The 56,340-nt window shown below is 46.4% G+C and carries 66 protein-coding genes and 1 tRNA gene (2 of these 67 running past the window's edge); 8 read left to right on the top strand and 59 right to left on the bottom strand.

All coding sequences use genetic code 11. From position 1 onward, the window contains the following. The 13 genes from E5331_RS00220 to prmC form a co-directional block, all read right to left on the bottom strand. Positions 1–144: the 5' portion of a fimbrillin family protein gene (locus E5331_RS00220; RefSeq protein ID WP_135984295.1), read on the bottom strand. 954 nt of this gene lie to the left of the window's left edge; 144 of the gene's 1,098 nt are visible here — the first part of the coding sequence; it begins with the start codon at positions 142–144; its stop codon lies off the left edge, out of view. Between the two features lie 36 nt (positions 145–180). Continuing rightward, a complete protein-coding gene (locus tag E5331_RS00225; protein WP_135984296.1) occupies positions 181–1,221 on the bottom strand; it encodes a DUF5119 domain-containing protein in 1,041 nt (346 codons plus the stop codon). Positions 1,222–1,384: 163 nt separating this feature from the next. Next, positions 1,385–2,722 carry a fimbrillin family protein gene (locus tag E5331_RS00230; protein ID WP_135984299.1) on the bottom strand — a complete coding sequence of 446 codons (1,338 nt, stop codon included), beginning with the start codon at positions 2,720–2,722 and terminating at the stop codon, positions 1,385–1,387. Positions 2,723–2,782: 60 nt separating this feature from the next. Then, complete coding sequence (locus tag E5331_RS00235) at positions 2,783–3,745, bottom strand: DUF5119 domain-containing protein (protein WP_135984301.1); 963 nt, start codon at positions 3,743–3,745, stop codon at positions 2,783–2,785. Continuing rightward, entirely contained in the window at positions 3,742–5,046 is a 1,305-nt protein-coding gene (locus tag E5331_RS00240; RefSeq protein ID WP_168355091.1) for a DUF3575 domain-containing protein, read from the bottom strand. Before E5331_RS00240 ends, E5331_RS00235 begins: the two co-directional genes overlap by 4 nt. 276 nt (positions 5,047–5,322) lie before the next feature. After that, positions 5,323–6,423 carry a hypothetical protein gene (locus tag E5331_RS00245; protein WP_123482668.1) on the bottom strand — a complete coding sequence of 367 codons (1,101 nt, stop codon included), beginning with the start codon at positions 6,421–6,423 and terminating at the stop codon, positions 5,323–5,325. Next, complete coding sequence (locus E5331_RS00250; protein WP_123482669.1) at positions 6,420–7,073, bottom strand: LysE family translocator; 654 nt, start codon at positions 7,071–7,073, stop codon at positions 6,420–6,422. Before E5331_RS00250 ends, E5331_RS00245 begins: the two co-directional genes overlap by 4 nt. A 51-nt stretch (positions 7,074–7,124) precedes the next feature. Further along, positions 7,125–7,658, bottom strand: coding sequence for a hypothetical protein (locus E5331_RS00255; protein ID WP_123482670.1), 534 nt, complete (start codon positions 7,656–7,658; stop codon positions 7,125–7,127). Then, complete coding sequence (locus E5331_RS00260; protein ID WP_123482671.1) at positions 7,655–8,098, bottom strand: hypothetical protein; 444 nt, start codon at positions 8,096–8,098, stop codon at positions 7,655–7,657. The genes E5331_RS00255 and E5331_RS00260 overlap by 4 nt, the downstream gene beginning before the upstream one ends. 21 nt (positions 8,099–8,119) lie before the next feature. After that, positions 8,120–8,764: an orotate phosphoribosyltransferase gene (gene pyrE, locus E5331_RS00265; RefSeq protein WP_123482672.1), complete on the bottom strand. Its 645-nt coding sequence runs from the start codon at positions 8,762–8,764 to the stop codon at positions 8,120–8,122. Between the two features lie 179 nt (positions 8,765–8,943). After that, the gene (locus E5331_RS00270; protein ID WP_123482673.1) at positions 8,944–9,633 is read right to left on the bottom strand and encodes a ComF family protein; all 690 of its coding nucleotides are present in this window, start codon (positions 9,631–9,633) and stop codon (positions 8,944–8,946) included. Between the two features lie 10 nt (positions 9,634–9,643). Next, a complete protein-coding gene (locus E5331_RS00275) occupies positions 9,644–10,150 on the bottom strand; it encodes a regulatory protein RecX (RefSeq protein WP_123482674.1) in 507 nt (168 codons plus the stop codon). After that, positions 10,147–10,995, bottom strand: a complete 849-nt coding sequence (gene prmC, locus E5331_RS00280; protein ID WP_123482675.1) for a peptide chain release factor N(5)-glutamine methyltransferase — start codon at positions 10,993–10,995, stop codon at positions 10,147–10,149. Before prmC ends, E5331_RS00275 begins: the two co-directional genes overlap by 4 nt. A 160-nt stretch (positions 10,996–11,155) precedes the next feature. Between prmC and E5331_RS00285 the strand changes: the two genes are divergently transcribed. Next, positions 11,156–11,229 (top strand) — tRNA-Ile (locus tag E5331_RS00285). A 470-nt stretch (positions 11,230–11,699) separates the two neighbouring features. Further along, the gene (locus E5331_RS00290) at positions 11,700–13,016 is read left to right on the top strand and encodes a site-specific integrase (RefSeq protein ID WP_123482676.1); all 1,317 of its coding nucleotides are present in this window, start codon (positions 11,700–11,702) and stop codon (positions 13,014–13,016) included. A gap of 86 nt (positions 13,017–13,102) precedes the next feature. Here the strand turns inward: E5331_RS00290 and E5331_RS00295 are convergent, their stop codons facing one another. The 5 genes from E5331_RS00295 to E5331_RS00315 all read right to left on the bottom strand — a co-directional run bounded on the left by E5331_RS00295 (position 13,103) and on the right by E5331_RS00315 (position 17,710). Next, positions 13,103–13,396, bottom strand: a complete 294-nt coding sequence (locus E5331_RS00295) for a helix-turn-helix domain-containing protein (protein ID WP_168355092.1) — start codon at positions 13,394–13,396, stop codon at positions 13,103–13,105. Further along, the gene (locus E5331_RS00300; protein WP_123482678.1) at positions 13,393–13,692 is read right to left on the bottom strand and encodes a hypothetical protein; all 300 of its coding nucleotides are present in this window, start codon (positions 13,690–13,692) and stop codon (positions 13,393–13,395) included. The genes E5331_RS00295 and E5331_RS00300 overlap by 4 nt, the downstream gene beginning before the upstream one ends. Before the next feature lie 12 nt (positions 13,693–13,704). Beyond that, positions 13,705–15,672, bottom strand: coding sequence for a DNA topoisomerase (locus E5331_RS00305; protein WP_123482679.1), 1,968 nt, complete (start codon positions 15,670–15,672; stop codon positions 13,705–13,707). 137 nt (positions 15,673–15,809) lie between these two features. Continuing rightward, the gene (locus E5331_RS00310) at positions 15,810–17,303 is read right to left on the bottom strand and encodes a DUF4099 domain-containing protein (RefSeq protein ID WP_123482680.1); all 1,494 of its coding nucleotides are present in this window, start codon (positions 17,301–17,303) and stop codon (positions 15,810–15,812) included. 29 nt (positions 17,304–17,332) lie between these two features. Beyond that, the gene (locus tag E5331_RS00315; RefSeq protein WP_123482681.1) at positions 17,333–17,710 is read right to left on the bottom strand and encodes a hypothetical protein; all 378 of its coding nucleotides are present in this window, start codon (positions 17,708–17,710) and stop codon (positions 17,333–17,335) included. 360 nt (positions 17,711–18,070) lie between these two features. Between E5331_RS00315 and E5331_RS00320 the strand changes: the two genes are divergently transcribed. Beyond that, positions 18,071–18,523: a DUF1896 family protein gene (locus E5331_RS00320; RefSeq protein ID WP_135984305.1), complete on the top strand. Its 453-nt coding sequence runs from the start codon at positions 18,071–18,073 to the stop codon at positions 18,521–18,523. Then, positions 18,513–24,581 carry a MutS N-terminal domain-containing protein gene (locus E5331_RS00325; protein ID WP_168355093.1) on the top strand — a complete coding sequence of 2,023 codons (6,069 nt, stop codon included), beginning with the start codon at positions 18,513–18,515 and terminating at the stop codon, positions 24,579–24,581. The genes E5331_RS00320 and E5331_RS00325 overlap by 11 nt, the downstream gene beginning before the upstream one ends. Before the next feature lie 60 nt (positions 24,582–24,641). On the opposite strand, the gene E5331_RS00330 is transcribed toward E5331_RS00325, so the two are convergent. From E5331_RS00330 to E5331_RS00460, 28 genes are all read right to left on the bottom strand, one after another. Beyond that, entirely contained in the window at positions 24,642–26,855 is a 2,214-nt protein-coding gene (locus E5331_RS00330; protein WP_135984307.1) for a glycoside hydrolase family 3 C-terminal domain-containing protein, read from the bottom strand. A gap of 22 nt (positions 26,856–26,877) precedes the next feature. Continuing rightward, a complete protein-coding gene (locus E5331_RS00335) occupies positions 26,878–29,271 on the bottom strand; it encodes a glycoside hydrolase family 2 protein (RefSeq protein ID WP_135984308.1) in 2,394 nt (797 codons plus the stop codon). A gap of 88 nt (positions 29,272–29,359) precedes the next feature. Further along, positions 29,360–29,545 (bottom strand): DUF5110 domain-containing protein, encoded by a 186-nt coding sequence (locus E5331_RS20910; protein ID WP_136013190.1) that lies wholly within the window; start codon positions 29,543–29,545, stop codon positions 29,360–29,362. Between the two features lie 162 nt (positions 29,546–29,707). Continuing rightward, a complete protein-coding gene (locus E5331_RS00345; protein ID WP_123483784.1) occupies positions 29,708–30,262 on the bottom strand; it encodes a hypothetical protein in 555 nt (184 codons plus the stop codon). A gap of 16 nt (positions 30,263–30,278) precedes the next feature. After that, on the bottom strand, positions 30,279–31,292 hold the full coding sequence (locus E5331_RS00350; protein WP_135985805.1) for a hypothetical protein: 1,014 nt from the start codon (positions 31,290–31,292) through the stop codon (positions 30,279–30,281). Then, positions 31,292–31,564, bottom strand: a complete 273-nt coding sequence (locus tag E5331_RS00355) for a hypothetical protein (RefSeq protein WP_123482458.1) — start codon at positions 31,562–31,564, stop codon at positions 31,292–31,294. The genes E5331_RS00350 and E5331_RS00355 overlap by 1 nt, the downstream gene beginning before the upstream one ends. Positions 31,565–31,575: 11 nt before the next feature. Then, positions 31,576–32,079, bottom strand: coding sequence for a hypothetical protein (locus E5331_RS00360; protein ID WP_135985803.1), 504 nt, complete (start codon positions 32,077–32,079; stop codon positions 31,576–31,578). A 165-nt stretch (positions 32,080–32,244) separates the two neighbouring features. Further along, positions 32,245–32,526, bottom strand: coding sequence for a hypothetical protein (locus E5331_RS00365; RefSeq protein WP_107681980.1), 282 nt, complete (start codon positions 32,524–32,526; stop codon positions 32,245–32,247). Positions 32,527–32,536: 10 nt separating this feature from the next. Further along, entirely contained in the window at positions 32,537–34,528 is a 1,992-nt protein-coding gene (locus E5331_RS00370) for a hypothetical protein (protein WP_135985801.1), read from the bottom strand. 9 nt (positions 34,529–34,537) lie between these two features. Then, a complete protein-coding gene (locus tag E5331_RS00375; protein WP_123482462.1) occupies positions 34,538–34,942 on the bottom strand; it encodes a hypothetical protein in 405 nt (134 codons plus the stop codon). Between the two features lie 20 nt (positions 34,943–34,962). Then, entirely contained in the window at positions 34,963–35,289 is a 327-nt protein-coding gene (locus tag E5331_RS20545; protein WP_135985799.1) for a hypothetical protein, read from the bottom strand. Between the two features lie 185 nt (positions 35,290–35,474). After that, a complete protein-coding gene (locus E5331_RS00385) occupies positions 35,475–35,750 on the bottom strand; it encodes an RNA-dependent RNA polymerase family protein (RefSeq protein WP_135985797.1) in 276 nt (91 codons plus the stop codon). Beyond that, positions 35,719–36,537 carry an RNA-dependent RNA polymerase family protein gene (locus E5331_RS00390; RefSeq protein ID WP_123482464.1) on the bottom strand — a complete coding sequence of 273 codons (819 nt, stop codon included), beginning with the start codon at positions 36,535–36,537 and terminating at the stop codon, positions 35,719–35,721. The genes E5331_RS00385 and E5331_RS00390 overlap by 32 nt, the downstream gene beginning before the upstream one ends. Before the next feature lie 563 nt (positions 36,538–37,100). After that, positions 37,101–38,447, bottom strand: coding sequence for a hypothetical protein (locus E5331_RS00395; RefSeq protein ID WP_136013192.1), 1,347 nt, complete (start codon positions 38,445–38,447; stop codon positions 37,101–37,103). A gap of 21 nt (positions 38,448–38,468) precedes the next feature. Then, entirely contained in the window at positions 38,469–39,506 is a 1,038-nt protein-coding gene (locus tag E5331_RS00400; RefSeq protein ID WP_135985793.1) for an antibiotic biosynthesis monooxygenase family protein, read from the bottom strand. Next, positions 39,499–39,741 (bottom strand): hypothetical protein, encoded by a 243-nt coding sequence (locus E5331_RS00405; RefSeq protein WP_135985791.1) that lies wholly within the window; start codon positions 39,739–39,741, stop codon positions 39,499–39,501. The genes E5331_RS00400 and E5331_RS00405 overlap by 8 nt, the downstream gene beginning before the upstream one ends. Positions 39,742–39,744: 3 nt before the next feature. Further along, positions 39,745–40,947: a hypothetical protein gene (locus E5331_RS00410; protein ID WP_135985789.1), complete on the bottom strand. Its 1,203-nt coding sequence runs from the start codon at positions 40,945–40,947 to the stop codon at positions 39,745–39,747. Between the two features lie 3 nt (positions 40,948–40,950). Next, a complete protein-coding gene (locus tag E5331_RS00415; RefSeq protein WP_135985787.1) occupies positions 40,951–43,767 on the bottom strand; it encodes a hypothetical protein in 2,817 nt (938 codons plus the stop codon). Between the two features lie 133 nt (positions 43,768–43,900). Further along, on the bottom strand, positions 43,901–44,461 hold the full coding sequence (locus E5331_RS00420; protein ID WP_123482470.1) for a class II glutamine amidotransferase: 561 nt from the start codon (positions 44,459–44,461) through the stop codon (positions 43,901–43,903). A gap of 92 nt (positions 44,462–44,553) precedes the next feature. Then, positions 44,554–45,426 (bottom strand): amidoligase family protein, encoded by an 873-nt coding sequence (locus E5331_RS00425; protein ID WP_123482471.1) that lies wholly within the window; start codon positions 45,424–45,426, stop codon positions 44,554–44,556. 458 nt (positions 45,427–45,884) lie between these two features. Then, positions 45,885–46,166 carry a hypothetical protein gene (locus tag E5331_RS00430; protein WP_123482472.1) on the bottom strand — a complete coding sequence of 94 codons (282 nt, stop codon included), beginning with the start codon at positions 46,164–46,166 and terminating at the stop codon, positions 45,885–45,887. Between the two features lie 102 nt (positions 46,167–46,268). Beyond that, complete coding sequence (locus E5331_RS00435) at positions 46,269–46,523, bottom strand: hypothetical protein (RefSeq protein ID WP_135985785.1); 255 nt, start codon at positions 46,521–46,523, stop codon at positions 46,269–46,271. A gap of 26 nt (positions 46,524–46,549) precedes the next feature. After that, the gene (locus E5331_RS00440) at positions 46,550–46,897 is read right to left on the bottom strand and encodes a hypothetical protein (protein ID WP_123482474.1); all 348 of its coding nucleotides are present in this window, start codon (positions 46,895–46,897) and stop codon (positions 46,550–46,552) included. Beyond that, positions 46,894–47,352 carry a hypothetical protein gene (locus tag E5331_RS00445; RefSeq protein WP_123482475.1) on the bottom strand — a complete coding sequence of 153 codons (459 nt, stop codon included), beginning with the start codon at positions 47,350–47,352 and terminating at the stop codon, positions 46,894–46,896. Before E5331_RS00445 ends, E5331_RS00440 begins: the two co-directional genes overlap by 4 nt. Then, entirely contained in the window at positions 47,349–47,762 is a 414-nt protein-coding gene (locus tag E5331_RS00450) for a hypothetical protein (RefSeq protein WP_123482476.1), read from the bottom strand. Before E5331_RS00450 ends, E5331_RS00445 begins: the two co-directional genes overlap by 4 nt. Before the next feature lie 12 nt (positions 47,763–47,774). After that, positions 47,775–47,951 (bottom strand): hypothetical protein, encoded by a 177-nt coding sequence (locus E5331_RS20165; protein ID WP_168355095.1) that lies wholly within the window; start codon positions 47,949–47,951, stop codon positions 47,775–47,777. A gap of 2 nt (positions 47,952–47,953) precedes the next feature. Further along, positions 47,954–48,382: a hypothetical protein gene (locus E5331_RS00455; protein WP_123482477.1), complete on the bottom strand. Its 429-nt coding sequence runs from the start codon at positions 48,380–48,382 to the stop codon at positions 47,954–47,956. 78 nt (positions 48,383–48,460) lie between these two features. Continuing rightward, a complete protein-coding gene (locus E5331_RS00460; protein WP_123482478.1) occupies positions 48,461–48,793 on the bottom strand; it encodes an SH3 beta-barrel fold-containing protein in 333 nt (110 codons plus the stop codon). Positions 48,794–49,038: 245 nt separating this feature from the next. On the opposite strand from E5331_RS00460, the gene E5331_RS00465 reads away from it, so the two are divergent. The 4 genes from E5331_RS00465 (at position 49,039) to E5331_RS00480 (ending at position 50,777) form a co-directional block, all read left to right on the top strand. Next, on the top strand, positions 49,039–49,335 hold the full coding sequence (locus tag E5331_RS00465; RefSeq protein ID WP_123482479.1) for a helix-turn-helix domain-containing protein: 297 nt from the start codon (positions 49,039–49,041) through the stop codon (positions 49,333–49,335). A gap of 65 nt (positions 49,336–49,400) precedes the next feature. Further along, positions 49,401–49,769 carry a GIY-YIG nuclease family protein gene (locus E5331_RS00470; RefSeq protein ID WP_168355096.1) on the top strand — a complete coding sequence of 123 codons (369 nt, stop codon included), beginning with the start codon at positions 49,401–49,403 and terminating at the stop codon, positions 49,767–49,769. After that, positions 49,766–50,515 carry an ASCH domain-containing protein gene (locus E5331_RS00475; protein WP_123482481.1) on the top strand — a complete coding sequence of 250 codons (750 nt, stop codon included), beginning with the start codon at positions 49,766–49,768 and terminating at the stop codon, positions 50,513–50,515. The genes E5331_RS00470 and E5331_RS00475 overlap by 4 nt, the downstream gene beginning before the upstream one ends. Before the next feature lies 1 nt (position 50,516). Then, positions 50,517–50,777 carry a hypothetical protein gene (locus E5331_RS00480; protein WP_123482482.1) on the top strand — a complete coding sequence of 87 codons (261 nt, stop codon included), beginning with the start codon at positions 50,517–50,519 and terminating at the stop codon, positions 50,775–50,777. 124 nt (positions 50,778–50,901) lie between these two features. Here the strand turns inward: E5331_RS00480 and E5331_RS00485 are convergent, their stop codons facing one another. Next, the gene (locus E5331_RS00485) at positions 50,902–51,162 is read right to left on the bottom strand and encodes a VRR-NUC domain-containing protein (RefSeq protein ID WP_135985783.1); all 261 of its coding nucleotides are present in this window, start codon (positions 51,160–51,162) and stop codon (positions 50,902–50,904) included. Positions 51,163–51,178: 16 nt separating this feature from the next. Beyond that, a complete protein-coding gene (locus tag E5331_RS00490) occupies positions 51,179–52,426 on the bottom strand; it encodes an SNF2-related protein (RefSeq protein WP_135985781.1) in 1,248 nt (415 codons plus the stop codon). 6 nt (positions 52,427–52,432) lie between these two features. Continuing rightward, positions 52,433–52,894: a hypothetical protein gene (locus tag E5331_RS00495; protein ID WP_136013193.1), complete on the bottom strand. Its 462-nt coding sequence runs from the start codon at positions 52,892–52,894 to the stop codon at positions 52,433–52,435. A 1-nt stretch (position 52,895) separates the two neighbouring features. Then, complete coding sequence (locus E5331_RS00500) at positions 52,896–53,129, bottom strand: hypothetical protein (protein ID WP_135985777.1); 234 nt, start codon at positions 53,127–53,129, stop codon at positions 52,896–52,898. Between the two features lie 3 nt (positions 53,130–53,132). Further along, a complete protein-coding gene (locus tag E5331_RS20550) occupies positions 53,133–53,927 on the bottom strand; it encodes a hypothetical protein (protein WP_275441016.1) in 795 nt (264 codons plus the stop codon). Positions 53,928–53,939: 12 nt separating this feature from the next. Beyond that, positions 53,940–54,350 carry a hypothetical protein gene (locus tag E5331_RS00510; RefSeq protein ID WP_135985775.1) on the bottom strand — a complete coding sequence of 137 codons (411 nt, stop codon included), beginning with the start codon at positions 54,348–54,350 and terminating at the stop codon, positions 53,940–53,942. Then, positions 54,347–54,667, bottom strand: a complete 321-nt coding sequence (locus tag E5331_RS00515; RefSeq protein WP_135985773.1) for a hypothetical protein — start codon at positions 54,665–54,667, stop codon at positions 54,347–54,349. Before E5331_RS00515 ends, E5331_RS00510 begins: the two co-directional genes overlap by 4 nt. After that, entirely contained in the window at positions 54,648–54,890 is a 243-nt protein-coding gene (locus E5331_RS00520) for a hypothetical protein (RefSeq protein WP_135985771.1), read from the bottom strand. The genes E5331_RS00515 and E5331_RS00520 overlap by 20 nt, the downstream gene beginning before the upstream one ends. Next, the gene (locus E5331_RS00525; RefSeq protein WP_135985769.1) at positions 54,847–55,107 is read right to left on the bottom strand and encodes a hypothetical protein; all 261 of its coding nucleotides are present in this window, start codon (positions 55,105–55,107) and stop codon (positions 54,847–54,849) included. Before E5331_RS00525 ends, E5331_RS00520 begins: the two co-directional genes overlap by 44 nt. Positions 55,108–55,314: 207 nt before the next feature. Next, complete coding sequence (locus E5331_RS00530) at positions 55,315–55,926, bottom strand: polyamine aminopropyltransferase (RefSeq protein WP_135985767.1); 612 nt, start codon at positions 55,924–55,926, stop codon at positions 55,315–55,317. A 1-nt stretch (position 55,927) separates the two neighbouring features. Further along, positions 55,928–56,110 (bottom strand): hypothetical protein, encoded by a 183-nt coding sequence (locus E5331_RS00535; protein WP_135985765.1) that lies wholly within the window; start codon positions 56,108–56,110, stop codon positions 55,928–55,930. Between the two features lie 11 nt (positions 56,111–56,121). Further along, positions 56,122–56,340 carry a hypothetical protein gene (locus E5331_RS00540; RefSeq protein ID WP_136013194.1) on the bottom strand — a complete coding sequence of 73 codons (219 nt, stop codon included), beginning with the start codon at positions 56,338–56,340 and terminating at the stop codon, positions 56,122–56,124. Further along, positions 56,337–56,340 carry the final stretch of a DUF551 domain-containing protein gene (locus E5331_RS00545; protein ID WP_135985763.1) on the bottom strand. The gene runs 404 nt beyond the window's last position, so the window shows 4 of its 408 coding nt (coding positions 405–408); its start codon lies off the right edge, out of view; it ends in the stop codon at positions 56,337–56,339. The genes E5331_RS00540 and E5331_RS00545 overlap by 4 nt, the downstream gene beginning before the upstream one ends.

Raw genomic sequence — 56,340 nt, forward strand, 5'->3', positions numbered from 1 at the left:
GGCGTCAAACGTTATTACTCCGCTTGGCCCTTCTCCCTGATACTCTTGCGAGCAGCTGCCGAGAGAGAGCTCCGCTGCGATGGCGAGAGCTGATGGAAGCCACTTTATGATGCGGTCAGTCAGATATATTATGGATTTCTGCATCTGCTTATTGTCTGTTTAGTTGTTGTGAGAGAGATCCTAAATCGGGATGTTGAAGTCAATGTAGTCATCCCAATCATCAATCCAGGCATCGATACCGCTGTTGCCTGTCGAAGCGGGAGGCAAGGGAGGGTCGAGTCGCAATTCAAGAAAAAGGTCGAGGTTGTCGCCACGTCGGTTGGGGGAGTCAGTATTTCCGGAGATCAGGTTGCCTATGGGAAATAGGAATTGCTTTACGGTTTTTCCGTCGGCAAGCATGATCTGGAGCTCAAGTCGGTTCTCTTCCGGAGTGGCGTTATGGTTGGCAGGCAGTCCGAAACACCGTAGGTTTGCCGTAAGCTTACCTGAGTCGGAGGCGGAGGGGAGAGACTGTCGTGACCATTGTTCAGAGTCAATGATATGCGTGACGGTCAGGCGGTTGTTGGGTTGTGGGGTGCCGTCAAGGTTACGCGTGGCAGCGAGTCCGCTTATTGCGGCGCGTACAGCCCGTATGTTGCTGATGTTCTCAGTGAGGATTGTGAGGTGGAGAGAGTGGATTATATTCTTAGGATGGAGAGTGCCGATGGTGTCCGGCTCGGTCATTGAACCTGTGGGGATGTTCTCGACAGGTTCTGTCAGAGTCATGTCGGCAGCCAGCCATTCGGGTTCTCTTGCAATATATTTGTCGCCGTCGGCAGGATGAGGATGCCATTGAGGAGCATCCTTTTCAGCCGCGACAGCGGCGCAATCTGTGGTGCCCAATCCTTGGAAATTGATGTTGTCAAATTCCTTTTCCGAAAGGTTAAACACGGTGATGTGGTATTGTCCTATGGGTAGAGTCGGAGTGACGGCAAGTATGTTGTTGGATATAGTCTGAACGATTTCATCGGTTTTCGTATTCCTGCACATCACGGTCATCCCAGTGGGGACTTCTTTGCTGAATCCGCTCCAATCTATGTTTATCCGAGTCTGCCTGTTGGTCAGCGCAGGGACTTCCGGATTGGAGCAAGAACAGATCATTGCACACGACACGACGCATGTGCCGCAGGATAGTGCTATCCGCAGTCGTCTTAGCAAGTTATGTGTCGGTCGGGGGAGCATAGGGGGTATTGTTTATGGTTTATGGTCTATGGTTGAGGGAGGAGATGCTATGGATATTGACCGGGCACACCCATATTTATACAAGTGGTTTGTGTGCCCGGTCGAAGAACCTTTATTCCCTATAAACGATTGCTCTTATAGTAGTTGTTTGGTGAAATGGTTATTACATTGGGATTTCATTGCCATTTTTCCATTCGTCATCCCAGTCGGAGACTGATACTTGGAATTTGATGGGTTCGTCCAGAATCGGGTCGCCTGGCACTTTCCCATCGGGAGGTGTGATTCCCGGTGGTATGGAATCAGGAAGATTCGGAGGATACACACCGCCACCTGTAGATGGTCCGCAAATATCGAGCACATATTTATATATTTTTCCACGTTGCCAGTCGATTTCTATAGGCACGCAGGTATAGCCGTATGCATTTTCATCCCATTTGTCGGTATGGGGGAATAGCTGATGAGTGTGGGAAGCATTCATATCTGTTTTGTCTGTCGGGGTATTTGGATAATCATCAGTCTCTTTTGATCCATGAAATGCCTCTATGCGACAATAAAGAAGGATGTATGCCTTTTGGGTGTTTACGTTCTCAAAGGTGATTCCCGGCTGTTTCCCTTCCCAGGGTTTGACTTTCTGAGGGATCAGCATAAGGCTACCTATATTGTTTGCAGATAAAATACTTTTGGGGTCTGTTGTGAGTGTTATGGGTGTCTCATGAAATGATCCGTATGCAACGTGGGAATCAGTCTTTGGTTCCCACGTATGTCCGCAAGAGAAATCATCAGTAGATTCGTTATCTTTAAACTTATAGTTGGCTGAAAGGTCGCCGATTGAACTGGCGTTTACAATCCATGCCCCTTTTATCTTGACAATACGGTGGTTGTTGTTGCCTGTGCCACCTTTCGCCCATATTTTAATCTGAGACAGGGCGTGTTCAAAATTGAGGTTAACATTACTTGTCGCACCATGCACGTGGGTAAAGGCCACTACCAAATCCCTCTGAATATTACCATCCAGATAATTAAGATAATTGTCGCCATTTTTACGTGTGGAGCGTTTGGGTGAGAATCCTTTAAGTTCCGGACCGTTGTCTTTATTGAATCCAAGTTTTCCATTCCCTCCAAAAATATCGGGATATTCCTCATCCGTATTTATGCGAGAGGTGAATCCCCAGAACAGGACATCGCTTACGTCTGATGGCCAGTAGATCTTGGTGTTCAGATCCCAGCGGTCAGAGGCCTCTTCTCTGGCATTATAACGTTTAGCAATTTCCGGATTAGTCTCTCCTATGACGAAATTGTCAAGGAAAGTTCCTTGGGAAGGATTTACACCACGGGCGAAAACGCCGAAATCACCGAGATTGCCAATTTTGATTTCTGTTGCACGCGTGGAGCGTCCCACGGATGCAGAGAAGGTTATGGCTCCACCTTTAGGGTCAGTGTTCTCCGTAACCACGTCATCGCTTACACACGAACTGACCATCAATCCGGCAAAAGCTGTCAAGGTTAAAAGTTTTGTGTTAATAATAAGTGATTTATAATTGATTTGATTGAGTTGTTATAATTATTTCATTGGAATCTCCACCACTTCCGTGTCGTCCCAATCGTTCACTCCCGGGGTCATTCCGGTGCCGTCGGCTGATGGGAGTCTCAAGCCGCTCACTACAATATAGACGTTCTTGGGATCGGGTGCGTCATGCACCTGGTCGGTGATGTCGTAGGTGTAGTAGTATTTGGAAGTTGTGTAGATTCTCAGATAGTGTTTCACGTCATGAGGGGAGACATCGCCGAATATGGCGAATGTAGCGGTAAGGGAGGTATCATCGTTAGTGGTGAGTCCGAACGGCACTGTCGTGTCGTTTCCTCCCGGTAGCGCGGTGGATATTCTCCAATGCTCAGCCACACCTGTGACCACGGCACTCGCCTGAAGGTCGGACGAGAAGTTCTGTATATCCACGCGCACATGCCATATTGCCGACACGCGTTGCGGGGTAAATCTCACGGTATAATGGACAATCTCATGTCCTTTACCGGTTTTCTCGTCGACGTTCAGTTGTGTGTCGTGGATGTGGGCGTAGAGATGATCTGCCGGATTGTGGATCGGCTGGTCCTCGCTCTGTGGGGGGCGGGGTGCACCATCGTCGCTACGGTTGAGGGGGCTGAGTAAAGAGTTATAATCGGTAGTAATGACGGTAGTTGTCAAGGTGTTGCCCCTCTCGCGGTTGAAGTCGGTGTCACCGTTGTAGCACACCATTGTGTAGTTGCCTGCGGGTACCTTCATCTGGTACGTGACAGCATCTCTTCTCACACCGGAGAACTCCGCCCGCGTGCCTGTGCCTCCCCCTGTGGGGAATGCCCACACCACCATGGTGGAGGGATGAGCATCCGGCTCAAGACTCCAGTCGAATTCTATGTCTACGATGGCTCCGTGGGTGTGGTCGTAGCATAGCTCGCGCTGTGAGCATCCTTGTATGAAGATGGCTGTGAGACAAATGAATGTCGATATGAGGTTAGACTGTCGTATCATCTCTCACCTCCTTTCGTGTATTTATTGCAGGCGGGCTTGCCGATAAGCCATATCAGGGATATTCCGGCACGTGTAGGCACGAGCCAGTGCAGACGGTGGGTGGAGAGCCATACATCGCATTCATCGATGGGACGGTGCTTCTTATATGTGCCCCATAGATAGCCAACTCCCAGAGAACATTCTATGTAGAGACGGCGTGCCACGGGGAGAGAATATTTGTAGACGATGCCGACAGCATAGTTCCATTTGTCGGAGAGTACGCCCTTGCGCTCTCCAAACTGGAAATCGTAGACAGCCATCTGTCCGTAGAGTCCGATGAAGTGTCCGGCGAAACGGTCGCTGTAGGAATGTAGTCTACCCAGACGAGTGTAGAGTGACAGGTCGCCTCCGTAGATGCGCCAATATTTATGGACTGAGGCCTTGTTCCAGCGTGCATACATCCAGTTCGCCTCAGCCGACAGATGCTTGCCGATGGGGATCTCCACCCCAATGTTGGGGGTGAGGGCGGCATCATACAGCAGATTGGTCTTTAGTAGAATCGTGAAGTCAGGTCTGCTCTTGGCAGAGGGTGTGATATCGGTTGCATACGTCGTGCCGGAAGCATGGGATAGTGGAGAATCGACTGTGTCGGTAAATGATTGTGTAGCCATTGACAGTGAGTCGGCGTTTGCCTCCGGCATATTTTCGCAAGGGATGGGTTCCACAGTCTCCCATTCATATATTATGCGGTAGTGTGCGTTGCGCATTGTAGGAAATAGATGCTCCGACATATATTCCCAGGCGCGTCCTCCATTCAGGTCCTGCAGCTGTTTCTTCCTTCCGCCCACGATTCTTTTCCCTTGGAATATCCAGATGGGTGTGTGTGATATAATGTCGAGCACCTCATCGCGCCATGGCATGTCGGTGTCTGTCACGAGTGTGTGAAGCATCTCCCAGTCTACGTCGGATGGGAGTATGGTCACGATTGAGTCGGGGAGGTTTGTGTGGGAGAGGATGTATTCGCGGGCGGAGAGTGCGCGTCGTTCGGAGAGCCGGCGGTTGAGGTCGGATGGACCTTCGGGGGATGCGGAACCTTTTATAGACACAGATTTTAGCCTTACGGTGGGGGCGGAGGCAATACTGTCGAGCAATGATGTGAGATGTCGTAGCCGGATGTTGTTGTCGGAGAAGTTTGTGTCCAGACGTGAATATCCTTGCCGAAAATGGATCTGAGTGTAGATGGTGTCACGATTGATTTCTGTGTTATCCGTATGTCCGCAAGAGGAGTCTGTTCCGATAGTTCTTGCAGATATAAGAGTCATATCGGAACTTTGTGTTGCGTTAATCAAAAGATAACAAAATAACAGATATATCGTAAAAAAGAATTTCATGATATAACTAAAAGTTAATCAGAAAAAGAATTTTGCAAATTTATATTAAAACAAATAATCTCCAATGATTTTTTATGTTATTAAATGCTAAAAGATGTTAAGTTGAGGGTTTGGGGGGCATAAGTGGATGATTATAAGGTGTGGTGTATGGTAATTATGGGCAAAATTATCAAGAAATCCGATATTTTTATTTTAGTATACTCAGTATTACCGGCTGCTTATCGGTTTGCGCAGGCGTAGGGTTGAGGATTGGTATGGGAACTGCAACAGGAGAGTGTCGCCCTCTCCACGTTGAGCCTTGATGTCTTTATTGAGCGGCATCCCTTCGGAGTCATACCACATGACGCTGTACGTGTCGGGATATGGGTCGGGATTCAGTATGGCCTTTACCATTCCGGTCTTCCAGAACGTGGGATTGATCTTTGCTCCTGAGAGGTAGATGAGAAGATACCTTCCGTTGTCTTTCACTATTGCCAGTCGATAGTCGCCGCCGAGCCTGAGCAACGATTCGTCAAGGGTACGGTCGAATACCATCCAGTATCCTTCCAGCGGATCGTCGGAGGCGTTTATCCGTTCCTCAATCATTGCAGTGTCGCTCCAATTGGGATGAGGCTCGTATGATTGCGGGGTGAGGTCGAAGAATGATATGTCGGTCAGGGTTATGTCTGCTCCAGGATAGGCTGCGAATCCGAATGAGGAGCAGTCTTTGCTTTTGTAGGGGCATTCGAATACCATGTTCTCATCGCGATTGCCGCCGGAGAGGGTGATTGTCTTGTTTTTTATTGAAAGATGCCAGAAATTGGTGCCTGTATAGCAGTCGAATTTCTTGGAGGGAGGGCAGGTGGTGATCTTCACCGCCTTATCGAAGAACACCGCCTCCACGCATAGTCCGGATGATGATGATATCTGGTCGGATTGCTCGATGGCGCGCACCGTTATTGAAAGCGTGTCGTTGTCGGTGGATATGAGCATGAAGCTCCAGGCGGGATTCTTTGCGGTATGCTTGCGTCTGTCGGTGGAGGTGTAGGTGGCTTTTTTCGAGGGATGGAAGGCGCGGTTGGAGGCGCGGAAGGTTATGGAGAGCTCGGAGGTGGGTCGGTTTAGGGGTATGCAGTCATACACAATGGAATCCGACCGGTTGCATATCGTGATGCCGTCGGGCGTGGCATAACGGAAGGGATTGTATCCGCGCCCACGGTTCCAATTCAGGCTCTTGCCGACAGTGGATGGTGACGGACTCATAGGGAGTGCCTGCAGTCCGGATAATATGAGGATGATTATGGTCAGTAGACGTAGGGATAAGATCATGATATGAGATTTGTGATGCCGGTCACGATGCCTACTATTGCGAATAGGAGTATGATGGTGCCTATTATCCGGTTGATGAGCCACATCGACCGCAAGTTGAAGTGAGCCCTCACTTTGTCGATGGCGAAAGTGACCATCCACCACCAGGCGACGGCACCCGTGAATATTGCCAGGAATCCTATTATGTAGTGGTAGAACTTCACTTCGGGTACCGGGAAATTGAATCGTGCGAAGAGACCGATTATAAGGAAGAGTATCAGTGGATTGGAGAATGTGAATAGGAATCCTCCGAGTATATTCTTCTTCGGTGACACCGGTTCGGGTCTTACGGCGGGTTTGAGAGATGATGCCGGGTTCTTCTTAAAGAGGTATATTCCGAATCCGATAAGCACCGCACTCCCGACAAGCTGTATGACGTTCTGGTTGTGTTCGAGAAATTCCTGGATGAACGACAGACCGAATCCTGTCAGCAGGCAATAGAAAAGATCGGATATGGCAGCACCCACTCCGGTGTAGAATCCGGGGCGTCGTCCTTTGTCGAGCGTGCGCTGTATGCATAATATCCCTACCGGACCCATTGGGGCTGAGATAAGGATTCCTATGGCGATGCCACGCCAGATCATATAAAAAAGACTTTCAATCAAGTCCATCTTCAATCAACTTAATGGAGTGTGCCGCCATTGATGCGGCACGTTCTCCTGTCAGTTAGTTATAATGTATCCACCGTTGGCTGTAGGGAGGCAACGGTAGCGTCTTAATCCGTATTTTGTGTCGCCGGCGGCTGCCGGTCCTGACAATGGAGTGCCGCCACCCATTGTCACGTCGTAATGAGATCCACATTCAGGACACACTGCCTCATACATATCCCCTTCGACGTACACCCTCACCGTGCGTTTCATCTCCACGGGGCATGCCAGGTCGTATGCGAGAGGCATGTCTGCCGTCATTGTGTAGGGATCCATTCCGCTTATCAGAAGCACGCCACCGAATCCGGTGGCGGAAGTCTGGGTATATGGGAATCCTAAAGGTTCACGCCCCTCGTTGCCGGAGAGGATGAAGTTGCGGGAGGATCCGAATCCTGCCACGCCGTAGGTGTTCCAGGTGCCTTGGTCTGCCAGCGAGATGTTTACCGGTAGGGATGGTATGCGGTCATCGTCTACGCTGTGGCATCCGGCAGTGATGGATGCGAGAATGGCTACGACGGCATTTATTGTCAGCAAACGCCCGATTCTCATGCGAACGGGATTGCTCTAAGCACCTGACCGAACTGGTCTGCCATCTTCTGGAGCGGACCGCTCACCATGGGCTTGAGCATGGCGGGTATGGAGATGTCGATCGTCACCTTTGCCTTTGATGTGGATTCACCTTCGGGGGTGATGTGAAGCGAAAGGGAGAGTGCGATTCCCGGAGGAAGTCCTTCCCCCGCGAGCTTTATAAGCGTAGGCTCGACTTTCTCTTTCATACGGAATGTCAGTGCGCCTACCGGACCGCCGGGGACTGTCACAGAGTCGGGCGTGACTGAGATGCTGTTGAACATCTCCAATTTGTCGGCGGGAATCTTGTCGGCGGGCACTTTTTCAAGAAGGCTGCGGAGATTGTCGAGATTCGATAGCTTGGAGTAGACGGCTCCGGCGGGAGCCATGAGCGAGATTTCTTCGCTGTTATATGTTGCCATATCTTTTTTATTGCTTTTGGGTTATTCTTTGAAATCAGGAGCCCAATCTGCCGGGTCTTCTCTCCATTCGCGGAGAGCTTCCGTCTCAGCCGGACTGATGTAGTTTTTTTCCTCGGCAACTTCCAGCATTACGGAATACGTGCAAAGAGGCACGAGGGTGATGTCAGCCTCATGGAAACGCTTGATCGCCATAGGGAACTGATAGCTGAAAAGGCATGTCATACCAATCACTTCGCTCCCGTAGGTCTGCAAGGTCTCGACGGTCTTCAGCGAGCTGCCTCCCGTGGATACAAGATCTTCAATCACCACGATTTTCTTTCCGGGCATGAGATTCCCTTCGATAAGGTTCTCAAGACCGTGGTCTTTCGGGGTGGCGCGGACGTACAGGTATGGAAGACCCAATGTGTCTGCCACGATGGCTCCGATGGCGATTGCGCCGGTGGCAACTCCCGCAATGGCTTCCACGTCGGGGAAATGCTCGAGAATGGCACGCGCGAACTCTACCTTTATCAGATTCCTGATGTCGGGATATGAGAGTATGCGGCGATTATCATTATAGATAGGGGAGTTCCATCCCGAAGCCCACACAAACGGATTTTGTGGCTGTAGTTTGATGGCACTCACCTGAAGGAGTTTCTCGGCAAGAATTCTTTCCGTTTTTTTCATAATACAGTGGCGATTATTTGAATTAAAAGACCTGTAGCATTTTGAGAAAAGGCGTGATTGCCCTTTCCACGAAAGTGCAAAATTACACTTATCTACAAAAACATCCAAACATAAAACGTCAAAACGGAAGAAAAAATGATTGTGGAAATGTAAAAATGTGTTAATTCGCACTGATTTCATCAGAATGTTACCCCGAGAGTGAACACGCTCACGTGGGCGGAGGGGATGCTTCCGGTGATCGCTTTCCCTGCGGAACAGAGTGTGGAGCCCGTGGTGCATACGTCGTCGACGAGCAGTATCCCCTTCCCTGCATATTCCTGCGGATCCGGCACGGAGAATATATCGGATGTGTTGGAAAGGCGTTGCTGATGAGAGAGTGAGGTCTGCGTGCGGTGCGGACGTATGGCCTTCAGCGCGAGGCTTACCGGTATTCCTGTGGCGTCACTTATTCCCTTGGCGATGTGGTGGGTCTGGTTGTAGCCGCGTATAGCCTGCTTGATGAAGTGCATGGGCACGGGTATGATCACGTCTATGTCATTGAAAAAGCCGGAGGGGAATAACTCTTCTGCGGCGATTCTTCCGAGCATCTGTCCGATTCCGGGATAATGTCGGTATTTCATATCCTGTATGATGGTCGAGATCGGGGCGTTGCGGTTGTAGAGGAAATGCCCGGTGGCGCGTTCAAACGGGAATTTCCCGGCAAGACGCTCCTCAATTGGGTTCAGCGGGCGACGGTGGTAGCCGGAGCGGGGCAGTTCGGCAAGACATTTCGTGCATACGAATCTCTCGTGGGGCGCAAGCTTGCCTTCGCATACGTGGCATGTCGCGGGAAATACGAAGTTGAGGAGATCGGTGAGCCAATGTTTCATTATTCCGGTTTCATGATTTTGAGGTTAGGGAAGGGTCTCGCAGTATGTTTTTCACGGCTTCCGATGCGAGCGAAGGCTCGAATCCGCGTGCCATTATATGACGGTATAGGCGCATGCGGTTGTCGCGTCCCGATTCCCCGAAGAGGTCAAGGGTGCGGGCTTTCGCAATGGCGGTACGCATTAGGGCGGCATGATAGTCGTTCTCATCAATTGCACTCAGTCCTTCGGCAATTTCATCCGGACGCAGGCGTTTGGCGGCAAGGGCTGTCTGGATCTTATATTTGCCCCACGACGAGAAACGGCATTTGTCGCGTGAGAAACTTCGTGCGAACCTTTTATTGTCGATGAATTTGTTCTCTTTAAGGAAGTTGATCGTTTCGGCAGTCTGTGAGGAAGTCAGCCCTAACTTATATAGCTTCTGCTTGATGTCGGCCTCACATTGTTCGGAACGCGCACATATATCCGCCATGCGGATGCGTGCAGCTTCAAGGGTGATGGGTTGTCTCTCGTTCATCATAGATTTGCGTTGTTGGTGGCCTTGATAAAACGAAGTTTACCGAAAGAGTCGCGTATGACCTGCACATCGTCAAATCCGCAGTCGGTGAGATAGCGGCTCAGTTCATCGGCATGACGCGGATTGATCTCAAAGTATAGCTTTCCCGCCGGGGATAGTTTCCTGACAGCAATCTCCGCGATGCGTTTGTAGAAGAGTAGAGGATTGTCGTCGGGAACAAACAGGGCAATCTTAGGCTCATAGTCAAGCACGTTTGGCTCCATGCCTGATTTCTCGCTCTCATCGATATAGGGAGGATTGCTCACTATGATGTCGAAGATCCCTTCGGGGGAGACTGTCAAGATATCCTCCTTTATGAAACTGACGTTGGCTTTCAGATTTGATGCATTTTCACGAGCCACGGCAAGGGCGGCGTCGGAGATATCGACAGCTGTGACGGTAGGAAAACGGAGGGAGCGGGCGAGTGCTATGGCGATACAGCCTGAGCCGGTGCCGATATCAAGCACACGCAGATCCTCGGTCTCTCCGGCATCGGATACTATTATGTCGACCAGTTCATCGGTTTCCGGACGAGGTATCAGCACGTCGGGCGTCACTTTCATTTCCATGCCGTGAAAACGGGCCTCACCGGTGATATACTGTATCGGTTCATGCTTGACGAGTCTTTTTAGAATCGCATCTATTTCCGATTTTATGAAAGGGGAGAGAGAGGCATCCTCATGCATGATGATGTCAACCGTGTTCCACCCCTTGAGATAATGGAACATTATACGGATTATGGCTTCAGTCTCGCCATTGCCATAAAGTGGGCGCAAAATTTCGCGCAATTTTCTAAGAGTGTCGCGCATGGAATGAAATTATTGAAAAACAAGACTATAAATCCAGTCATCCCGTTGCCTGACGGCTTTCGGAAGAAAGAATTACAACAAAATTAACATTAAAAAGAGAGAAAAACAAAAAATAATTTGGATAAAAGAAAAAAAAGATATAATTTTGCACTCGCAAAAGGGTCCTATAGCTCAGTTGGTCAGAGCACCTGACTCATAATCAGGGAGTCCTTGGTTCAAGCCCAAGTGGGACCACAAGTAAAAATTACCAAATTAAGAAAATCGCTGAAAATCAGACATTTCAGCGATTTTTCTTTTGCCCTTTTCCATCGAAAATCGGCAAAATATTGAAGTCTGCGGAGTATAATTCGGGAACAGTCAGAATTGATGCCGTTTTGTTCACCAGAATCGCCGTAACTCTCTGATAATACGATGATAGCAGAAATCCAACTCGATTTTAGGGCTCAATTTCATCGTTTTTCTACATAAAAATCAGGACCCCACTCTTTATGTTAAAGTAGCTGGATGCCAACAGTTAAATAATGTTGAGAGCAGGAAACCTTAAAAGTGAGGAATCGGATATAGGAGTAGATTTGAGGTGATTTTAGGACTTTGTTCCCGATTCTTACACCTGAAATGATAATATTTCTCTGATATTCAATTTTCTGCGCCATAAGAGCATGACACGTGATAATTAATTTTGTGTCAAATTAAAATTGACTCTTATGTATCAGCCAAATTATTACACGCTGTCCTTCATGATGAGGTCGGCTCGCTCCACCAGAACAGGTGAGGCACCAATCTACGCACGAATAACTGTCTCAGGACAACGTGCGGAGTTCAACATCAACAGAAATGTTGATCCTGAAAACTGGAATACTGCCAAAGGCATGTCCAAAGGTCGTTCCAAACGAGACATCGAACTGAACAAGTATCTCGAATCAATACGTGCGCGAATCAGTGAGATTCATGCCCAGCTCGTGAAGGATGAGGAAGTAATCAACCCTGTCATTCTCAAAAATCACTATCTCGGCAACATTGCCGGGCCAAGGTTGCTTGTCGAGACATTCAACGGTGTCGTAGCCCAATACAAGGAGAAACTTGAAATGGGCGACATCTGCTTATGTACCTTCCTACGCTGGGAGCGTTGCGGCAAATATCTTTCGGAGTTCCTAAGCAAGCGTGAGGGTTCTCCGGATATACCTATCAAAAAACTCACAAGCGGAATGATTGATGATTTCGAGCACTTCCTCCGCGTGACCAAGGAGAACGGCAATAACGCCGCCGTGAAATATATCCGCTATCTAAAGAAGGTGACCCGCATAGCTCTTGCCAACAAGTGGATGGACGAGGATCCTTTCATCAACAAGCGATATACCCGGACTCAGGCTAAGCGCGAGGCTCTCAACGAAGATGAGTTGAAGCGTATCATGTCGCTCAACCTGACAGACCTCCCCAGTCTCGAAAAGGTTCGTGACACCTTCATCTTCTGCTGCTTCACAGGATTGGCGTTTGTTGATGTATCGACGCTTTCCAAAGCGCAGATTGTCGAAGACGAGAACGGAGAACGCTGGATAAAGAAGCCTCGCCAGAAAACGGGAGAAATTAGTTCTATCCCACTACTGGGTATTCCGGCCAAGATTCTGGAAAAATACAAAGACCACCCGATGGTGGTTTCAAAAGGCATCATGCTCCCGGTAATCTCCAATCAGCGAATGAACGCGTACCTGCTGGAAATAGCGACTCTCGCAAAGGTGAAAAAACACCTTACAACGCACATCGCCCGCCATACTTTCGCCACGGTATCACTCAGAAATCACGTGCCTATCGAGTCAATATCGAAAATGCTTGGGCATTCAGACATTCAGACGACTCAGATCTACGCAAAGATGGTGGATGAAGCAATCTCGGAGGATATGCAGAAGATGCGCTCCAAGTTTGACAAGATGGAGGATGCGGTTACTCCCCTCAAAGAAAAACCGACGGACTTTGTTAGAGAACCACCGAAAAAACGTGGACGTCCGAGAAAAAATCCTCTTTGAGGAATGACAGAATGAAGGGCGACAATCGAGCATGGCACTCGGTTGTCGCCCTTTTCAGTCCAGTTTATATGTATAGCACAATCACATCAGTATCTGGCGTGGAAGTTGGCGTTGAGCCATTCTTCTATCTCGGCTTCATCATAGATGGTCTTGCCACCTATTTTATAGTAGGGAATTATGTTTGCGTTGCGGAAGTTCTGAAGTGTCCGGCGGTGTAGTGACAGTCGTCTTGACAATTCGCGGTCCTCGATGAAGAACCTTCCTGCCAATGGCGGACGGATATTCGGAGCGATTGCCTCAAACATTTCCGCCAGCTCCCTTGCCTGAGCATAGAATGTCATCACGCTGGGATGGCGTTTGGTGATAATATCATCTGTCATTGGCATCCTCCGGCCTCCATCCGGTTGTCGTCAAGATAACGCCCTATCTCAGCTTCGCTGAACAGGCAGTTTCCTCCCAGCTCTTGAAAGAAGCCTATCTTTCCGCTTGATTTCAGTGTCTGAAGTTGCCGGACTGTGATACACATGGCATTTGCTGCCGCGTATGATGTGAGCCATCTTCCGGAACCGGCAGGAGGATGAAGCAGTTTCCACATGCGGCTCACCATTGTGTGAAGTAACTGCATGGACTTCACCATGTCCTCAAATACCTCCTTGTCTATTTCGATTGTCTGCATAGGCGATACTGTTTATGAATATATCTTGGCGGCTTTGGCGGAGAATGTCACGCCGAAACGATTGTCGATTACCAGCGATTCGCAGAACTTGCGGCCTCTGCGGTCGATGAAGCCGTAGATGGGCGATGTGTACTTATATCGTACAAGCTGCTCGATATCCTTGTCTGTCAAGTCGTAACCGTGGATGTGGCGCGGGATTGAGAATCCGCAACACTCACAGGCTATTGTAGCCGGGAACACGGTCAGCCCGTGGTTGCCGCATTTCGGGCAGGTGTAGCCCGAAACCTTGCTGGCAAAGGACTTCTTGTCAGTGATGAGCGAGAGAATAAGGGGATGGATCCAGTTCTCATACTCCCTCATTACAGGCTTTGTGGGCTTGCGGTTCTCCGCGAGCGCGTCAACCTCGTCAATCTGGCTGATGAACTTGCCGATGTCGGCAAGTTCGAGGTGGCCGGCGTGCGAAAGGAGTACACGCGCCTTCTCTGTCGGCTCGATGTCGCCAAGAAGATACTTTACGAATCCGTTGTCGATGAGACGTTGGAGGCAGGCTCCGCAGTCGCGGTAGCTGCTCACGGGAAGAAGCGAGGGTGTATCACCACCTGTGTTGACCAGTTCATTGAGGTCGTGCAAAAATGTTGCGGCGGTCAGGGTTTCGGGTGAGTGATCCGAGAACGAGTAGATGCTCACACCTGAGATTGTAAATTCTATATTACCCGTTACACATTCCGCATCATCGGGCAGTTCGGCTGTGCCAAAGAAATCGACACCTTCGATATTTGCCGCGATTCCCACCTCTATACATCTTGCTGAGTCAAAAGCCATTTCTGTACGGATGTTGATGAGTTCATACACACGCTGCTCGTCGTCGCTGAGAAAAAGAGGTGTACGCTCGGTAGTGATGATTCCGTGGCAGTAAGGTATCTGCTCTTCGGGGCAGAACGGGAACGCCTTTGCCTCCGGGAAGCGACGTTCAATGTGACGTTTCAGATGATGCGGCAGCGAGGAGACCGATGTGCGGGGTGAAGATATAAGCCCTTTCTCGAAAAGAAGGTCTGCGGCCGCCATTGTACGGGCGGGCAGGAAGCCAAGTTCCTCGATAGCCACCTCCTGAAGGGTAGCCATGTTGAGCAACTCGTGTCGCCACTCCACCTTCGGGTTGACCTCCACGACCTCAGCCATGACAGTTTTGCCATTAAGTTTCATGAACTTGTCATACAAGCTCTGAGCCTCTGATTTCTTTGTCCAGAGTTCAGCCGGTGCCAACTGGACAGATTTCCCATTCCAAATTCCGGTGATGCCGACGCCATAGCGGGTCTTCTTTGGGAGCTTGACTTTCATGTTGTCGTAGCTGTTGCAAAGGAGCCAGAGCGCGGCGATGTCCATACGCTCCATCGGGAACGACTGCTTGCCATACATCTGGGCGAAAGCCTGTTCCACATTGGCACGGAACAGAAAGTTCATTCCGTGGTGAACGAAACCGGAGCGGGCTATACGTGTGATGTTGCGGCCTGACTCGCGGTTACGGTAGGCATAGGTTATCGCCCGGTTGCTCAGTGTGGTCAGCCACATGCGGCTGGTACGGCGTCCGGCTTTTGCTGCCTGACATAGAATAGCGAATAGAGCCTGAGCCTCACTTCCGTTGTTTGAGGCGAAGATGACCTCTGCAGCCTGCTCGACAAGAGCCTGAAGCCTGACGACCGTGCTTTTGTCCTCGTCGCTGACCTTGAATTTACCGCCCACATTGTCAGCACGGATACCGTACAGGTATCTCTTGGGGATAAAAGGGAGCGTCTTGATGAAGTCGCTGCCGCCGGCGTAATACTGAAACGGAGCCGGGCTGATGAAGTCCGGGGCCACTGAGGTGATGACGATGCTGCCGGTGTCGTTGGTGTAATCGCCGTTTTCGGTACGGTCGGTGCAGTTGAGGGCACGGGATACAGCGAAGGCGATTTGAGCGGAGTGTGCGATTACGAGATTCATAATATTATTTATTTTATTGATTATTACTTGTTTGAATTATTGAAAGAGGTTTAGAAAAGACATGGGGAGGGTCTGCCTCCCCATGTCGGTGAAGAGGACAGCCATTAGAGAATGGCAGGTATTATGTCAGTCGGTGATTATACTTTCGGTCCCTTCGGCTTACGCTGTTGCGCCTGCTGCTGTTCGTTCTTGGGAGCCGTCTGACCCTTCTGGAGCGGGTCTGTGATGTTTTTCGTAGCCTCGTTGGTCTTCCCCTGATTGTTCACGGCATACTGGGTCTTGCTCTCCTCGGCCACACCGACAACATTCTTGTTGTCGGCATAGTGATATTCAGTGACCGGACGCTGTTTCTCCTTGTTGAACTGTAGAAATACCGTGCAGGGCTGACCCTGCTTGTCAGTGACATTTACCATCTCGATTTTTTTACCAGCCATATAGTCGGCAATCTGCTGTTCTGTGAAATGTGTAGAACCCCACTTGGTAATACGTTTGGGGTTGCCATCAGAATCAACCCATGTATTACGTTGTTGTGTCTCTCCGGACTGCTCCTGTTTGAGCGACTGCGTGCGGACGAACTCGACATCACGCTTGTCGGCATTATACTGGAGGTCGCTGGTAAACTTGCGGCCGTTGTTCAGTTCGATTTCCTTACCATGTACCACGCCGCCGTCTTTCAGGATACCTATCTCTTTCATCGAAAGCTCGGTTTTGCCGATGTGGTTCTTTATAAAGATTTTATCCACAGGCATGGCCTCGATTTCGTTGGTAAGACGGTCAACGCTGACCAGACATTTCTTCATCTCCCCTGTCATGGGGTCGGCAAGTTCCACAACTTTGCCGAGATTGCCGGTTCTGAGAAGCTGCTCCTTGTCCTCCTTCGAAAACTCATATCCACGGAAGGGGACGTCAAGCGTTGGCTCGTTCTTGATGAAGTGTGGCGCAAGGGTGAAACTTCCATCGGGCTGCTCCTTGAAGGAGAGGCGGGCATCGAGAGTGAATTTTTCATCGCCGAACTGCGGGGTGACGGTAAAGAGCTGGGGCGACTTGTGGTTGTAGAGCATCGACTGGAGTGCGCCGGACTGTTCGAGAGTCTCCCGCTTAACGCCCCACTGCTGTTCGATGGTGGCCCAGTCAATCCTGTTGGGGTCAACGGGTGTCGCCTTGGCTGCGGTGGTTGTCACTTCCTGACTGGTCTGCACACTTTCCTGTTCGGGCTTAGGCTCTGTTTCCGGTTCCTGCTGTACTTCCGTCGGGGTCTGTCCCTGTACCGTGGTCTGCTCCTGAGACTGAGCCACTGACTTAACATCCACCTCGTAAGGCTTGAGCATCTCGCCGTTTGACGCGGGGTCTTGGATTAGGTCGGCCATTGCCGGAGCGATAGCGTCATAGCGGTCGGCAGGGAGCTTGAAGAAACCGAAAAGCGATGGATTCTGCGCCTGACGGATGAAATTGGATATGAACGCCTCGATGGGGTTCTGGTTTTTGTTGAACTTAACGAGGTCGCTCAACTTGGCAGTCTTGGCGTCTGCCATCTTCGGGGTGCCGTCGGGATTCTGACCGATGACTGCGCCTACCTGTCCCGTCTCGTTATTACGGGCAATCAGCACTTCCTGTTCCTGGATATTTTCCATAAACTTATATAGGGGGATTTTATGGCACCTTAGCCGGTGCCGAGGTTATTGAATCTTTCATTGCGGAGCTTCCTTCGCTCCATTCCTTCCGGACTGCGGGAACTGACAAATGTGCGGTCGATATATTCCTGCACCTGATGCTCGTAGTGGAATACCACTGAGCCGTCCTTGCTGATCATATACTCGATTTCATCGTCAGCCCTTAGTTGTCGGATTTTTCTCACACTGAAGCCGAATAGCTTCATCACGTGCTCGGTGAGATAAATCATGCGGCCGTTGATTGAGAGCACCGGAGGCTCTTTCTTCTTCATCATGCACTTGAGCATCTCAAGCATGATTCTTATCGCGGCCTTCGCGAACTTCGGGAAGGTTCCCACGTCGTTGTAGTCAATTTCAGTTTTCTTCATTTTGCGTTTCGTTTTCGATTACGATGCAAAATTACAGAGCCTGTATCCCCCCGCCGGGAGAGTACCCCAAAGTTGCCTCAAAGTAAATTTTATTTCACTGATAATCAGCGTTCTGAAAATTACAGGGATTGAATTTTGGGGTACTGGCCTTTTATAATCATTTGAAAAACAGGTGCTTTGCGGGCTTCAACAGTATGTCGAGACAGGGATTGGTGCGAAAATATCGCTTGTCGCGTCAGATTAAGGCATTGCGAGGCTACCGAGTACCATAGCCCCCGGAAATAATGATTGCCTCTTTCTATATGGCTTTCTTTGCAGCGTGAAAGGACTCACACACTAAAAATTTCCCTAAACCCTTTTATGAAAAGAAAGAATGATGGCCGAGGCTATGACCTCGACTATTATAACCTGTATCTGCGCCGTTACCTGACGGTGCATCACTTTCCCGAAGCTGATGATGACCTACTGATTGCCGCACGTGCCGAAGCTGCGGCTGATACCTATGTGGAATCAAGGCTTGACGGGGATGAAGTCTATGTATCCTCTGAGAAAGCCATTATACGTCTGCTTGATGGCTTTGGAATTTCGCAATACGATTTTGTAAGCGGCATACTTGCAGACGAATTTTCAGACCATATATCGCTTGATGAACGCTCCATCGAGTTCTGGACTTACACGTTGCTTGAAGAATTGCAGCCGGAGTTCAGGGATGTGGAACTGAGCGAGGAATATCTCAACACCAATGAGGGTGTGATTTTCAAACTGGTAGTCTCCGGGCGGATTGCCGAATATTTTGATGAGTATGGCCTTTAACCGTTTGCAGACCATGCGCGACAACATCGAGGCTATCAGGCTTGCCCTGAGCCTCGGTGTCAAGGGGCGCGGGGCGCAGACTGCCGAGGAAATTGCAGTGCTGCGCAAGTATGCCGGGTTTGGAGGCTTGAAGTGTATTCTCAATGATGCCAACGAGCTGGCGGATGCCGCCAAGTGGAGCAAGTCAGATATTGAACTGTTTGCGCCTACGGTTGAGTTGCGTCGTCTGATTCACGACTATTCGCGTGACGACAAGGAGTTTAACCGATATATGGAGTCGTTGAAGGCGTCAACGCTGACCGCTTTCTATACTGACAGCCGTATTGTGGATGCGATCTCCGATGCACTGAAATATCAGGGAGTCGAGATAAAAAGTTTTCTTGAGCCCTCTGCCGGTCAGGGTGCTTTCATTGACTCTTTTCTGCGCAATGACAGATACCCCGGTGCCGAAGTAATGGCATACGAAAAGGATTTGCTGACAGGCAAAATTCTGTCGGCATTACACCCATCTATACTGACTCGCATAGAGGGGTTCGAGAAGATTGAGCGCGACTTCAATGGTTACTTCGATGTCGCCGCCTCGAATGTTCCTTTTGGCGACTTCGCGGTTGCAGACCCGGCGTATGCCGTAAGCAAGGAGATTGGCTACCGTCAGGCGGCAAAGTCGTTGCATAACTACTTCTTTCTCAAAGGTCTCGACCAAGTGAGAGAGGGAGGCCTGATAGTCTTTATCACATCGCAGGGTGTGATGAACGCTGCCAGTCCCTTTATCCGCATGGAGCTTGTGAAGCAGGCTGACCTTGTGGCTGCACTGCGTCTGCCAAACAACACTTTCAGCGACAACGCCGGAACTGATGTTGGCTCTGACCTTATCATATTGCAGAAGCACACCGAAAAGAAGTCTTTGTCGGCTGACGAGGAGTTTTTCATTCAGTCGGTCATTGACCGGGGTACAAAAGTGCCGGGCAACAAATTCTTTCAGGCGTTTCCCCAGAATGTAATATGCACTGATGCAAAGGTTGGCACTGACCAGTATGGCAAACCTGCCATCGTGTATAACCATGATGGCGGTATAGACGGTATTGCCGGAGATCTGCGTAAGGCACTCGACGAGACGCTACACCGGCGTCTGAATCTGGAATTGTATAATTCCAACGGAATCAAACCGCCTACGCCTGACCCGGTTACACCAACTCCTACGCCCACTCCCAAGCAGGAGGCAAAGGCAGAAACTCCGAAGGTAGAAAAGAAGTCGAGCCTCACGAATACACCGCTGATGCAGCAGTATCAGGAGATGAAAAAGAAACATCCCGATGCTGTACTTCTTTTCAGAGTTGGAGATTTCTATGAAATTTTCGGCAAGGATGCGGTTATCGCCTCGGAAATATTGGGTATAACCCTGAGCCGTCGCCAGACCGGGATTGACAGCCGCATAGAATTGGCTGGATTTCCACATCATGCCCTCGATACCTATCTGCCCAAACTTGTACGGGCTGGTAAACGTGTGGCAATATGTGAGCAGTTGGAAGACCCCAAACTGACAAAAACGCCCAAGCAAAAGGTCGTCGAGACGGTTACACCCAATCAGCCGCCCAAAGTAGAACCTAAGCCGGAGCCAAAACCTGAGCCTGAACCTGCTCCAAAACCTACTCCCGCTCCCATAGAGCCAACAAAGGCAGAACCATCCAAAGAGATTGAGACAGACGTTAGTCCTGATTATACCGATAATCCCGACCCTCGCCTGTATGCCTACAATCTCTTTGGAGAATTAGAGCCAATCGGAAAGCCTCGCCGTCAGCCGAAGCCTGCGGAGGATGCACCAAAGCCGAAACCAAGTGTTGAAGTCAAGGATATTCCGGTTAAAAAGTTCCGTCCGCTCAGTGAGAAAGAATTGGAATTTTACGGCTCTCTCAACTGGGAGGACAATCCTCCTATCAATGGATTCTATGAAACCATGATGTCGATTGCACACCGTCAGTTGGAAGAAATGCGACTTGAACGCGAGGCGGCAGAGGCCGCCAAACAAGTCGCCACAAATGGCGAGACTATCCAAGAAGGTGATACCACAATCCAGCGTACCGAAGGCGACTTCATACCCGGCAGACAGCCAAGAGTGGCTACACAAAAGCCGGGACCTGTTACGGTCGATATGTCTCCCCGTCCTTTCTCGGAGGATATTCAGTTCTTCCACCACAACGGCAGTATGGTCGTTCAGGACGACATGGTCGGATTCCTTTCTGAAGTCCGCAAGAACGGCGCAACGTTCAATCCGTTGTCCCTCAAACCGGAACAGGCGAAGCGAGCCATGCTGTATGTTACTCTGTCTGAGACGTATCAACAACTCTACAATTACGAGGCTGAGACGCATGAACCATCGGAACATCTGCGCGAACACCTCAATCAGTATTACGACGAGTTTGTGGAGAAATACGGTAATCTCAACGAGAAACAGAATGTGAGATTTATCCTGATGGATGCCAATGGCAGGGATGCTCTTGCATTGGAGCGCGGAGAAAATGGTCGGTTTGTCAAGGCTGACATTTTCGATCACCCCGTTTCATTCGCCATTGACGAAGTTACTTCAGTAGATACTCCGATGGAGGCGTTATCCGCATCGCTCAACAAATACGGTGAGGTCAATCTCGAATATATGTCAGGACTGGTGGATATGGATAAGGATTCTTTGGTGGATAACCTCGAAGGACACATCTATTATAATCCATTAGTCGAAAACTACGAGATTAAAGACCGATTCATCGCCGGAAATGTCGTGGCTAAAGCCAATGACGTTAGGGCATGGATTGACCGGGAGGAAGAACGTATCAAGAATTTCCCCGGCTATGACGGCGTTGAACCGTTCATCGCCATGTCGAAAGACTCCCTCAAAGCATTGGAGGAAGCCCGGCCCCGCCGTATCGAGTTCGATGAGCTTGATTTCAACTTCGGTGAACGATGGATTCCCACGGGTATCTATTCGGCATATATGTCGTATCTGTTCCACACTGATGTAAAGATTGCATATTCTTCCTCAATGGATGAATACTCGGCAGAGGCGAGCCGCAAGAATATGACCATCTGGGAAGAGTTCTGCGTCAGAGGTTATTACCGTACCTACGACGGTATGAATCTGCTGAAACACGCACTTCACAACACTGTCCCCGACATCAAGAAGTCGGCGGGCAAAGATGAAGACGGACACGACATCAAGGTGCCGGACAACGAGGCTATCCAACTCGCCAACACCAAGATTGACGAGATAAGAAATGGCTTCTCGGAATGGCTCGAAGCCCAGTCGCCTGAGTTCAAGGAGAAACTCGTTGACCTCTACAATGACAAGTTCAACTGTTTCGTCCGTCCGCAGTATGACGGCAGTCACCAGACCTTCCCTGACCTCAATATGAAATTATTGGGTGACAGGTATGGAATCCACTCCATTTATCAGTCACAGATGGACTGTATATGGATGCTGAAACAGAACGGCGGTGGCGTGTGCGATCATGAGGTGGGAACAGGTAAAACGCTGATAATGTGCATTGCAGCGCATGAAATGAAGCGTCTCGGGCTGGCTCACAAACCGATGATTATCGGTCTTAAAGCCAATGTTGCCGAGATAGCCATGACCTATCAGAGTGCCTATCCCAATGCAAGGATTTTGTTTGCCGATGAAAAGAGTTTCAAGGCCGACAACCGCGTGGCGTTCTTCAACCAGATCAAGAACAACGACTATGACTGTGTGATAATGTCGCACGACCAGTTCGGCAAGATACCGCAGTCGCCGGAGATGCAACAGCAAATCCTTCAGGCGGAGCTTGACACGGTAGAGGAAAACCTCGAAGTGCTGAAACAGCAGGGACACGACGTAAGCCGTGGTATGCTGAAAGGTCTTATCAAGCGTAAGGAGAACCTTACTGCAAAGATTGCGACCATTCAGTACCAGATGGATCAGAACAGAGATAATGTTGTAGACTTCAAGCAGATGGGCATCGACCACATTTTCATTGACGAATCACATCAGTTCAAGAACCTTATGTTCAACACCCGACATGACCGTGTGGCGGGCTTAGGCAACTCGGAAGGCTCACAACGTGCGCTCAATCTTCTCTACGCTATCCGTACCATTCAAGAGAGAACAGGTAAGGATTTAGGAGCGACATTCCTGTCGGGTACTACAATCAGTAATTCGCTTACTGAATTGTACCTGCTGTTCAAGTATCTACGTCCGAATGAGCTTGAAAGACAGGAGATCAGGTGCTTCGATGCATGGGCTGCAATCTTCGCCAAGAAAACTACTGATTTTGAGTTTAATGTCACAAATCATATAGTGGCGAAGGAACGCTTCAGGTTCTTCATCAAGGTGCCGGAGCTGGCCGCTTTCTACAACGAAATCACCGACTATCGCACTGCTGAAGATGTAGGTGTTGACCGACCGATGAAGAACGAGATTCTTCACAATATCCCGCCGACACCGGCGCAGGAGGCTTTCATCGAGAAACTGATGAAGTTTGCCGAGAGTGGCGATGCCACGATATTGGGACGGGCCCCACTTTCTGAAACTGAGGAAAAGGCGAAGATGCTCATTGCCACTGACTATGCCCGCAAGATGGCTCTTGATATGCGTATGATTGACCCCAATGCGGAGGATGATCCGAACAACAAAGCGAGCCATTGCGCCAAGATGATAGCAGAGTATTACAGAAAATACGATGCTCAAAAAGGTACACAGTTTGTTTTCAGTGATCTGGGGACTTACAAGCCGGGCGAATGGAACGTATATTCTGAAATCAAGCGCAAGCTGATTGAAGATTACGGTATTCCGGCGCACGAGATACGCTTCATTCAGGAGTGTAAGACAGAGCGCAGCCGCAAGGCTGTCATCGAGGCGATGAACAGTGGCGATGTGAGAGTTTTGTTCGGTTCGACAACAATGTTGGGCACCGGAGTCAATGCACAGCAGCGGTGTGTCGCGGTCCATCACCTCGATACACCCTGGCGCCCAAGTGATTTGCAACAGCGTGATGGTCGGGCAGTTAGAGCCGGCAACGAGATTGCCAAGTTATACGCTGATAATAAGGTGGATGTAATCATCTATGCGGTGGAAAAATCTTTGGACTCCTACAAGTTCAATCTTCTTCACTGTAAGGCGACATTCATCGACCAGCTCAAATCCGGCGCACTCGGAGCGAGAACCATCGACGAGGGTGCAATGGACGAAAAGAACGGCATGAACTTCTCGGAATATATGGCAATTCTGTCGGGCAACACCGACCTGCTGGAGAAAGCCAAGTTGGAGAAACGTATCGCAGCATTGGAGTCAGAGCGTAAGGCCCACAACAAGGGCATTTCCGATTCCAAGTTCAGGCTCCAGACCATCAGCCACGACATTGCCAACAACGAGGCGGCCATTGAGCGAATGAAGGAGGACGCCGCCCGCTATGCGTCGGTTGTCCAGCGTGATAAAGACGGCAACCCCGTCAACAATCTCACTATCGACACCTGCAATCTCCGAGACGAGCAGAATATGGGTATCCACCTGCAAGGGTTGGCGATGAAAACCGACACGCACGGTCAGTACAAGCGCATCGGAGAGGTCTATGGCTTCCCCATCAGCATTATCTCGGAGCGCACAGTTGTTGATGGCAAAGAGTCAGTCCAGAACCGCTTTGTTGTGGAGGGCCACTACAAATACAAGTTCAACAACGGCTTTATCGCCATGTCCGACACCCATGCCGCCTGCATGAACTTCGTCAACGCACTGGAGAAAATCCCCGGCATAATCGTCCAGTACGAGGAACGCACAGCCAAACTCAAAGCCGACGTTCCCCAGCTCGAAGCAATCGTCGCCAAGCAGTGGGGCAAAGAGGACGAATTAAAACGACTCAAATCCGACCTCGCCGCCCTCGACCGCAAAATCACCGCCGCCCTCGCTCCCAAGAAAGAGGAACAGGACGGCGAGGAGAACAAGCCGGTCAACATGAAAGATGCTCCTGCTACCGACAATAAAAAGTCGATGGTAGCTGAGCCGGTCAATCAGTATGGATCACGAATATTTATGATATAGTAAAAGGGATGGTTACGCCAAGATGCGAACCATCCCCTTTTTTTACTTGCATGAAGTTTTTTATTTGTATGAGAACTGCACTGTTGAGCGAATATCCGTTGAAGAAGCTCCTATGATCGCTTTGAATTTGCCCGATTCCACAATCCATTCATGCTTGGTGTCATCGAAAAATTTGAGGTCATCAGGAGTAATTGTAAATGTCACATCAGTTGTATGTCCTGGTGAAACATTTACTTTCTTAAAACCTTTCAATTCTTTTAATGGTCTTGGAAGCGAAGATTTTTCATCCTGAATATAAAGTTGAACAATCTCTTTACCCTCGACATCGCCTGTGTTTGTAACTGGAATCGTAATAGTGATAGTACCGTCTTCCGACATCTCTTTTGCTGATACAGTCGGTTTGCCATACTCAAACGTTGTATAGCTGAGACCATAACCGAATGGGAATAGAGCCGGAATCTTTTTGGTGTCATGCCACCGATAACCCACAAAGATATCTTCAAGATATTCCTGTGATTGAGAATTACCGGGATAAGACATTTCTCCATAATGGTGAGCGGCGTTGTCTTCCAGTCTTTCAGGGAAAGAGAACGGGAGTTTTCCTGAAGGATTAACATTGCCCGACAGCACGTTTGCAATGGATTTTCCGCCCATCGAACCAAGGTACCATCCTTGTACAATTGCAGGGATTTTATCAATCCAAGGCATTTCAACGGCGTTGCCACTTAAAAGGACTACAATAACATTAGGATTTACCTCTGCAATACCTTCGATAAGTTCGGGTTGACCGAACGGGAGTCCGTAAGTAATTCTGTCACCGGCCTCACAATCCTGTTGATGGTTCTTATTCAGGCCTCCTACAATTATTACCACGTCACTTTCTTTGGCTTTTGCAATCGCTTCGGTACGTAGGGAGTCTGTCACGTTGGTCGGAATTTCTTCGACATGTCCGTAGATAGATGCGCCGGAACGGTATCCTTCGACAAATTCAATACGGTCGCCATACATAGATTTAAGCCCTTCGAGAGGAGAAACAATATCTTTAGGTTTAAGCTCTGATGAACCGCCACCGGCTGTAAGGTCGCGGACAGCATTTTCGCCGACAACTAAAATTCTCATGTTTGAATCAGACTTCAAAGGCAATAGCGGTTTCTTAGTCTTTGAAACGGGAGAGTTTTTTAATAGTACGATGCTTTCATTCCCTATAAGTTCCGCTACGGCATAGTGCTCCGGAGAGGCTATCGAACCATAAGGTTTGCCACGATTGGCAGCCGTGCGGAAATTGAGCCTCAACAGTCGTCTTACTTTGTCATCAAGAGTAATCATCGGCAATTCACCGGTTTTGAGCAGTTCTTTATAAGGATCGGCGAGATAATAATAATCGGTTGAGACTTTGCTTTCAATAGTCAGACCATTTGTATATGTTCCCATTTCAAGGTCAAGGCCATTCAAAGCAGCTTCACGGGTATCATGGGCACCACCCCAGTCGGTGATGACTACACCGTCAAAGTTCCATTCTTTTTTCAGGATATCATTAAGCAGCAATTCGCTATGGCACGCATGCTGTCCTCTTACTTTATTGTATGCGCCCATGATGCTCCATGCGCCGCCATCTACAATGGCGGCTTTAAAGGCAGGAAGATAGATTTCATATAATGCTCGGTCACTTAAATTCACATCAATATGATCTCTCCACAGCTCCTGATTGTTGAGAGCATAATGTTTGACACAAGCGGCAACCCCATTTTTCTGCATTTCCTTTATATATGGCACGACCATGGCTGAAGCAAGATATGGGTCTTCGCCCATGTATTCAAAGTTACGACCGTTCATCGGAGTACGGTAAATGTTAACGCCGGGTCCAAGCATTACATCTTTTTCGCGATATACGGCCTCCTCACCAAGAGCATTGCCATACATTCCGGCAAGTTCCGGATTCCATGTAGCGGCCAATGCAGTCAATGCCGGGAATGCAGTTATCGAATCGTTGGTTCTGTTGCTCGAACTCCAATCGTTCCAGTTTATTTCTGCTCTTACACCATGTGGGCCGTCGCTCATCCATAGGTCCGGAATACCAAGACGTGGTACACCGGATGATGAGAATTTACCTTGAGCATGGCACATTGCCACCTTCTCATTCAAAGTCATGCGGCTTATAGCATCTTCCACACGAACATCTAAGGGCAGTGATTCATCTTGATAAGCTGGAACTCCGGCCTCAGCATTACAATTGTAAAATAGCACTAATGAGACTATTGCATGTGATAGTTTCATATATTTACAATCATTTATATAATCATTCAGACTTTAATTTTACAATGGCTTTTTTTAGTCGCGGAGATGTTGCTTCGATGACTATTTTTCCGGCCTTGTCGGTTGACTTAACGATTGCAGCAGCACGTCCTTTCCATGCTTTGCGTGTGGGATGAAGATATCCTGAGCAATCTTTTATATCAGCACTGCCAGTAGCTTCTAATGTGCCATTGCCGGAAACCTTAAATGTAATTTCATTGTCAGCAAGCGGTACAAAATTTCCATAACGGTCGACTATTTCTGCGGTCACGTACACAAGGTCCTGATTATTGGCTGACAGAGCATTCTTATCAATAGTAAGTCTGATTGAGTATGGATTGTCGGCAGATTTAACGCAATTGGATTCTGCAATCTCATTCCCGTTATTGTCCAAAGCCATAGCTTTGAGTGTTCCCTTCTTATATGGGACCTTGAATATGGCTTTAAATTTTGTATCACGATTAGTAGGCATATCACCAACAATATCGTTGTCAAGATAGAGGCGTACAGCCGGATATGTGGATATGACCTCTACTTCAATCGGTTCACCTTCAAAACCTTCCCAATTCCAGTTCTCCCAGGTAGGATATGTACCCCACATTGATTCTCTGATATTCCCGAAATAGCCTTCTGGTTCCCTTACGGCAAGATAAATCGATGGAGTATTGCCATAAAGAATTTCACGATAATGCGAAATCGGTTTTCTTACACCGATTAAGTCAATGTCACCACAGAATGAAGCGTGCATAGGCCATTGACCGCTCACGAAAAATTCTGTGTCATTTTCTCCAGTGTAATAAAACTTACCTATACCAGCCTCACCGAGATAATCAATGCCGGTCCATACGAAATCTCCGATAATATATGGATTGTCGTTTACTCTCACCCAGTTTTCAAATGCGTCGCGAGGATATGACTCTGTTTGCCACATTATCCGTTCGGGCACTCGTTGATGATCAGATTCAGACATATGTATCATATAGTTGTATCCAGTTATATCAAGCTGTGCAGCTAATGGGTCATATATGTCCCATTCCGGATCCCAAGCACACAGAGCACTCGTCACAGGGCGCGTCGGATCCAGTTCACGACATAAATTTGCCATGTTTTTGGCAGTCTTTACTACTTCAATCTTTTTACGTTCGATAACTTCATTGCCTATGCTCCAGCAGATAATCGAAGGATGATTTCGATCGCGCTTAACCAGTGATTCAAGGTCTTTCTGCCACCACCGGTCAATATGCTTTGAATAATCAAAAGGTTTTTTTTCGTCACGCCATCCGTCAAAAGCCTCGTCAATAACAAGAAGACCCTGACGGTCGCATTCGTCAAGAAATGCAGGTGACGGGTGATTATGGCTTGTACGCACAGCGTTAAAGCCTGCCTCTTTTAACATTTTGACTTTGCGTTTTTCGGCTGCGTCATAGCTGCGTGCACCAAGCAGACTATTGTCGCTATGCACGCACGCCCCCGTTATAAGTACCGGCGAGCCGTTAAGAATGAAGCCGTTTGCAGCAGAATAAGAAATGCTCCGTGCTCCAAAACTCTCCGTAACGCTATCAATAGTATTGCCTTCCTTATTTTTAAGGGTTATATTCATAGCATATAGATTGGGAGTTTCAGGACTCCATAACAGAAGAGCGGCCTTGTTAAAAGTAACCTCGGCATTACGACCGTTGAATTTAACAGGCTGATTATAAATCTCCTTGCCGTTTTTGTCATAGATTGTTGCAACGGCATTCACGCCATTGACAGGTCCAGTTACTTCAAATTTAGCATTAACAGTAGTATTTCCGGTTTCAACCCGTGGAGTGGTTATATAGAGAGACCATGGTTCAACGGCTGTTTCAGGCAGATTTAGAAGCCATACATGGCGGTATATACCTGACCCGGTATACCATCGAGCGTTTACCTGTTGGGTGTTGTCAACTTTTATGGTTATGTCATTGTCCCCTTCTTTCAGATAAGGAGTGATGTCATACATGACTGAGGAATATCCATAGGGCCTATGACCGGCAAGACTGTCATTCACGAAAACATGGGCATTCATGTATGCCCCTTCAAGATATAGAATGTGACGATAATCTTGATTTTTTATATTCAGAGTTTTTTTATATATACCCTTGCCGGCCGGAAGATATCCGCCATCATTTCCCATGGAGGCTTCATAATTGAAATCATTAAGTATACTCCAGTCATGCGGGAGGTCTATGATTGAATATGATTCGTCCAAGGTGTTTCCCTTGTCATCCTGAACAAGAGAAAAAGCCCAGTTGTCATCTAAGAGTTGTTTTCTGACTCTGTCATTGACTATAGTGACAGAGGATTCTGCTGAAATTGAAAGCGTTGTTGTTAACGCACAACAACATATCAGCAAGTGCTTTATGATTTTATTCATTGAATGATTGTTAATTAAAAATACTCAAGGAGGGGGTACAAGCAGATTGAATCCCCCTCCTCGAGATTGTATAGGTATTATGGAGCTTTTATTTTACAACTACCTGATTGCCGGTATATGTCACCTTTCGGATATTGTCGTCACCTGCAATTTTTACATTAAATGTACGAGAAGCAGGCATTCCATCAAAAGAGCCGGATCGTTTACCGATGGTCAGTTTTTTTGCTTTGTCATTCCATTTCAAGGGAATTGTAGAATACCTGTCTTTCCGCAACCCTTACTAAGAATCAACCACTTGTAAAATGGTGGGGCAAAAAGTGGGGCAGAAATAAAGAAAACGTCCTTTTTGGGGGCGTTTTCTTATTTCTATCAGGAGCGTTTCCCAACGACCCTGACCCATAATAAACCAAAATGTGAAATGCCTACTATTCTACTATTATTTTTGATTTCTGATTTTCTTAATAAGCCATATCACCGCTATTACTACGATGACCACAAGTATGCCGATGGATATGCCGCCTACTTCCTGCTTGAGCTGTTCCCATTTTGACAACTTGCGTTCAACCGGCATCGGCACTTGCTGGGATTTTTCTATCATTGCCATCAGCTCCGATTTCTGCGCGGTCAGAAGACTATCGATATACTGACGTATGATTTCAGTCTGTCGGTTGCTTTCCGTTGAACTTGCCCGGTCGCTCTTCTGAATCCGGTCGCGGTATCGCTCCTTTGAAACAATATCGCCAAATTCATTAATATGGACTACTATGCTATCCCTGACGGATAGACTGTCGCGAGCAGATACACTGTCGCGCCTTTGTTCCATCACGCGGATTTCATTCATAAGATTCTGGACGCGCTGAATCAGAATCTCCGTATTATTTGATGTGCTATCCACTTTGGATTTTTCAACCGGAATGTACTGCTGACTTTTACATCCCGTTATCCCTATGCAGAGAATAGCCATAAGGATGGTAACAATCTTGGCTTTCATATTTCTACGAGTTTTGTTAGTCATTTGCAGTTTGTTCAGATGAAACGGATTCATCTGCGGTCATTGTAACAACGGCTTTATTAGACCCGGCTATTTCAGACCACTGCCCATTCTGCATAGCATAGACGCATTGGTCATTTGCAGGGATTTCCGGAATTGAATCCAGCTTAGTGTTGACTGTGGTCATTTTTGTTTCCAACTGGGCCACACGCGCAAGCAGAAGATTGTATGTCTGAATTGATATGAAACCGCTGACATCAGGAATATCCGATATTTTGGCGTATATACGCTCCGCATCGGTAGCTTTCAGATAGGGAGCGAGGTCAACCTTTGGCATGAATTTGCCTACGGCTTCCCAATGGTCGCCGAGCCATAGATACTCGATATATTCATTCTTACCGACTTCACCATCCGGGTCTGGTACGCAATAGATTTTATTCTTGATGTCGGATGTCGGAAGCTCATCAACCACTTCAAACGGAGATACATCAAGTTTCGTCCGTATTTCATTCTCCGGCGTGATTTCGATGCCGTAGCCGGGTGTCAGTTTGTTCTGCTTTCCATTCAATGCCGATGTTGTGGCGTATCCATCTGTGATAAAAGCCTTGAGTAAGGACACAAGCATACTGCCATTGGCATTATCTTTGGCAAAAGGGATGATTTCGTTTCCGTCAAGTTGAAGAGCCGGGATAAGCTCACTTATTTTTAAGTCTTTATCTTCCATATCGATGTTGTTGTTTTCTTGTTTGATTGCTGAACCTGATTCAAGGAGTGTGTTCTTATTGCTTTCAAGGATAATCCCATTTGGGCGGTTGGTCGTTGGCTTGATTTCAAAAGCCTTTGTGCCATCTTTCTCAAGCAACAAGGATTTACCACTTTCAAGACGGAATCCGAAACCATTCTCTTGCTTCAATGCCGGCTTCTTGACTTCAACAGTACGATTCTGATGAAAGGCAAGAGAAGTCTGGGGCAGTCTTATGTTAGACAACCCTATTTTAAGCAAGGTGATTATAACTGAACTCCGTTCCATTATGATTCAATCATTCTCGCGTCTGTCACTTCCGAATATGATACGATTGATACTTTTACACCGGCATAGATGCCAATCTCAAATATCAGGTCTTTCGGACTGTCATCGCCAAATTTTACTATGGGGATAGGTGGTAAGTTACCGATGGCGGCCAGAACCCTTAAAGTCGCACCTGCGGCTCTGCAAATCTGGACTGCGGCATTGCCCGTTGATATGAACTCAGCTGAATAGTAACCTTTAGGGTCTTTATTGAATGTTAGTTGCTTTTCCATTACATTTTGACTTATTGCTGATTGTCATCTTCTTCATCGTTTGAAGAGCCTTTTGTGATTTCGGTTTCTTCAATGATGGTTAATTTCTTTTTCTCTTCTACGACATCATCAAGAAGTTCCTCTTTGCCGACCAGCTTATAAAAGTTGAATTTCTTTTTGATGCCCTTATATTCAAGATAGTTATTGACACATGAATTAATCTCTATGCCATAGATAATGAACAGCATACCCATACTGATGATAGGCACACCAATCGTTATCTCAAAGGTCATACTGCATACTTCCGCAAGTGTGACCCAACACAGGTAATCAAACATCTTGTTTATGGTTCGCCGGATAGCGCGTGAAAACCTAATCTTTTCACCTCGCTTCTTGGCAGCCATAATACCAAACCTTAAATCCGCGATAACAAGAATCATCCCCAGTAACAGCCACGGGACAAGATGCGTGTAAAAGGATGTGATGGAAGCACCCAGCACAGCAAATATGGAACTAAAGAGGTTGTTGTCGTTCATTATGTATGGGGATTATAAATGTTATTACAAGATGCCATTCTACAATAAGAAGACATTCAAAAGTATCTACATTCCTCCGATTAAAGAACTCTAAACCCCGACAATCTACGACTTTACCCAATAGTCGTAAAAATCCCACCTAATCAATGTTAGATGGGATTTCATTTAGTCTGTTACTACTTCCGCTTCATGTCCCAGAAGTCGGTTCATTGCATCAATGAAAGCTGGACTACATAAGGTCATATAGGTTTCAATCTGTTGAATTTCCTTGTCGGTATAGTTTGTTGGGCCGTCTGAATTATATATCTTCAAAGCCAAAGCGTGAGCGGCGACACCTTGCCCCATATTGTATATCACATCTGCAAATTGTGTACGCAAGTCACAAATGGAACAATTCTTATGCGCCACATCCGTGAAGATTTCAATTCTTGAGAAGTCTATTTTCATATTCGTTCTATCAGTTTTGTCTGTTAATAATCCTTGCTGTATACATCAGTGTATAGGATGTATCAAGCACGCCTGTTTTATTGGGGTCATAAACAAGTAGGAACGTTACAGCATCACCAGCACCCATCTCAAGGTTGTCATACCTACCATTATTCCAATGTGTCATAGTAGGATATTCACCGGTAAAATAAGGTGTTTGTTTTGCTCCATTGACAGTAACCTCTTTTTTACATCTACCATAAATATTGAAGCTATTCTGACTATTCAAGTCAGCAACAACAATAAACTCTATGCAGAATGGCGTAGATGTACCTATTCCAAGAGCTTTACGAACTTGTGATAGGGTTGGAAGTGTTATACCGGAAGATGAACCAGTTGCATAGACAATCCACTTGTTATTTTCCGATATTTTCAAAAAACCATCATAAATTGTATTGCTACTATTTATAGTATATTTACTATAATGATAACCACTAATCCAACCGTCAAGATTGCCATTGCCAGTGCCAAGAAACGCATGATTTATATCTGCATTTTTAGCAGAAAGAAGCATAGCGATATTTCTACCAAGACCCCAAAAATTATTAGAATCCTCATTCTCAAATCGCGCTACGGCTCTATTCCCTGTTGTTGCGGGAAGCACATTGCCACCAATTCCAGCAAATGTTTTGTGGGTATCATTACGGAATATAATACAGGCATCATTTGAGAAATCTGGGCCATTTGTCAAAGCACTGCCTGAAATATTGAATCCTGCAATCTTTCCAGATGTGGCATTGATAGTTCCTGATATGTCAGCCTTGGTTGCTACCAGATTACCATCGACATCAACCCTAAAGGGTGCGTTATCCGGTGTTGTTGAACCTGCCCAAATACGAATCTTCTTTCCACTATTAGAGCCGGAAAAGCCGGCAGTGACAACCCCATCATCATTTGTTATAAGAATCTGGTTAGATTGCATCAGTGTTATGATGGCATCGTCGGCAAGAAGCAACGGCGTGTATATCGGTTCAACTTCGTTAAGCGGCTCCCAATATTTAAGCCAAGGTTCAGTCCCTTCGCTCGTAAGTTGTGGGGCGTTGTCTTCGGAGGAATGATGAGTTTCCCTGCACCTGAACCATTTCGCTTTAGAGGCGAGCACAGAATTTTGCTCGGACATGAGATACACAAGGTCTATGTATCTTAGTCCGGCTGTTTCAAGTTCCGAGTCATTACGGAACATAAACCCAGTAGCAAATTTGGAGCGGCGGTATATGCAGCCTTGCAGACCTTGCAAACCCGGCGTACCATCCTTGACCGTATGGACGCATATTATCTTTTCATATTTCTTTCCACCGGCAGTGACAGTAAACGGAATGTCTATATTCACATCATTTCCTGCGACATACCTGAAATAATAGTAAAATCCATCGGAATCATCGGTGCCGAACCCCCATGTCAAACCGGATGTTATGGGTTTTGACATACCCTCCCCAAGAGTGGAACACAGGTATTCATCATTATATTTCAGCTTTTTATTTCCTATATACACATCAATCTTGACAACTCGCCGAGGAACAGATGTTGAATAATTGAACTCAACATTCTCGGGAGATACAACGATAGTGACCGCATCCATTCCGGGCTGTCCTTCACGGTTTATGACAAGAGCCTCGGATGCAACCACTTTGTTATTGATCCGATACTCGAAAGACACTGCCGCATAAGTTGCCGCAGCTGCAGAAGAAACTCCAGACGCGGCAACATCTGAGATAGTGCCGTCCATTTTAGTATAGACCAGCCTCATACCTCCATCATTGGCCTCGGAAGTAACGCCACCAACATTTTTATAAGCTTTTGCGGTTATATTGTTGGCATTACATATGACCGATCCGTCTGCTTTTATAGTTATTGAGTTGGGTGAAAGAACAATATAATAGTTGACCGAATCGGCCCCCGGTGTCCCCGGGGTGCCGTCTTTCGGTCTGCGCCTGATTGTTATGCGGCCTTGTGCTTTCGGCATGACAATTTATTATTTGAGCATTGTGATTACGGTAGTGGCGATTCCTTTGGCGGTCGTGCGCCATGACTGATATTCCGACCATTCATTGACATATTCCTCGCGCTTGTCTTCTTCGACAGAGCTTCGGGTGTCTTTCGCGTCAATGAAGTTTGCGGAGAGAGCCTGAACGTCATCCGCAGAGTATCTGTCATTGACAATTGCCGAAACTATCGAGCCATAGGTGATGGGCGCGGGCACATCAACGTTATAGCACTCGCATAAATCTTCCGGCTGTGACGGGGATTCCTCTGAGCCGTCCGTGATTTGAGGATCTGGAGCTTTCATGATGTCGAAGAAAATTCTGAGGACTGCGCCCTCCTGACGTATGATGATGCCGCTTTCGGGAATCACCGGGATTTGTTCTAATGTCTTCATTTCTTTTTCTTGTTTTGGGATTATTCAAATATGTAATCTGTAATTCCGTCTCCGATGTCTCGCTTTTTGAGCTTTGTCTGAATCGGAAGCGCGTTCATTGTTTTTGCCTGGTCGAGCTGGGACTTCAGGGTGAAAGAGTTCGTGATGAACTTCGCTTCCTGATTCTCGAAGACTATCTTGACGGCATAGCGTCCACCGCCATTGCGAGTCTTCACGTCCGGCTCGAAATCTAAGACTGTTATAGGGACGTTCAGAATCTCCATTGCCCTGACTTTACGTATGTCGAAGAAACGCTGTCCGTCCTTGGTAGTGCTTCTTCCGGTTATTCCCATTTCTGAAAAACTCATGTCGTTTTTTTGTTATAGTTTGCCATAAATGACGGCAGTTGCCCCATTTGCACCAGCCCCAATATGAAGCCCGTGTCTCCAGGCGGCGTTTTGCCGTTCTGATTTTCTTTTCCTTTCTTGCGAAAGACTTCTTTATTGATTTGCGCAATCTCACGTTGCCGTGAGTGAAACAGTAGCCGAGGAAGTCAATGCGTCTTCCGTCTGTTACCGCCGCGCTGACGCTTCCTTTTCTTCCTTTGTCCGGGTTCTCTTTCATGTCCGATTGGTGAGATTACAATGTTGGATTTCACACACAGTCCGAGTTCAGATGACTTCTCATAGAATATTCGGAGTTTCCTGCGGGCTTCGGCCTTGGTTCTTGCAAGTCCGAGCGTATCGTCACAATAACGCAAGTAGCCGTGATTCCTTCCTTTATACACTACGGCGTGGTCAATGCGCTTGCCGGACAGATTGCCTATCATCTGACTTGTGACAGCACCGATAGGCGTTCCTCTTCGTGCGTTCGGATTCTTCATTCAGGGTCTGTATTATGTTTTCATCGCTTGCATAGTTGAAAAGGATAATCCGTATAAGCCTTATGAAATGTCTGTCCTTGAATAGAGCGGTCATTTCTGCCTCAATCAGCTCATGTGGAATCGACTGATAGAACTTCTTGAAATCGGTCTTCCAAAACCATTTCCATTCCGGGTGTCGGCGAAGCATCTTTTTCAGAGTCCTGACACCGTAATGAAGCCCGCGCCCTTTGATGCAGGCGAATGCGCCGGGTATCAGACTGCCATAGACCTTTGGCTCGATTACACGCAGTACCGCATGATGAAGTATGCGCCACGGATAGAAATGCTGTTTGATTATCTCCCTGACTTTGCCGGCATCGGTCTTGATTTCCTGCGATGTGTACTCGCAAGGAGGGAAGTCAAGCGTCAGAATCATGAGTTGAAGTTCACGGAGTTCCTGAAACTTTCTTTGATTGTGCCGTGTGATATAGCGGTGCGGGACATGAAACACCCTGCCGCTTTTGACAATCCGGCGTTGCGATTTCCCTTTTTGTGCCGTATCGTCGGCGGCAAGAAGATTATCCATTGTAGCTATCCGCTCAATGATGTGTCCCTCTCGTTTCGGACGTTTGCCGCCGTTAATCCTTATGGCGGACTCGTAACGTTCGATACGTGCCGACAGCAACGCGTCAATCTCTGAGCAGGAGAGTGAACGCCAGTCAATGTCTGATATGTCAGCCGTGAGATATTCCATGTCTATACGTGTATCGTCATTCTGAAAGAAGTGTCGTGTTTGCCAAACTCATGTCTTTTTCAGACCTATATAAAAAGATTCCACATAGGCAAGCGGACGCTTGCTTGGAATCCCTGCCCGGAGCTTTCGAGAGTCAACCTACTTGCCCCGCTTGTCTGCCCGCAAGAGACAGACCTTTCCGCTTACGAGATTTTTTGACTTCACGGAACTGTGTCTAAGTTCCGTTACGCTGCACAGTCGAATCGAGTTAGATGCAGGGTCAGGGTTCGGGGAACGGTTTTCAGGATTTCTCCTGTATGTCAAGTTTGGCGAGAGCCGTAATTCGCGTTCGCATTCGAGAAAGCGTTCCTCGAGTTCGCGATGCCGAGACCGCAATACGAGCCGTAATTCGCATAGCCGCCCCAAAGCACAAGCTCTGTCCCCCTCCACCCACCGTCCGCGAGCCGTTCACGCTGCACGTCCCGAAAACGAGACCGCTCCGTGATTGCTCTTTCGGACGGATTTGGAAGTTTCTTTCAGAATGTCAAAGTTCTTTTCTTTTGTTCAGCGATGGAGTTGATTACTTATGCGGCCGCAACGAGCTGTTTGCCGGACATGAACGTGAGCGGGCCGTAATAAGCAAGGCGAGAGCCGTAATTCGCGGACGCAAACGAGAAAGCGTACCTCGAGGGCGCGAGGCCGAGACCGCAAGACGAGCCGGAATTCGCATAGCCGCCCCAAAGCACAAGCTGGCCTGTGTTGTTGATATACTCATAGTCACCCCAATAGGATGTCGCGCCGCCTCCGATTGCAGAGCCGAATATGTCGAAGTATTCGCCAATAATCATCTTTGAGATATACCCCTCTGAATTAGCCGTAACGGCTCTTCGGGCGAGCTGACGGTATTTGCCATTGGGGTGGGTGGAAAGTTCAGCCGCTGTCGGCATACGGTTGCCTTCATAGATGAATATTTCCTGACCGGTCTGAGCTGAATTTTCGGAGTTTCCGCAGTATACTCCCTGAATCATCTCATATTGCCATCCGTAGGGGTCTTCGATTCCGAACAGATTCACACGTGATGAATTTGTCGTGTGTATGGTGCTGTCGGATGTGTTAACGAGATTTGCGATACTGATTTTGGCGAGAGCGTCACCGAGACTTTTTGTTGCGCCGGTCAGCAATTTTGAAGCTGCGCTCCACACGTCCTTCCAACCGCCCTCGCCGCCGACACCATTGCCGAGCTGTGTCTGAATGTTCGGGTTTCCGTAGTGTCCGAGTCCGAGCATCATCATATAACGGCGATGGTCGTAGTTGGTGAGACCCCAATCTTTGCCGTTCACCTGAGCCGCAGTCCAGAACTGTTCTATCGTTTTGGCACCTGTCGGGGTGACACCCGAACGAGATACGAGCGTGCTTCCTGACATACTTCCCTTGTATGCCGCGATGCAGATGTATTCATCGTTATGGCAGTCGCCGATATAGTGTCCGCCGATGGGGAGCTGCGAGAGCCAGAGATAATCTACACCGCTTGCCGCGTCCTGCTTTATTACATAATAGAGACGCGGGCCGATGAACATGACATTCCCTTTTGATTCATCGAGAGTCGTGCCGTCCGCATATATCGCGGAATTGGTCGGGGACAGCTTTGCCGCGAGTCCCTTGGGGGTAACAAGATAGCGTCCGCACATGGACTCATATTCGGCTCTCATACCGGTGTTGCCGATAACACCCCATGCCTGGCTGGTCTGATTCTGTTTGAGTGGCACACCCCATGCGACCTGACGCAGAAGCATCTCGTCGCCGGTATTGATGACATTCATGAGGTTGTCAAGTGTGATGCGGCGTACAGAGCCGTTGATTTCCATAAACACACAGTTTGATTTGAGTGCGGAAGTCACAAGTGTTGCTGTTCCTAAATCTTGATTTGCCATATTTTACTTTGATATTGATTGTTAGCTGAATTCTACTTCTGCCACTACCTCGACATCATTTTCTTTGTTGTTTCTGTCTGTCTCGGCAGTGGTTATTGTTATTGAGTCTGTGTTACTGTGCTTGATTGATTTCCATGTGTCCTTATCCATGACATCGCACTTCCAGACGGGATTGTTGAGGGTCTGCACTGAGTTGGTGCGTGTGTTCACGACTTTTGCCTTTACCGTGACATTCTGCCCAGGGGCAACCTCTCTCGCAGTGGAGGTGTAATCAAACACGATGATATGCTCGTCAAGCGAGTCAATGATATAAACCCCTGCCCGTGCAACGGGGGCTGTATCGGAAGCTTTCAGATAGAACTCGGCGATAAACAACTGTGTGCCGTTGACATCATCGCGACCGACAGTGACTTGCTTGTTACCATCCATCGATGACCACGCTGTGTCATCTTTGAACCACTTGACATGATAAGACGTAACAGGGTCTGCTCCTGACTGTAACCCAGTTTTCAAAAGAGATGTGAGATTGTTTGAGTCAAGAGTCTGAGGAGAGGCTACTATATAGCCATAGAAAGATGAAGCACCCATGTTCTGAATCACCACATCAATGCTCTTGGCGATATTGTAATTAGTACCAGAGAGGGTTGCCACGCAAGAATATTCAAGCTCACCGTTAGCCACGGCATTAGCATTGGCAAGATTCCCGATAATTTTGAGTGAGCCGCCTTCGTCGCCGGTTGTAAGATTGATCTGAAACTTTCCCGTGCTGTCAGTCCTCCAAATTCCATCAGAGCTTGTGGCTCCCGTAAAAATAAGTGTCTGCCCGTTCCATTTCCATTGGTGAGATGAACGAACGACTGTATTTCCTCTTACTGATGTGACTTTAGGAGTGATTATGGGCTGGTTGGCAGCGACAGTCCAGTCGGGCGACACGCTTCCGGTGGAAGTATCAACCCCTTGATAAAGAGGCTTGCCGTTGGTGTCAAACGATACATAAAGGCTGTCACCGTTTCGCAGACGCTTAATCGTAATACTGCCTTGTGCTGAATAATTACTCATTTTCTGTCTGTTTTATTTGCGTTAATGATTTGCGCCCTTTTATGAAATCAAGTGCCGATACACGGCTTACAATGAAGCCGTCAACCTTGGCAACTATATCATGAAGTGCCATGTCAGGGAATTTAAACTTTAATTCATTTTCATTCAAGATGACCTGCCCGTCAATTATTGAGGGCGATGCCGGAATGATGCCATTGCCTATGACTGAGCTTATTGGTGCGATGATATACTTCATAAGTCAATTAAAAATATAACGATTACCGTTTTTATCAGTCCACACCGTTGTTCCTTCTGTGGCGGTCTTATGAGCTGGCTTATACACGCATTCGCAATACACGTCACACCAATCGTCCGAATAAGTAGAGCCTATTCCGGTCTTTTCGAGTTGAAAGACAGTTTCGTCTCCTTCATTATGTTTTACGCCGGTCTTGGAGATTGTGTCAGTGAACCATACTATACGGAATATCATTCCGGGGCATTCAACGATATTGCCGTCACTGTCAACCATAGCCCTGTCATACCTTTCGGTATCAGACGGGTGTATGGCAGTGCCGTTGGTTGGGATGCATGAATAGTCTTGATAAATGCGGTTGAATCCCAATTCTACCATGGCAACCTCCTTATTCGCTACGAAAGCCTTGATAATATAGGATGCCTTTTCTATCAGTCGGACATCAAAAATTACCTTAGTCGTAGATATTGTGTGGATTTCATCAATCCCTGATGTAAGCAAGGTCAGGCTTGATTGATTCACCACGCGGTAAACACGAAGCGTGTATCCGGATGTCATTTTTGTTTTGCCGTTGAAAACGGTTACCGGGACTTCATGCAGGTAGGAGCATTTATCTTTAGCTGCATTCTGTGTGGACGAAGATGCGGCGATGAGACCATGCGCTACTTTGTACTCATATAGTCTGAGCCTATCCTTTAGTGGGTCGTATTGGATGATTGGGCTGTCACCAATTGATATTGAATACCCGTCATTCGCTTTCTCGGTAGTCGAAAGTGTTATCTTATCAGTTTTAATGGGGATATTCACGCCAAGACGGTTGTCTGCCAGATTTGCTTCAAAATGCAACTCAGCCGCATCTCGGGGGGATATATTTTTGCTAATTGATATTGCACCACGTGTATCTCCAACTTGGTCTATGCTATATTTGCCGGACCAATCAGCAAGAGTCGCAATATCCTTGCCATTGACAAACCAGTGCATGTCGGCAAGAAGAGCATTTGAATATGGATTAGGCCAACTCCCGTCTGTTGCATTGGCAACCACTTCGGGAAGTATGATTGTAGGAGAAAGTTCGCGGTCAGGCTCATACTCTCCGTTCCCTCCATTATAAATCTGAGTGACAGGAGAGGCGGGAGTTATGCACCGTATGGAATTTGCGACCGTCAGTGGGGCGAATTCTTTTCTTATTCTTTTCTTATTACTCTGCATAGTTTAGATCGTTAAATTTGCTGTGGCGGCTGGAGAATCTGAAATCTCGGCTACAAATGTAAATAGAGTGCTCAACACCAATGAATTGCTACCAAGGTCATTTTCAGTGGGAGTGAAGCATATTTCTAAAGTCCCGTTGAAGTTCTGCACCTTTGGTTTCAAGGCCCATGAAGCGTCTTCTATGGCGTCTCCTGTGTCACGTGTGACCGTCCATTTCACCACCTTGTCTGTTACGTCTTCCCACCCTCGGTATACCCGACAGGTTATCTTCTTCGTCTCTCCATAAGCAAGAAATGTGTCCCCCTCAGTATCTATCTCCATGCGCGGGAACAGAGCCTGCATCTGCTCTATCCGTCCGGTCATGTATATATTGTTGAGGTAGGCGGAATATCCGGCCATATCCATTCCGAAAGCCGACAGATTGCTCAAATCACCGAACTGCGCACCAATGTTGTTTGCCGTAAATTCCCAGTCGTTCACATCGCGGAGATAGCGTTCATACGTCCGGGTTGAATAGCGGGATGTCTGACGTTCTTTGTTAGTAAAATTGCCGTATCCCACGAAGTGCATAGCCTCGCAGGGATGAAATGTCATCTTCCATCGGTCTGAAACGGCACGAAGCATATAGCGGAACTTGCTATTGCGGCCCGTTTCAATGATGTCAGTGATTCTGAAATATGCGGTATAGAAGCCGGCGAAATGAAAGTTACCGATGGAGTCATCAGAGTCAGCGGTGGAATTGTTGGATGTGTCGTAACCATCGTGGAAAATACCCATACAGATGTCATCAATGGCTACCGTACCAATCTCGCCATCCTCAAGATGAAGAATGACAGTGCCGGTCATAAGCGGATTCCCATCTGCGTCAAGGTCAGGGATGCACTTTTCTACGATGCCTCCTCCGGGAGCGTTCCACTTGTTGCCAATCTGAATTTCTACGCGGTTGTAGCGAAGCTCCGGCACCTCAAGAAATCTACGCAAAGACAGGCTTTCAAGCCATCCATTGCCATATTCATCTATCATTCCACCGAAGCCCGTAAGACCATCGGCAAAACTATCACCGAACTGCACACCTTTCTCACCTGTCAGTTTTCCACCGACATTGAGGGGATATGGGGTGCGGTCTGGTTTCGTCTTGCTGAGAAATTCTTTCAAAGAACGCAAGGCTGAAAAGGCATTGCGGTTTGTAGGCGTGGTTGTGTCATTGGTAGTGATAAGGTAGATTGTGCTTCCACCACCACCGCTTCCACCTCCTACAAAGGTCTGACCTTTTAATGTCAGGGATTCAACGGTGTCCTCCAATGCGCCCAGACGTGATGTGGATTTCGTTTCACCGACTGTTATCACGGGGGAGTCATAAGGATAATCAAGCGGATATTCATAGCCGATGATACGGGATTGTCTGCTTCCATCGAAGAAATAAGCATCGCTGATAAGATTCACCCGGTCGCCAAGACCAAATGGGAAGTAATAGCCGGTGGGTGTTTGTCCCTGTTCTTTCATCCAATCCGACATCATCGTACAAGGATAGCTATTGGGGTCTATCTTTGTTTTGGCAATGTATTCGTTGGTCTTCTCAAGAAGTTCCTGCTCTGCGGTATCAATCAGACCCAAAGATGCTATCTTTGTGGCATCCCATCCATAAAGCACATACTTGTCACCGGCTTTCGGCATCAGCACAGTATCAGGGAGTTTTCTTCCGTAGTCTTCATTAGCCACAACCTCCCATAGCTGCGCATCCGGATTCCATGACCCATCAGGCAATTTTTCAGAAACGCCAAGAGGATTGAACATAACACCAAAATCCAATCCGTTCAAAGAACCGGACTGAAAGATTATATGCAGTTCCTCATTCTCAAGGATATAGTCTTTTGAAAACTTGATGCTGCTGTCCTTGAATCGGTAGAATGTTTCCGTGTTTGTTTCGCCATCATCGTTTGTGACAGTATCGGTGTATGTGCTTACGGAGTCAACATTCCCATTGGTTCTGGGATACACATCATCAAACACCACCACACGCTCCACCGCTGCCTCGGTCGGCATATTGGGATAAGCATCGACGTAGGGTGTTCCCGCCGGTAGCATCAGACGTTTCTGGACTATGCCGTTAACAACGATGCTTTCATCAGTAGGGCGATAATTGACAGGTATATTCCGAGTTGACCCAAAGGCATAGATTCTTGTGGCATACACATTCTTATTGCCGGATGGCGAGATGTTATCTACATTCACACCTTGCTCAAAGTCTATCGGAGTGCCTAATTCACATCTGCCAAAATAGATAACATGGTCTTCGACCCACCATTCACAATCCCACGCTTCCGCCATCATGTTTAGGGCGGTAATCATATCGGTGTTGTTATAGGTCAGAAGTTTTGCAGACTGCACAACGGTTTCATCTATCGAATAGATGAACTCCTGCTCGTTGAATAGGTATCCCAATGCTTTCAGATTGCGCACAAATACGCCTAAATGCACATCAAGGGTAGCGGTCAGACTCCATGAAGCCTCACGACCACCGGATTCAGGGGTATATTTGAAAATCTTATTTCGCCACTTGCAGTAATAGGCTTCAAGCTCTAATTCATAGTCATAGCCGCCTGTCGCTTTGTTGTAGGTTGGATTATACAACTCAACCAATTCAAATCTGCCGTTGCCGGGTACATCGCACCAATCGCCCAACTGAAAACAAATAGGCTTGCTAACGCTGAATTTCAGCAAAACATAGTCAGACCCCATCAACTCTTTGACCCTTTTTGAGCCTATGTTGATAGGTGTCTGAAATCGTATCTCGTTTGCGGTATCGTATATCGTTAGCATACTGCAAAGGACGCAAAACAAAAGCGAAGTAACTTGCTTGTTACCTCGCTTAGTCGCTACCTTTGAGAAGTAGTCGTAATTTCGCCCAATGTCAGGGCGAAGCATAGGCTAAAACCCCATGACTTGTATGTAATCAATAACCCAATGCCAACGAGTGACAACGGTAGTTCCGTTCCCAACCCACATAAGACATAAAGCGCAAATTTGAATAATAGCACCCATCATCCTGCTTGATGAAGTCGCCATACATTTTCAGTCTATCGCCCTGCAAAAAGGCGAATTTTGAGAAGCCGATGACTTTATTGACTGCCATATCCATCTGCCTTGAGCCATAGCCATATCTTTCAATAGCCGGGTAGATGATATTCTGAAAGGCTGTCTCGCTGTCGGTCATATCCCTTTCAGGTCTGATGTCAAGTATTCCGTTGTGGGCAAACCATACATTGCCCCGGTTGAATGGGTGGCAGTTCGCCCTCTTGATAGAGCCATGTGTCGCAAGGCGAAAATGTATGATGCAAGGCTCATCGTCAGACACTTGCTTTAGGTTCTTTTTAAGGCTCTTTATGCTCATGCCCTTATAAAAGGTTGATGGGGATATGAAACCGCAACCGTGGGGATTCGCATGAAAGGCTGCATTGATGATGTCGCTTGTTGGCATTTTAACGCCTGCCGGCTTTACTATGATGACGCACATGGTGTATTATCTATTTTTAGGTTTTACGTTGATTGTAGGGGATTTTAAGGGGTGTCAGGGGTATGTTTCAACCCCTGACCTTATATGGTGTCTTAAAGGCTTGCAAAGTGTTCTGCTCTTGCCTTAAAGAATGATTTCTCTTCATTGGTGAGAAATGGTATCTCGTCGATGCTTGCAACCGGGGCAGTCAGGCGGTTTTTCTTAGACCAAATGACGAGCTTGCCACAGAAGTTGACCCAGTTGATGATTTTCTCATAATTCGTTGTGCCTGAGTGCTGCCTAAATTCTATTGTCTTATGACGTGCATAGCTATGTGCATTGACCTTATGATAACGGCTTTCAAGCACTCCTCTTACTGCTTCAATAGATGTTGCTGATGTAAGACCATATTTGTGGTCTTGCAGTGTGGCGGCATAGTAGGCATTGTTTGCCCTGCGTGATTGTGCCATGAATGTATCAATGACTGCCTCAAGATACATATAGTTTACAAACACATTGCTATATTGCTTTGCAGTCAGTTTTGCGGCACCGATATGAACGTGAAGACCGCAAGTAGAGTTAACCTTTGCGTCTGCCATATTCAGGGTCTTGCAAGCGTTTTTAAGCATCTTTTTGCCGTCAGTACCTGCAAGCACCGGTGACACACATTCAATGGGGTCAGGCATACCACCAAGTGAGCCGTCAGTGGTAAATTTGAAATATGAATGACCATCGTTGTGATTGTAGCCCTCATATTCATAAGCCATGCCTGTGCGTTCTGCGGCTGTCCTGATTGCGCCACTATTGACGAAGCACTCCATCTCTACGCCAAAGGTGAAGCGGCCTGTTACTGCTCCCTCTACGTCAGCGAGAATGATGCTGATTTCATAGGGTGTGATGCCTAACTTAGCGAGGGCGGCTTTCTTTGAAGCCTTGCTTGTGTTCGCTACCTTGATTTCGTTTACCTGTTCATTTAAAGTCTTCATAACTTATGGGGTTTTAGATTGTGAATGAATTGTGTTATTGATTACGAGTGCAAAGTTAAACCAAATAATTTAATTGTGCAAATATTTTTGCAGAAAAATTCAACCAAATAGTTATATTTAACTTTTATTAACAAACTGAATGGTATAATTGCCCCTTACACCTTAATATAAAAGATAAAGCATATAGTATAATTTAGCCATAGACCATCAATCTTGACTCTTCTTATCCCTGCTGACCTTGATTATACCAGACAGTATAATCGTGATATTGGCATAGCGCGGAATGATAAATCTTGCATCAGGACATAAAAAAGTGCGACCCCGGATTCTTCCGAGGCCGCTTGTAATCAATAACACAATAAGTGTATGAAGGCTTATTGTGTGTCTGCTTTGGGCTTCCCAGCTTTGGCAGACAATACAAAATTAATAAAAAATTTCCATACTTCGATGGCTATGCGTCAAGATTCCGCTTTCTTGGTATCTTTTATTGTAGTCTGCAAAGTTGCCTGAGATACCAGTAGGTTCTGATGGGCATTACCCATCGCGGTTTCCGCACGGGATAGGGCTTCAATCGCCTCTTCAATTTCATTGGCGGCGAGTTCAAGTTCCGAGTTTTGTCTTGACAGCCACTTTGATGCTTTCATCGCTTTAAGCCTGATGCCTACAATCTGAGTGATGGATTCACGAATAGACTGCATCATCTCGCTTTCCTCATTGATAATTATTTCTGTTGTTTCCATATAGTTATGATTTAAAAAAGGGAATATCGGGGTAATGCGTCAACCGGCTGCTTAAAAATCGGCTGCATAGGCAGCCGGTCAACGCTTACAGATGCGTAGGATTCAGCCAAGTTTGGCTAACTTAATCATTTCCTTGAGTACGTCCGTCATGGCTGAGACCTTATCGTCAGCCTTACTCCACAAAGATTTGTAGATGTCGCGGTCATATTCCGTCTTCTTTAAGGTTTCTGCCAGACTCTTGTTTTCTTCTGTCAGTTTTGCGACTTCTTCTTTCAGGGCGGTCAGGGTATCAGCACCCTCCGCAGATGTGGGATTGCCGGTATTGACGGCATCCTGATTTTTGCTTTCTTCTGCCATTGTCATTTATATTTTGTGGTTTATATTTATCCTTTCATTGAGCCCTGTAAATCCAGATAGATGACATGGGTATAATGCTCATATAAAAGGCTCTCTATCATATCTTCTGCCGTTCTCTGATTCAGGGTGACGAAGATAAACATTCTATCCTTATTCCCTGCATCGTTGACAGTGATGTCGTTTTTGGAGAATTGGTCATAAGGGATAGTGCGAGATATTTCTTCCCATTTGCCATTATCTGCAAGTTCCTCAAGATAATCCTCAAGGTCTTTAAGGGATTTTTCAACACGCGCCTTATATTCCGCATCGGTTTCTACAAGTGTAGCAAAATGTGTGTCGCTGGTCTTTACCCATCTGAATATTATCGGTTTCATTTCTCGTTGTCTTTTGCCAGATTATTATAATCGCGCCTATGCACCTCCGGGTAATATACATTCTTGGGATTTCTTCCAAGAATGAGCGTGTTACCGTTATCTTCTATTGCTGGGGCTTTGGGTATATATGCCCAATGTGTAATAGCTCCTGCAAGATATTCATATTCCTCTGCTAAACCCCACGGCAACCGACCATCTTCTTCTTCCTCTTTGAAATATACCAGAATGTCATATACTTGCACCAGTTTCCCGCCATTATCCATAAGGTAGATGACAAGATACTGTCCTGACTTTGGCGGTGCTTCTACATAGATGTCATGCCACTGATTGCTATATAGCCATGCTACACCGGCATTAAAGGCGTTTGTCAACTGTTCCGTCCTTTGGGATATGAAATAATCCTTTGCCGCATAGTTGGCAGCGGCTTCTGCTGATGATATTGGTTTCTTGCTCATTGGTCGGTCTTTGGTCGATGAAACATAGAGCGCAGTTGGTCTTCTAATTTGGGATAGACGCGCAGGATTTCATTGAAGTATTCATCTGAAATGAATAGGGTTTTACCAAGCAAGATTTTATCAAAATCCTCTTTCCACTTGTCAGGCACTGAAAATACATAAGTGCCATAAGTGTTGTCAAACTTATCATCGTAGGTCTTGACAAAATTGGGATGCTTCTCCAATTCTTCTTCTCCATATCCACAATGCCGGTTTCCACCTCCAACGCGGGTATAGACTTCAATATGCTTTTCGTCTTTACTTACGAAGCAATCACGAAAACGGGGATATTCGTCCGGATGCTTACCAAGCATCGGCAAGATGAAGAATGTGGCGGGATTAACGCCATTAATCATGTTGTAAAGGCTCATATCTTTATATCTTTAGTTTATTTCAGTTTCCTTATAATCGAATTGATAATTGGATGTCGGCATAAGTTTTGCCGAGAATCGTATCAGTTTTGTCAGGATAAGATTCAATCTTTCAGCCTGAGATGTTGGCACCCAGAAGAAACATTCCTCTTCGCCATTCCGATATATGGTGTATTTTAAGACTTTCATTGTTACTTGATTTTTTCATTAACTATCTTGGCGATTTTGTTGCAGATACTATGCTTAACATCTTCACCATCAGGTGTGCGGATTTCTATGTCATACACTTCTCCGGCTTTGCTATCCATATCATCAAAAGATGGGTAACACACCGGGTCGGTCCAGTATTCCGTCCATGCACGATAACGCCACGACAGCGAATACTTATAGCTGACCTCGTATTCATCCAATGGCTCATCCAATTCTAACCAGTCATCATCATCGCAACTTCCTTTAGTCCAAGATTCGCCATACTCCGCAGATGGGTCATCATCCGGTGAGATGTTTTCAATCCTTTTCTCCATCACTTTGATAAGTTCATCAGTGATAGCCTTGATAACATCATCAGGGATTTCAGCACGTTCAACGTCTTGCAATATGTCCTGCTCTGCTTTTGTCATCGCGTGATTTTTTTGTATTGTGTTATTGATTACATTGTGTGCCGGGTGAGCCGTAGGTGACGCACCCGGCTAAGAGAATCATGCGTTTGCAATGCGCACAAGATTGGCTTTCTTGAAGCAACGCCACTCCTGCTTTTCAGTATCGTAGTAGGTCTGCAAGGTGTCGTTAGCCTTACGACCTGTGCCCTGTGTAGCCGGTAAGAGGCTTTCTTTAAGTGTGCCGTAAGCCTCGCGTAAAGAGCCATCTACCTTTTGAAAGTAGAACTTTACGATTTTGCCCTGCATCGCGCTTTTCAGCTTGAAGTTGCGCCATGCGACTTTAAGTGCCTCGCCCATAGTGAAGCCGTTGCGCTTCACAAACGCCCATGCCATCGACATGATTTCTTTCAGGTTATTTCTTGTTGTCTTCATACTCCTTATTATTACAGGGTGAATAACTGTCTTTCTTAATCACGATGCAAAGTTATAAGTTTTATCTTATACTACCAAATATTTTATTAGTTTTATCTAATCATTTAACAACTATTAACAAATAGGGGTAATTTTAAGGTATAAATTAACATTTAAGCAAAATTATTCGTTATATCTAATATTTTATTTTGTAGTTTGAATATTTTTTACTAATTTTGCACCATCTAAACATACAGTTAAAACTTATGGCAAATAATTTTATAAGAATCGTAATGAAGGAGCGAGGATGGACTGTTGAACGTCTTGCCTCGCAAATGACCGGAAGGAATGGTCAGAAAGGCATTACTCAAAGCGCAGCATCCCAAATCATAAATGGGAATCCAACATTGGCTACGCTTCAAGAGATTGCGGATATAATAGGTGTGCCGGTAGGTGTTCTTGTCTGCCAAGAATATACCAACACTTTTACCTGCCCAAACTGCGGAACTACATACAGGTTAAATCCTACCGTGGTGGCAAATGATGATTCACCAAAATCATAGATAGGTCAATGGATTGTTCATCGTTAAAGAAATTGATAGAGTGTAAGGACGGAAACATCACTGTCATGTATAAATCGCCCAGATGCTTGCGTGATAGGTTCTACTTGGTTTATATGATTGTGTTTGGTGATGGCTCTTACTATATAGGTAAAAGTAATGTGGGTTATCAACGGATGCAATTTCATTGCAAAACAAAACTTGGGAAAGTGAAAGATAACTATCTCCCTAAGTTGGCATCAGCTTTTAAGAAGAATGATGATTTTTCTATATATTCACTTTCAGAAATCAATTCTAAGGATGAGCCAGATGAAAATGACTTTTTGGCAGTATTTCAACCGCCATTGAATACAAATCTATGTCAACAAAGTAAGCCTTACGGAAATGGAAGGATAAAAGCAGTCCAAATTTTCAATAAAATAAACAACAAACAATGAAAGCATTTTCAATTCAGCAGCCGTGGGGGTCTTTGATATGTGCCGGTATCAAGGATGTGGAAAACCGCAAATGGGCATTGAAGGCAACCCCTCTGACTGTTCTTATTCACGTTGGGGCGAAACGCCATAAAATAGACGAAGACACCATGCCTTTGATATGGGCTAATCCCATAGAAGATGCGCAGACGATGGGGATTATAGGTAAAATCAATGATATGCCGACATCTGCAATAATAGGTGTGGCGACCATAGACCGGTGCGAAGAAGAAAACTTTTCTATATGGGCGCAGGATGGCCCCGGCGCGGAATACAAATGGGTCATGCGCGATGTAAAACTATTCAAAGAACCGATTCTGAATGTTAAGGGTAAGCTCGGCATATTTGAGATACCTGAAATCACACCTGACAATCTGCCTGAATGTGTGAATGTGCAGCCTATTCAGCGCGATGGCAAGCATCTGACCATACCTGTTGCCCGTGAGCTTTTCAATCTTATTCAGGATGGAGAAAGCGATACCCTGAATTTCAATCTAAGCGACCTCAACCAGCCGTTGTTTGCAACCAAGACCCTAAATCCCAAACCTACGGAATCAGTGACCCTCGTCTGCGGTGATGAAAGCATCGACGCGAATGTAACACATTACGCCATTGAACCGGTGCTTGATAAGAAAGGTGAAGTAATCACTTACACCGATGCTTTTGACCGCGATTATAAGTGGTATCGTGTGGTAATAAGGATTGAATGATATGAAGAAATCAGAAATGCGAAAAGCCTTTGATAAGGCTATCAGGAAATTGAATGAAGCCGATTGCGCTGTTCAGGAATTTGCTTCATATTTAGTATTTAAGGGCTATCCTTTGGATAGAGAACCTCAAGTCTCAGCCGTGGATGAAACTTGTATTATCATTACAAAAGAAGAAGGATTTGGCGGAATGGATGAAATGTCGGCAGAAGAAGCGATGGTTTTGATGGAAACAAAAGGTTGTATCACGCCAGATGACTTCTGATAAACAAGTACCATAACCAAAATAAAAGATATTGCCCGGTGGAATAACCATCGGGCTTATTATATGCCGGAATGGGCCACCACCTCACGATGCCGGCCATCCCTAAAATGAAAAAAGTATATGTCTATTCCGTCAGTACAAAAGCGTCAAATCCCGCATCCCTCAGTTCTTTCAGTCGATACTCCTGCAATGGTCGCGGTTGTTGCCCCGGTCGTTTGACTTCTACGAATGATGCTTTGCCATCCTTGAGGAGCATAAGGTCAGGAAATCCTCCCTTATTACATAGACTAATCTTGACAACTATATAGCCATCTGCTTCATATCGCTTGATGATATTGCGCTGGATGACGCTTTCTAATGGGTCTGTCTTCTTTTTTTGAAACATATAGGATGATTTTATATCAGATTGGGAGTCTTCCGCGAAGTTTTGATTTATAGTAGGCAAAGGTATAATCCTGCTTGCCATGAACTGCATCAAGAATATCCTGCTCTATGCCGCAGTCGGAACAGATGAAGTATATCTGTGCAGGGGTAGTACGTTCTTTGGATGACAGGCGATTTCTGCCCTGTTCATAAGATAGGTAGGAATACTCAAGATTGTAGAAAATAAGCGCATCGGTAGTATCAAGACGAACACCCTCCCTCGCGCTTCGCACTTGACCAAGAAAAACCATATCATTGCCTTTATGCTGCTGAAAGTCTTCCGGCACGTCAGTCCATATAGGAAATGCCTTTTTCAATAGGTCTAACTCCGTCTTATAGACATAGAAGATTGCGATTTTCTTGCCGACGAAGTAATCACGGATGTATTTTGCCTTTGAATAGTCGGTGATTATATGCGTTCCGCACTCGTCAATCACGCTGCCGGATGATAACTGGTGCAGCTTAGACATCAGCTTTGCTGGGGTATCGCCCAAGATATTGACATCATCCCACGAAAGGATTTTCTTTTTCTTGAGATGGGTCAATGCGTTTTCAGTCCATTTAGACATTGGTACTGTCAATGTGTATTCCTCTATCTTAGCATCAAATCCCGCCTCTTCCTGAGAAAAGTCGATAAACAGTTTCTTAGTCACTGCATCAATCTTATCCTTACGGGCTTTTGAGTAGTCGTTAAGGACGTGACCTCCCACCTTTTTCAATCCCGGTTCCACATATACTTTCGCCCATTTATAGAAAGTAGTGAATAGATTGAATGGTGAGAAAGAACTTACCCAAAACTGATGATACAACTGCGAGAATGATTCTGGGGTTGGTGTACCTGAAAGGTAGATAATCGGCAATCCCTTGCATAGCATCTTGACTAATTTTGTGCGCTGGCTGGGTTTGGGAAAAGAGCCGAGCCGGTGCGCTTCATCAAGGATAACAAGGTCATAGTGGTTTCCGATGCACTTCTGAGCCGATTCATAGTTGATGGCATCCATTGTAAAAGTAGGACGCATCAGGTTATAATCGGCATAGATACTTCGTAGGGCTCTAACAGTTGATAAGACAAGTACGGATTTTGCGCCATACTTCAAGGCAGCCGCCAATGCCGTCAGGGTCTTGCCTGTACGACATTCCATAGCCATATAGCATATCTTATACTGCTCAAGCAACTGCGCTGCCTGTGTCGATATTTGGTCTTGATAATCGCGTAGTTCTAACATAGTCTTTTATCTGAGTTTTGGATTGGAGCGGATTCGCTTCCATTGATTCTGCCTTTTGAAGCCGGGAATAGGCTTATGGTGGCTTCTATACTTTGCTGAATAAGCATCATAGGTCTTTGGCTTTACTATATCCACGACACATTCAGGACGATAAGTATTGACAAGGGAATATATTCTACCTCCATATTGCTGCACAGGAAATAATTGCGAGTAGAATATTCGGATTCCATCTAAACCATATAGGGTTATAAGATTCTCTGCTATCTTTCTGAATTTTTCATTTTTATCCAGAATATAGACAATATGAGTTGCCGTGACACCAAAATCGTAACCTAATGCCTTATCAAAGGCCTCTCCGATTTCAACAATGGTGTTTATGATTGATTCCGCAGACTCTGTGACACACTTGCTGAAATCAGTAATCGCCCGGATGAAATCTTCACCAAATAACTGTCTTATCCTTTCCATATTATAGCTCTTTTAACGCTTTTTCAGACCTTTCTATGGCTCGCTTCACTGCTTCCACAAACTCTTCACGAAGAATTTCAGGCATCCTGATACCATCTTTATCCCATCTCTTAGAATCTGGGGTAACCAAGCTCCACCAATGATTATCTTCTTTCTCTAAGGTTGATTGAATCTCGTCCAATGCTTCAAGGTCACTAAGAATACTTCTTGCTTCTTCTGCTTTATCTTTTTCCATAGGTCAATCATCTATTATGCTGGTTTCAAGAATCAGACCGCCATTTTCAATGTGCTGACGGGTGAATGGGGATAGTTTAAGGTACTGACTATATGTTGGGCGAATCCATTTCAGCACCTCTGTTTCCGGACGGACTTTTTTATATGTGGCAACGTGCTTCATCGTACCACCACACTCCCGGCATTTGATAACAAAGGGGGTCACGCCCTTTACCGCGTAGGTCGTAACGATTTGATGACTGCAATCATCGCATACATACAGGTCATAAGTTCCTCTACCATCATACACTTTCATCTTTTCAGAATCAGCGCATAATTTGATATAATCTTCTTCTGAAAGTGCCGGGATTTCCGTTTCTTCAATTTCAACCGGAGCGAAGATAGCCACTGCCTTATCAATGGCATCCGACACTGCTTCTTCAAAGGAATCAAAGACTGGATAACCATCGCGCTCCGGGATACAATTATAGTATGCGCCATTTTCATCAGTCCATTCATTTAGGTCGCAAAGGTCGTATGACCAACGCTTACGCTCTACGGAGTTCATTTGGATATGGATGCCGGGTGTTTCTCTAAGCCATTGAACTGCTTCATCAAGTGTGAAGCGCGGACATACGCTTACCTCAATGTTCTGGGCCGCTATTCCTTTGGCAATCCCAAGATGGGATTCAACTGCGGTCAGCTTATTGTTAGGACAATCATAGTAGATGGCATCGTTATCTTCCATCTGTTCTATTTCCCATAAGCCTGTTTCTGCAATAGCAGTGGCTTGAGCATAAGTAATGTATTGCTTTTCCATATTTTTATTTAGTTATTTATTAGTATGATGATGGTCAGGTATGACCTTGTAAAATGGGCATCCTCCTGTTCTTGGGGTTGGCATAGGATAGTATTCTGATTCAGCAAGACCCTTGCGCATCTCTTGGGATAGATTGATATTGTTAAATAGTTTCCGCGTACACTTCGGATATGTGCATTTGTTAGGTGAGAACAACTTTATTGAATAATGCTCCGTTCCGAAATATGAATCCACATAATCGACAAATTCAATACGCTCTTTATTTTCATCATCGTAATCTGGAGCGTAATGCACACAAGAATAGCAGAGCGGTCTTATTTCCACATTTTCCGGACATCTCTCATCTTCATGCTTCTGGCAAGCATGACGCTTGAGATATACCTTTCCACAGTGCTGACAACGATATGCTGTAATTTCTTTCATTGCTTTTCTTCTGATTTGGGTAGGTCTTTGGTAGGGAAGTTAACTTCCTTACCAAAATCATTCATTACAAGGTCTATTATCCGATGCGCCCCATATTGGTTGATGTATCCAACTTCGGCAGCTTGTTTCAGAACTTCCTTGAGCCGGGATACAACGATAACCGGCTCTTCAATCGGTATCAGTTCTATATCCGATTGCTGATAGAAATGGTTCATATCAAGAGTGGAGAAGAATATATCTGACGTACCTTTCCACGCCTTAACCTCAACAATTTCACCAGTAGCTATGACCTTAGCCTTAATTGCTCCTTGTGACATGATAACTGTTTTCAATTTTATCCGCGATGATTCTCATTCCAGCCGCCAGTTTTGTCACATGGGAAAACATAAGGTCAACATACACGTATGCCGGAGCTTCTTTCGGCATAACGCCATCGATGCTATGGTCACTGATGTAGCCGTTGCCATCCTTATTGGCGGTCAGATAGACCCATTCCTTAGCACGTAGGATTCTCCATATCGCCTTTAGTTTTGCTTTCATTCTGCTTTTCAAATTCGTTAATAGCCTTGATTACTTCTTTCAATCTGTCTATCAGAACTTTTATGATAGTTCCGTCTAATGTATCTTTTGTAGTATTGTAGTATCCATAATAGAAATTCACCTTATTATTCTTTATATCTTTGGTCGTGACCGCGATATAATTATCGGAGGTTAGAATCTTCCATATAGATGCCAATCTTGATTTAAGATTTTTCATATCAGTCTACTTTATGAAGATTGATTACTACTGGAGTCAGGTCGCTGCTTGCATTTAATTTTGGTATGCAGACAACTACTGAATCATTAACTTGCACGATTCTCCATTTGTCGGATTCTCCAATAATCCTATTGCATTGTTCCGTATAAGATTCGCTTGTGGCGTTATAGGAGTCCGTACAACCGCAAATTAGTGTCGCTCTCAGTATCAGAATAATCCTCCTAATGGTGCGCATTGTAATTCAGATTTTGCGTTTTCTTTATATAGTCTTCTTGACTGTTTCCTAAGCCATGAATCCGACCAATCTACAAACCGCCCATATCTTCGATGCAGACGCTTCATTTCAGGATATTCCTCGCCACTGATGTTATCCCAAATGTCAAACCACGCGCAATCATATCGCTCGCTCGGCACATATTCAAAGATGTCAGCGTTGACGATTTCCACACGTGGGTCAGCGGTATATGCAGAAGCAACCAACTTTATCACATCCGGCGATTTTTCAACAACTGTTACCTTTGTTACCGATTTCTTGTCAAGCAAGCATTTCAGAACCATTCCTAACCCTAATCCTCCAACAAGCACTTTTCCGTATGCTTTACGAATGAAAGGCTTGTGGTCATAAATTTCAGCCGGGGTATTGCTCATTATCACTTTCCCATCACGAAACAGACCCCAATATTCACCGGGATAGATAAACCGATTTCTTCCGTTGAAGATTTCACTTAGATTGTGCATCTTAGCACCTTGAGGCGTTACCGTGAAGCGTTTTAGAATCCACGCTCCTGATTCGCCTGATGTCAGATTCAGTTCTACCATTTTACTTCTTTCCGTATGTTTTAAGATGTGCCGCCGCAGTTTTGGCATCATTAACCAACTGCTCTGCATAGGCACTAAGATGTGATGTACCGAGGCTTATATTCCAATATGACCTATCAAGACGCTCTATTTCACTAATGGTCTGTTTAAGCCTTTCAATAGAGTTTTTTATCTGCTGATTCATGCTTTTTGAATTTAGATTGCACCTTCCTCGTGTTGCATCTGAGTCTTTATTTCATCTAAATGCCGAGTGACCGCTTCAATAAATTTATACATCACTTCGTATGTGGCAACATTGATACAATCTTTGTGAGTTACTACATATTTCCCCTTGCTATGCAGTGTAGTTAATATGAAATCGTGTCCTCGCATCAACGCCCAGATAGCTGATAGACGGATAAAAATAGTTTTCAT

The organism is Lepagella muris (assembly GCF_004793975.1).
Lineage (GTDB): Bacteria > Bacteroidota > Bacteroidia > Bacteroidales > Muribaculaceae > Lepagella > Lepagella muris.

Bases quoted from the DNA above. Each gene is read 5' to 3' on its own strand.
- E5331_RS00420 (WP_123482470.1), bottom strand. From the start codon at position 44,461: ATGTGCGTCATCATAGTAAAGCCGGCAGGCGTTAAAATGCCAACAAGC.
- E5331_RS00315 (WP_123482681.1), bottom strand. From the start codon at position 17,710: ATGAAGAAAACTGAAATTGACTACAACGACGTGGGAACCTTCCCGAAG.
- E5331_RS20550 (WP_275441016.1), bottom strand. From the start codon at position 53,927: ATGGAAAAGCAATACATTACTTATGCTCAAGCCACTGCTATTGCAGAA.
- E5331_RS00405 (WP_135985791.1), bottom strand. From the start codon at position 39,741: ATGAAGTATATCATCGCACCAATAAGCTCAGTCATAGGCAATGGCATC.
- E5331_RS00450 (WP_123482476.1), bottom strand. From the start codon at position 47,762: ATGAGCCTTTACAACATGATTAATGGCGTTAATCCCGCCACATTCTTC.
- E5331_RS00455 (WP_123482477.1), bottom strand. From the start codon at position 48,382: ATGACAAAAGCAGAGCAGGACATATTGCAAGACGTTGAACGTGCTGAA.
- E5331_RS00410 (WP_135985789.1), bottom strand. From the start codon at position 40,947: ATGCAGAGTAATAAGAAAAGAATAAGAAAAGAATTCGCCCCACTGACG.
- E5331_RS20165 (WP_168355095.1), bottom strand. From the start codon at position 47,951: ATGAAAGTCTTAAAATACACCATATATCGGAATGGCGAAGAGGAATGT.
- E5331_RS00275 (WP_123482674.1), bottom strand. From the start codon at position 10,150: ATGATGAACGAGAGACAACCCATCACCCTTGAAGCTGCACGCATCCGC.
- E5331_RS00460 (WP_123482478.1), bottom strand. From the start codon at position 48,793: ATGAAGACAACAAGAAATAACCTGAAAGAAATCATGTCGATGGCATGG.
- E5331_RS00525 (WP_135985769.1), bottom strand. From the start codon at position 55,107: ATGAAAAATCTTAAATCAAGATTGGCATCTATATGGAAGATTCTAACC.
- E5331_RS00540 (WP_136013194.1), bottom strand. From the start codon at position 56,340: ATGAAAACTATTTTTATCCGTCTATCAGCTATCTGGGCGTTGATGCGA.
- E5331_RS00430 (WP_123482472.1), bottom strand. From the start codon at position 46,166: ATGGAAACAACAGAAATAATTATCAATGAGGAAAGCGAGATGATGCAG.
- prmC (WP_123482675.1), bottom strand. From the start codon at position 10,995: ATGCGCGACACTCTTAGAAAATTGCGCGAAATTTTGCGCCCACTTTAT.
- E5331_RS00385 (WP_135985797.1), bottom strand. From the start codon at position 35,750: ATGATAGGCAATCTGTCCGGCAAGCGCATTGACCACGCCGTAGTGTAT.
- E5331_RS00325 (WP_168355093.1), top strand. From the start codon at position 18,513: ATGGCCTTTAACCGTTTGCAGACCATGCGCGACAACATCGAGGCTATC.
- E5331_RS00390 (WP_123482464.1), bottom strand. From the start codon at position 36,537: ATGGAATATCTCACGGCTGACATATCAGACATTGACTGGCGTTCACTC.
- E5331_RS00370 (WP_135985801.1), bottom strand. From the start codon at position 34,528: ATGCCGAAAGCACAAGGCCGCATAACAATCAGGCGCAGACCGAAAGAC.
- E5331_RS00425 (WP_123482471.1), bottom strand. From the start codon at position 45,426: ATGAAGACTTTAAATGAACAGGTAAACGAAATCAAGGTAGCGAACACA.
- E5331_RS00500 (WP_135985777.1), bottom strand. From the start codon at position 53,129: ATGGAAAAAGATAAAGCAGAAGAAGCAAGAAGTATTCTTAGTGACCTT.
- E5331_RS00445 (WP_123482475.1), bottom strand. From the start codon at position 47,352: ATGAGCAAGAAACCAATATCATCAGCAGAAGCCGCTGCCAACTATGCG.
- E5331_RS00470 (WP_168355096.1), top strand. From the start codon at position 49,401: ATGTATAAATCGCCCAGATGCTTGCGTGATAGGTTCTACTTGGTTTAT.
- E5331_RS00435 (WP_135985785.1), bottom strand. From the start codon at position 46,523: ATGGCAGAAGAAAGCAAAAATCAGGATGCCGTCAATACCGGCAATCCC.
- E5331_RS00270 (WP_123482673.1), bottom strand. From the start codon at position 9,633: ATGAAACATTGGCTCACCGATCTCCTCAACTTCGTATTTCCCGCGACA.
- E5331_RS00350 (WP_135985805.1), bottom strand. From the start codon at position 31,292: ATGGAACGGAGTTCAGTTATAATCACCTTGCTTAAAATAGGGTTGTCT.
- E5331_RS00290 (WP_123482676.1), top strand. From the start codon at position 11,700: ATGTATCAGCCAAATTATTACACGCTGTCCTTCATGATGAGGTCGGCT.
- E5331_RS00355 (WP_123482458.1), bottom strand. From the start codon at position 31,564: ATGGAAAAGCAACTAACATTCAATAAAGACCCTAAAGGTTACTATTCA.
- E5331_RS00520 (WP_135985771.1), bottom strand. From the start codon at position 54,890: ATGAAAGCAAAACTAAAGGCGATATGGAGAATCCTACGTGCTAAGGAA.
- E5331_RS00440 (WP_123482474.1), bottom strand. From the start codon at position 46,897: ATGAAACCGATAATATTCAGATGGGTAAAGACCAGCGACACACATTTT.
- E5331_RS00415 (WP_135985787.1), bottom strand. From the start codon at position 43,767: ATGCTAACGATATACGATACCGCAAACGAGATACGATTTCAGACACCT.
- E5331_RS00475 (WP_123482481.1), top strand. From the start codon at position 49,766: ATGAAAGCATTTTCAATTCAGCAGCCGTGGGGGTCTTTGATATGTGCC.
- E5331_RS00235 (WP_135984301.1), bottom strand. From the start codon at position 3,745: ATGATACGACAGTCTAACCTCATATCGACATTCATTTGTCTCACAGCC.
- E5331_RS00365 (WP_107681980.1), bottom strand. From the start codon at position 32,526: ATGAAAATAGACTTCTCAAGAATTGAAATCTTCACGGATGTGGCGCAT.
- E5331_RS00490 (WP_135985781.1), bottom strand. From the start codon at position 52,426: ATGTTAGAACTACGCGATTATCAAGACCAAATATCGACACAGGCAGCG.
- E5331_RS00535 (WP_135985765.1), bottom strand. From the start codon at position 56,110: ATGAATCAGCAGATAAAAAACTCTATTGAAAGGCTTAAACAGACCATT.
- E5331_RS00330 (WP_135984307.1), bottom strand. From the start codon at position 26,855: ATGAAACTATCACATGCAATAGTCTCATTAGTGCTATTTTACAATTGT.
- pyrE (WP_123482672.1), bottom strand. From the start codon at position 8,764: ATGAAAAAAACGGAAAGAATTCTTGCCGAGAAACTCCTTCAGGTGAGT.
- E5331_RS00400 (WP_135985793.1), bottom strand. From the start codon at position 39,506: ATGAGTAATTATTCAGCACAAGGCAGTATTACGATTAAGCGTCTGCGA.
- E5331_RS00530 (WP_135985767.1), bottom strand. From the start codon at position 55,926: ATGGTAGAACTGAATCTGACATCAGGCGAATCAGGAGCGTGGATTCTA.
- E5331_RS00465 (WP_123482479.1), top strand. From the start codon at position 49,039: ATGGCAAATAATTTTATAAGAATCGTAATGAAGGAGCGAGGATGGACT.
- E5331_RS00245 (WP_123482668.1), bottom strand. From the start codon at position 6,423: ATGATCTTATCCCTACGTCTACTGACCATAATCATCCTCATATTATCC.
- E5331_RS00295 (WP_168355092.1), bottom strand. From the start codon at position 13,396: ATGACAGATGATATTATCACCAAACGCCATCCCAGCGTGATGACATTC.
- E5331_RS00495 (WP_136013193.1), bottom strand. From the start codon at position 52,894: ATGGAAAGGATAAGACAGTTATTTGGTGAAGATTTCATCCGGGCGATT.
- E5331_RS00225 (WP_135984296.1), bottom strand. From the start codon at position 1,221: ATGCTCCCCCGACCGACACATAACTTGCTAAGACGACTGCGGATAGCA.
- E5331_RS00260 (WP_123482671.1), bottom strand. From the start codon at position 8,098: ATGGCAACATATAACAGCGAAGAAATCTCGCTCATGGCTCCCGCCGGA.
- E5331_RS00485 (WP_135985783.1), bottom strand. From the start codon at position 51,162: ATGTTTCAAAAAAAGAAGACAGACCCATTAGAAAGCGTCATCCAGCGC.
- E5331_RS00360 (WP_135985803.1), bottom strand. From the start codon at position 32,079: ATGAACGACAACAACCTCTTTAGTTCCATATTTGCTGTGCTGGGTGCT.
- E5331_RS00375 (WP_123482462.1), bottom strand. From the start codon at position 34,942: ATGAAGACATTAGAACAAATCCCGGTGATTCCCGAAAGCGGCATCATC.
- E5331_RS00300 (WP_123482678.1), bottom strand. From the start codon at position 13,692: ATGCAGACAATCGAAATAGACAAGGAGGTATTTGAGGACATGGTGAAG.
- E5331_RS00240 (WP_168355091.1), bottom strand. From the start codon at position 5,046: ATGACTCTTATATCTGCAAGAACTATCGGAACAGACTCCTCTTGCGGA.
- E5331_RS00480 (WP_123482482.1), top strand. From the start codon at position 50,517: ATGAAGAAATCAGAAATGCGAAAAGCCTTTGATAAGGCTATCAGGAAA.
- E5331_RS00255 (WP_123482670.1), bottom strand. From the start codon at position 7,658: ATGAGAATCGGGCGTTTGCTGACAATAAATGCCGTCGTAGCCATTCTC.
- E5331_RS00305 (WP_123482679.1), bottom strand. From the start codon at position 15,672: ATGAATCTCGTAATCGCACACTCCGCTCAAATCGCCTTCGCTGTATCC.
- E5331_RS00345 (WP_123483784.1), bottom strand. From the start codon at position 30,262: ATGAAAGCCAAGATTGTTACCATCCTTATGGCTATTCTCTGCATAGGG.
- E5331_RS00310 (WP_123482680.1), bottom strand. From the start codon at position 17,303: ATGGAAAATATCCAGGAACAGGAAGTGCTGATTGCCCGTAATAACGAG.
- E5331_RS00395 (WP_136013192.1), bottom strand. From the start codon at position 38,447: ATGGCAAATCAAGATTTAGGAACAGCAACACTTGTGACTTCCGCACTC.
- E5331_RS00320 (WP_135984305.1), top strand. From the start codon at position 18,071: ATGAAAAGAAAGAATGATGGCCGAGGCTATGACCTCGACTATTATAAC.
- E5331_RS00250 (WP_123482669.1), bottom strand. From the start codon at position 7,073: ATGGACTTGATTGAAAGTCTTTTTTATATGATCTGGCGTGGCATCGCC.
- E5331_RS00510 (WP_135985775.1), bottom strand. From the start codon at position 54,350: ATGAAAGAAATTACAGCATATCGTTGTCAGCACTGTGGAAAGGTATAT.
- E5331_RS00335 (WP_135984308.1), bottom strand. From the start codon at position 29,271: ATGAATAAAATCATAAAGCACTTGCTGATATGTTGTTGTGCGTTAACA.
- E5331_RS00515 (WP_135985773.1), bottom strand. From the start codon at position 54,667: ATGTCACAAGGAGCAATTAAGGCTAAGGTCATAGCTACTGGTGAAATT.
- E5331_RS20545 (WP_135985799.1), bottom strand. From the start codon at position 35,289: ATGAGTTTTTCAGAAATGGGAATAACCGGAAGAAGCACTACCAAGGAC.